46 protein-coding genes, 4 pseudogenes and 1 other annotated feature (2 of these 51 only partly in view) are annotated in these 57039 nt (G+C 66.2%); of the genes and pseudogenes, 10 read left to right on the plus strand and 40 right to left on the minus strand.

Annotation, left to right across the window (positions count from 1 at the left end; all coding sequences use genetic code 11):
- The 5 genes from PKB_RS12865 to PKB_RS12885 form a co-directional block, all read right to left on the minus strand.
- On the minus strand, positions 1 to 309 hold the 5' portion of the coding sequence (locus tag PKB_RS12865; RefSeq protein ID WP_043252254.1) for a PGDYG domain-containing protein. It extends 126 nt beyond the left edge of the window; 309 of the gene's 435 nt are visible here — the first part of the coding sequence; it begins with the start codon at positions 307 to 309; the stop codon falls past the left edge of the window.
- A 63-nt stretch (positions 310 to 372) separates the two neighbouring features.
- Positions 373 to 939 (minus strand): flavin reductase family protein, encoded by a 567-nt coding sequence (locus PKB_RS12870; protein ID WP_043252255.1) that lies wholly within the window; start codon positions 937 to 939, stop codon positions 373 to 375.
- 18 nt (positions 940 to 957) lie between these two features.
- On the minus strand, positions 958 to 1875 hold the full coding sequence (locus PKB_RS12875; RefSeq protein WP_043252257.1) for a bestrophin family protein: 918 nt from the start codon (positions 1873 to 1875) through the stop codon (positions 958 to 960).
- 116 nt (positions 1876 to 1991) lie between these two features.
- On the minus strand, positions 1992 to 2867 hold the full coding sequence (gene mmsB, locus PKB_RS12880; protein WP_043252259.1) for a 3-hydroxyisobutyrate dehydrogenase: 876 nt from the start codon (positions 2865 to 2867) through the stop codon (positions 1992 to 1994).
- Positions 2868 to 2979: 112 nt separating this feature from the next.
- Positions 2980 to 4494, minus strand: a complete 1515-nt coding sequence (locus tag PKB_RS12885) for a CoA-acylating methylmalonate-semialdehyde dehydrogenase (RefSeq protein ID WP_043252261.1) — start codon at positions 4492 to 4494, stop codon at positions 2980 to 2982.
- A 148-nt stretch (positions 4495 to 4642) separates the two neighbouring features.
- On the opposite strand from PKB_RS12885, the gene PKB_RS12890 reads away from it, so the two are divergent.
- On the plus strand, positions 4643 to 5539 hold the full coding sequence (locus tag PKB_RS12890; RefSeq protein ID WP_043252263.1) for a LysR family transcriptional regulator: 897 nt from the start codon (positions 4643 to 4645) through the stop codon (positions 5537 to 5539).
- Positions 5540 to 5674: 135 nt separating this feature from the next.
- Here PKB_RS12890 and PKB_RS12895 read toward each other — a convergent pair whose 3' ends face one another.
- The 3 genes from PKB_RS12895 to PKB_RS12905 all read right to left on the minus strand — a co-directional run bounded on the left by PKB_RS12895 (position 5675) and on the right by PKB_RS12905 (position 7264).
- Positions 5675 to 6376, minus strand: coding sequence for a YebC/PmpR family DNA-binding transcriptional regulator (locus PKB_RS12895; RefSeq protein ID WP_043252265.1), 702 nt, complete (start codon positions 6374 to 6376; stop codon positions 5675 to 5677).
- A 76-nt stretch (positions 6377 to 6452) separates the two neighbouring features.
- Positions 6453 to 6905, minus strand: coding sequence for a hypothetical protein (locus tag PKB_RS12900; protein WP_043252268.1), 453 nt, complete (start codon positions 6903 to 6905; stop codon positions 6453 to 6455).
- Positions 6906 to 6922: 17 nt separating this feature from the next.
- Complete coding sequence (locus PKB_RS12905) at positions 6923 to 7264, minus strand: FKBP-type peptidyl-prolyl cis-trans isomerase (protein ID WP_043252271.1); 342 nt, start codon at positions 7262 to 7264, stop codon at positions 6923 to 6925.
- A 213-nt stretch (positions 7265 to 7477) separates the two neighbouring features.
- On the opposite strand from PKB_RS12905, the gene PKB_RS12910 reads away from it, so the two are divergent.
- On the plus strand, positions 7478 to 8476 hold the full coding sequence (locus PKB_RS12910) for an LLM class flavin-dependent oxidoreductase (protein WP_043252273.1): 999 nt from the start codon (positions 7478 to 7480) through the stop codon (positions 8474 to 8476).
- Between the two features lie 112 nt (positions 8477 to 8588).
- Here the strand turns inward: PKB_RS12910 and PKB_RS29585 are convergent.
- From PKB_RS29585 to PKB_RS12990, 16 genes and pseudogenes are all read right to left on the minus strand, one after another.
- A pseudogene (locus PKB_RS29585) lies at positions 8589 to 8783 on the minus strand (IS3 family transposase); the annotation flags it as partial.
- A 162-nt stretch (positions 8784 to 8945) separates the two neighbouring features.
- The gene (locus tag PKB_RS12920) at positions 8946 to 10298 is read right to left on the minus strand and encodes an ATP-binding protein (RefSeq protein WP_043252278.1); all 1353 of its coding nucleotides are present in this window, start codon (positions 10296 to 10298) and stop codon (positions 8946 to 8948) included.
- Positions 10299 to 13159: 2861 nt separating this feature from the next.
- On the minus strand, positions 13160 to 15751 hold the full coding sequence (locus PKB_RS29110) for an eCIS core domain-containing protein (protein WP_084166630.1): 2592 nt from the start codon (positions 15749 to 15751) through the stop codon (positions 13160 to 13162).
- Between the two features lie 2 nt (positions 15752 to 15753).
- Complete coding sequence (locus PKB_RS12930) at positions 15754 to 17064, minus strand: contractile injection system tape measure protein (RefSeq protein ID WP_043252282.1); 1311 nt, start codon at positions 17062 to 17064, stop codon at positions 15754 to 15756.
- A gap of 4 nt (positions 17065 to 17068) precedes the next feature.
- Entirely contained in the window at positions 17069 to 20245 is a 3177-nt protein-coding gene (locus PKB_RS29990; RefSeq protein ID WP_043252284.1) for a hypothetical protein, read from the minus strand.
- A 12-nt stretch (positions 20246 to 20257) separates the two neighbouring features.
- A complete protein-coding gene (locus PKB_RS12940; protein WP_043252286.1) occupies positions 20258 to 23341 on the minus strand; it encodes a hypothetical protein in 3084 nt (1027 codons plus the stop codon).
- The gene (locus PKB_RS12945) at positions 23334 to 27131 is read right to left on the minus strand and encodes a baseplate J/gp47 family protein (RefSeq protein WP_043252288.1); all 3798 of its coding nucleotides are present in this window, start codon (positions 27129 to 27131) and stop codon (positions 23334 to 23336) included. The genes PKB_RS12940 and PKB_RS12945 overlap by 8 nt, the downstream gene beginning before the upstream one ends.
- Positions 27128 to 27457, minus strand: a complete 330-nt coding sequence (locus PKB_RS12950; RefSeq protein WP_242411244.1) for a GPW/gp25 family protein — start codon at positions 27455 to 27457, stop codon at positions 27128 to 27130. The genes PKB_RS12945 and PKB_RS12950 overlap by 4 nt, the downstream gene beginning before the upstream one ends.
- 89 nt (positions 27458 to 27546) lie before the next feature.
- Positions 27547 to 27834 (minus strand): PAAR domain-containing protein, encoded by a 288-nt coding sequence (locus PKB_RS12955; RefSeq protein ID WP_043252290.1) that lies wholly within the window; start codon positions 27832 to 27834, stop codon positions 27547 to 27549.
- Positions 27835 to 27847: 13 nt separating this feature from the next.
- On the minus strand, positions 27848 to 29593 hold the full coding sequence (gene vgrG / locus PKB_RS12960) for a type VI secretion system tip protein VgrG (RefSeq protein ID WP_043252293.1): 1746 nt from the start codon (positions 29591 to 29593) through the stop codon (positions 27848 to 27850).
- Between the two features lie 4 nt (positions 29594 to 29597).
- Positions 29598 to 30305 carry a CIS tube protein gene (locus PKB_RS12965; protein ID WP_043252297.1) on the minus strand — a complete coding sequence of 236 codons (708 nt, stop codon included), beginning with the start codon at positions 30303 to 30305 and terminating at the stop codon, positions 29598 to 29600.
- Positions 30306 to 30308: 3 nt separating this feature from the next.
- Positions 30309 to 30491 (minus strand): DUF5908 family protein, encoded by a 183-nt coding sequence (locus tag PKB_RS12970; RefSeq protein WP_043252298.1) that lies wholly within the window; start codon positions 30489 to 30491, stop codon positions 30309 to 30311.
- Between the two features lie 10 nt (positions 30492 to 30501).
- Positions 30502 to 30942 carry a phage tail protein gene (locus tag PKB_RS12975; RefSeq protein ID WP_043252300.1) on the minus strand — a complete coding sequence of 147 codons (441 nt, stop codon included), beginning with the start codon at positions 30940 to 30942 and terminating at the stop codon, positions 30502 to 30504.
- Between the two features lie 7 nt (positions 30943 to 30949).
- Positions 30950 to 31381, minus strand: a complete 432-nt coding sequence (locus tag PKB_RS12980) for a phage tail protein (RefSeq protein ID WP_043252302.1) — start codon at positions 31379 to 31381, stop codon at positions 30950 to 30952.
- An 18-nt stretch (positions 31382 to 31399) separates the two neighbouring features.
- Positions 31400 to 32866 carry a phage tail sheath family protein gene (locus PKB_RS12985; RefSeq protein WP_043252305.1) on the minus strand — a complete coding sequence of 489 codons (1467 nt, stop codon included), beginning with the start codon at positions 32864 to 32866 and terminating at the stop codon, positions 31400 to 31402.
- 132 nt (positions 32867 to 32998) lie between these two features.
- Positions 32999 to 33559: a Pvc16 family protein gene (locus PKB_RS12990; RefSeq protein WP_052355271.1), complete on the minus strand. Its 561-nt coding sequence runs from the start codon at positions 33557 to 33559 to the stop codon at positions 32999 to 33001.
- A gap of 386 nt (positions 33560 to 33945) precedes the next feature.
- Between PKB_RS12990 and PKB_RS12995 the strand changes: the two are divergent.
- A pseudogene (locus PKB_RS12995) lies at positions 33946 to 34325 on the plus strand (transposase); the annotation flags it as partial.
- Positions 34224 to 34342: a sequence feature (AL1L pseudoknot), on the plus strand. It overlaps the preceding pseudogene by 102 nt.
- Before the next feature lie 18 nt (positions 34343 to 34360).
- Positions 34361 to 34492: pseudogene (locus PKB_RS30565) on the plus strand (IS3 family transposase); the annotation flags it as partial.
- 506 nt (positions 34493 to 34998) lie between these two features.
- On the opposite strand, the pseudogene PKB_RS30140 reads toward PKB_RS30565, so the two are convergent.
- Both PKB_RS30140 and PKB_RS13005 read right to left on the minus strand, forming a co-directional pair.
- A pseudogene (locus PKB_RS30140) lies at positions 34999 to 35754 on the minus strand (IS3 family transposase); the annotation flags it as partial.
- Positions 35755 to 35797: 43 nt separating this feature from the next.
- Positions 35798 to 36400, minus strand: coding sequence for a helix-turn-helix domain-containing protein (locus PKB_RS13005; RefSeq protein ID WP_052355272.1), 603 nt, complete (start codon positions 36398 to 36400; stop codon positions 35798 to 35800).
- Between the two features lie 50 nt (positions 36401 to 36450).
- Between PKB_RS13005 and rhtA the strand changes: the two genes are divergently transcribed.
- Entirely contained in the window at positions 36451 to 37338 is an 888-nt protein-coding gene (gene rhtA, locus PKB_RS13010; protein WP_043252306.1) for a threonine/homoserine exporter RhtA, read from the plus strand.
- Position 37339: 1 nt separating this feature from the next.
- Here the strand turns inward: rhtA and PKB_RS13015 are convergent, their stop codons facing one another.
- The 5 genes from PKB_RS13015 to PKB_RS13035 all read right to left on the minus strand — a co-directional run bounded on the left by PKB_RS13015 (position 37340) and on the right by PKB_RS13035 (position 43450).
- On the minus strand, positions 37340 to 38239 hold the full coding sequence (locus tag PKB_RS13015; protein WP_043252308.1) for a LysR family transcriptional regulator: 900 nt from the start codon (positions 38237 to 38239) through the stop codon (positions 37340 to 37342).
- A gap of 450 nt (positions 38240 to 38689) precedes the next feature.
- Complete coding sequence (locus tag PKB_RS13020) at positions 38690 to 39454, minus strand: SDR family oxidoreductase (protein WP_043252311.1); 765 nt, start codon at positions 39452 to 39454, stop codon at positions 38690 to 38692.
- 89 nt (positions 39455 to 39543) lie between these two features.
- A complete protein-coding gene (gene dkgB, locus PKB_RS13025; protein WP_043252313.1) occupies positions 39544 to 40347 on the minus strand; it encodes a 2,5-didehydrogluconate reductase DkgB in 804 nt (267 codons plus the stop codon).
- A gap of 22 nt (positions 40348 to 40369) precedes the next feature.
- The gene (locus PKB_RS13030; RefSeq protein ID WP_043252314.1) at positions 40370 to 41560 is read right to left on the minus strand and encodes an MFS transporter; all 1191 of its coding nucleotides are present in this window, start codon (positions 41558 to 41560) and stop codon (positions 40370 to 40372) included.
- 423 nt (positions 41561 to 41983) lie between these two features.
- Complete coding sequence (locus tag PKB_RS13035; protein ID WP_043252315.1) at positions 41984 to 43450, minus strand: high affinity choline transporter 1; 1467 nt, start codon at positions 43448 to 43450, stop codon at positions 41984 to 41986.
- Between the two features lie 417 nt (positions 43451 to 43867).
- On the opposite strand from PKB_RS13035, the gene PKB_RS13040 reads away from it, so the two are divergent.
- On the plus strand, positions 43868 to 44755 hold the full coding sequence (locus PKB_RS13040; protein WP_043252316.1) for a Dyp-type peroxidase: 888 nt from the start codon (positions 43868 to 43870) through the stop codon (positions 44753 to 44755).
- Positions 44756 to 44789: 34 nt separating this feature from the next.
- Here PKB_RS13040 and PKB_RS29600 read toward each other — a convergent pair whose 3' ends face one another.
- A complete protein-coding gene (locus tag PKB_RS29600) occupies positions 44790 to 44954 on the minus strand; it encodes a hypothetical protein (RefSeq protein WP_156958030.1) in 165 nt (54 codons plus the stop codon).
- Positions 44955 to 45380: 426 nt separating this feature from the next.
- On the opposite strand from PKB_RS29600, the gene PKB_RS13045 reads away from it, so the two are divergent.
- Both PKB_RS13045 and ilvA read left to right on the plus strand, forming a co-directional pair.
- A complete protein-coding gene (locus PKB_RS13045; protein WP_052355273.1) occupies positions 45381 to 45809 on the plus strand; it encodes a YybH family protein in 429 nt (142 codons plus the stop codon).
- A gap of 11 nt (positions 45810 to 45820) precedes the next feature.
- A complete protein-coding gene (ilvA, locus tag PKB_RS13050) occupies positions 45821 to 47335 on the plus strand; it encodes a threonine ammonia-lyase, biosynthetic (protein WP_043257281.1) in 1515 nt (504 codons plus the stop codon).
- Here ilvA and pdxR read toward each other — a convergent pair.
- Entirely contained in the window at positions 47332 to 48774 is a 1443-nt protein-coding gene (pdxR, locus tag PKB_RS13055; protein ID WP_043252317.1) for a MocR-like pyridoxine biosynthesis transcription factor PdxR, read from the minus strand. The genes ilvA and pdxR overlap by 4 nt on opposite strands.
- A gap of 177 nt (positions 48775 to 48951) precedes the next feature.
- On the opposite strand from pdxR, the gene PKB_RS13060 reads away from it, so the two are divergent.
- On the plus strand, positions 48952 to 49371 hold the full coding sequence (locus PKB_RS13060) for a cupin domain-containing protein (protein ID WP_043252318.1): 420 nt from the start codon (positions 48952 to 48954) through the stop codon (positions 49369 to 49371).
- 328 nt (positions 49372 to 49699) lie between these two features.
- Here the strand turns inward: PKB_RS13060 and PKB_RS13065 are convergent, their stop codons facing one another.
- From PKB_RS13065 to PKB_RS13095, 7 genes are all read right to left on the minus strand, one after another.
- A complete protein-coding gene (locus PKB_RS13065) occupies positions 49700 to 50647 on the minus strand; it encodes a phospholipase D family protein (protein WP_043252319.1) in 948 nt (315 codons plus the stop codon).
- A gap of 179 nt (positions 50648 to 50826) precedes the next feature.
- A complete protein-coding gene (locus PKB_RS13070) occupies positions 50827 to 51351 on the minus strand; it encodes a cytochrome c family protein (RefSeq protein WP_043252320.1) in 525 nt (174 codons plus the stop codon).
- Positions 51352 to 51358: 7 nt separating this feature from the next.
- Entirely contained in the window at positions 51359 to 51880 is a 522-nt protein-coding gene (locus PKB_RS13075) for a methylamine dehydrogenase light chain (protein ID WP_043252323.1), read from the minus strand.
- Between the two features lie 18 nt (positions 51881 to 51898).
- Positions 51899 to 52516 carry a methylamine dehydrogenase accessory protein MauD gene (mauD, locus tag PKB_RS13080; protein WP_043252325.1) on the minus strand — a complete coding sequence of 206 codons (618 nt, stop codon included), beginning with the start codon at positions 52514 to 52516 and terminating at the stop codon, positions 51899 to 51901.
- 3 nt (positions 52517 to 52519) lie between these two features.
- Positions 52520 to 53059 carry a MauE/DoxX family redox-associated membrane protein gene (locus tag PKB_RS13085; protein WP_043257282.1) on the minus strand — a complete coding sequence of 180 codons (540 nt, stop codon included), beginning with the start codon at positions 53057 to 53059 and terminating at the stop codon, positions 52520 to 52522.
- A 12-nt stretch (positions 53060 to 53071) separates the two neighbouring features.
- Entirely contained in the window at positions 53072 to 54220 is a 1149-nt protein-coding gene (locus tag PKB_RS13090; protein ID WP_043252328.1) for an amine dehydrogenase large subunit, read from the minus strand.
- A gap of 188 nt (positions 54221 to 54408) precedes the next feature.
- Positions 54409 to 55899 (minus strand): PAS domain-containing sensor histidine kinase, encoded by a 1491-nt coding sequence (locus PKB_RS13095; RefSeq protein ID WP_043252330.1) that lies wholly within the window; start codon positions 55897 to 55899, stop codon positions 54409 to 54411.
- A 235-nt stretch (positions 55900 to 56134) separates the two neighbouring features.
- Between PKB_RS13095 and PKB_RS13100 the strand changes: the two genes are divergently transcribed.
- Positions 56135 to 57039, plus strand: the 5' portion of a protein-coding gene (locus tag PKB_RS13100) for an acyl-CoA dehydrogenase family protein (RefSeq protein ID WP_043252333.1). It continues 250 nt past the right edge of the window; the window shows 905 of its 1155 coding nt (coding positions 1–905); the start codon lies at positions 56135 to 56137; the stop codon falls past the right edge of the window.

Raw genomic sequence — 57039 nt, forward strand, 5'->3', positions numbered from 1 at the left:
GATGCGGAAGGCTTCGTCCATGCGCCGCGCCAGCACCACGCTCGGGCGGTTGCGGTAGGCGCCGTCGACGCCATGGGCCAGCCCGGCCTCGGCCGGCAGGTACTTGGCGTCGAATCGCTCGCGCGATACCACCCAGCGCTCGCCGGTGGCGCTGCTGATCAGCGCGTCGCCGCGCTCGTAGCGGTTGGCGCCTTCCAGGCTCATCAGCGCGCCGCTTTCGGCGGCGAAGGCCACCTGCACGGTTTCGTCCTTCACGTAGCGCCCGGCCTGGGCGTCTTCGCGCAGGTCCAGGTCCTTGAGTTCGAGCATGTCTATCACCCTGAGGAAAACAGCTGGCTAGCCTAGCGGCGCAGGTGTTGCGATTTCGTCGTTTCAGCCGCGGCTCACCTGGAACGCTTCGCCCGTCGCGAAGAAAGCCCCGCCGGCCTGGTAGTGGATGGTCCGCAGCTCATCATCCGGGAAATGCCAGCGGCCATTGGAGAACGCCCGCTCATCGGCATAGGCGGCGACCACCTCGGCGATGAACAGGTCGTATTTGTCCTGGTTGTGCGGCTCGGCGATCACCTTGCATTCCAGGTAGGCCAGGCAGCCCTCGACGATGGGCGCCGCGATCTTGCGTGCGCGGCCCTGGGCGATGTCGAAACGGGCGAACTTGTCCATCTCGCCGCCGTTGTTCGAGCCGACCGTCAGGGTCAGTTCGGCCTGGCGGCGCGAGGGCAGCTGGATGACGAAAGCGCCGGAGCCCTCCACCAGGTGGCGCGACCAGGTGTTGCGGTCGAGCACCAGCATCAGCTTCGGCGGGTCGAAGTCCAGCGGCATCACCCAGGCCGCCGCCATCACGTTGGCCACGCCGTCGTGCTCGCTGGTGACGAGGGTCGATGGGCCGTGGTTGAGCAACAGGTAGGCCTTGGCCAGGGGTACGTCTTGCAGGTGGTTCATGGAGTGTCCTCAAAGGGTTCAGAGCAGCAGGCCGTCGACCGGCTCCAGCGGCGCCGGCAGCTCGCGCTCGCCGAGGATCTCCAGCACGGCGATCTCCAGGTTGCGGCTCATGGCGTCCAGCGGCAGGTCGTTGGGCTGGGTGTCGAACGGGTCGGCAATCTGGTCGCCGAGGGCGTCCAGGCCGAAGAAGGTGTAGGCCAGCACGCAGACCGCGAACGGGGTGAACCAGCCGATGCTGTCGACCAGGCAGAACGGCAGCAGGAAGCAGTACACGTGGACGATGCGGTGCAGCATGAGGATGTACGGATAGGGGATGGGCGTGCCTTTGATCCGTTCGCAGCCGCCGAGCACGTAGGACAGGCGGCTCACCTGCTGGTCGAGGTTGGCCAGCAGCATGTCGCTCGCGTTGGTCCGGCGACCGGCCTCGGCGAAGTCGCGGCCGAGGCGGGCGAGCAGGGCGCTGGAGGGATTGGGCGTTTGCGCCAGGGCTTGGGCATCGGCACCGAGCAGGCGGCGGGCATCGTCGCTTTGCGCCTGGCCGCGCAACTGGTCGCGCAGTACGTAGGCGAAGGCGGCCAGGCGGTTGCCGAGCACCCGGCGCCCGGTATCGTCGAGTCCGGGCAGCAGCGACAGGCTCTGCCGCGCCAGGTTGCGCGACACGATCAGCAGTTCGCCCCAGAGCGTGCGTGCCTCCCAGAAGCGCTGGTAGGCGACGTTGTTGCGAAAGCCCAGGAAGATCGCCAGGGTCAGGCCCCAGAGCGTGAAGGGCGTAGCGGTGAGCACCACCTTGTAGTGGTAGAAGGTGCCGTGGGTGGCCACCACCGCCGAACTGAGCAGCACCGTGTAGAGAACCTTGCGCCAGATAGCCGGAACGATCGAACCCTTGAGGGAAAACAGCAGCACCCAGAGCGTCGGGGTTTGCGGGCGGAGGATCATGCGGAGGGCTTCCAGGCGGGGCACACGGGTGTCGCGCATGATAGCCGAGATGAGGGCGGGAATTCGCGAGCAAGCGCGCTCCTACGCAGGAGCGGGCTTGCTCGTGAACCTGATGGTCAGCCTTCCTGGTACAGCTTCACGATCGCCGAGAAGTCCAGCTGGCCGTTGCCCTGGTTACTGAAGGTCTGGAACAGCTGCTGGGCCAGTGCGCCGAGCAGCACCGGCTGGCGTGCCTGGCGCGCGGCTTCGCTGGCCAGGCCGAGGTCCTTGAGCATCAGGTCGGTGCCGAAGCCGCCGCTGTAGCCGCGCGCAGCAGGTGCGCCGGTCAGCGGGTTGTTCACCTCCGAGCTCCAGCAGCGGCCGCTGGAGGTATTGATGATGCCGGCCAGTACTTCCGCATCCATGCCCAGCTTCACGCCTAGCGACATGGCTTCGGCCACGCCGATCATGCTGATGCCCAGCAGCAAGTTGTTGGCCACCTTGGCGACCTGGCCGTTGCCGGCACCGCCGCAGTGCACGATGTTCTTGCCCATGGCTGCCAGCACCGGGCGGGCACGCTCGAAGTCGGCCGCCTCGCCGCCGACCATGAAGGTCAGGGTGCCGGCCGCCGCGCCGCCGGTGCCGCCGGAAACCGGTGCGTCGAGCATCGGGTTGCCGTGGGCCTTGGCTGCTGCCGAGACGTCGCGCGCGCTGTGCGGGTCGATGGTGGAGGAGTCGATCAGCAGCACTCCCGGCTGGACGTTGGCGAGCAGGCCGTCGTCGCCGAGGAACACCTGCTTCACGTGGGCCGCCGCCGGCAGCATGGTGATGATGACTTCTACATCCGCGCGGGCCAGTTCCGCCGGCGAGCTCACCGCCTTGGCGCCCTGGGCCACGGCCGCCTGAACGGCTGTATGGGAGAGGTCGAAGACGCTCAGGTCGAAGCCGGCCTTGAGCAGGTTGGCGGCCATGGGGCCGCCCATGTTGCCGAGTCCGATGAAACCGATACGCATGGGATATCCCCTTGTTCTGCTTGTCGTTGGAGGGTCGCTGCGAATAGGGCCCGCATGGCCGGAGACCGCGGAACATCCTGTTTCCGTGGCCCGGCCCGCGGGTTGGCGGGGATTACTTGAGGTGGATGGTGGTATTCACCGCGCCGCCGACTTCGTTCTCGTCGAACCAGCGTTCGGTGACCGTCTTGGTCTGGGTGTAGAACTGAACCACCTGCTTGCCGTACGGGCCGAGGTCGCCGAGCTTGGAGCCGCGCGAGCCGGTGAAGGAGAACATCGGCACCGGCACCGGGATCGGCACGTTGATGCCGACCTGGCCGACGTCGATCTCTTCCTTGAAGTGGCGGGCGGCGGCGCCGGAGCGGGTGAACAGGGCGGTGCCGTTGCCGTTGGGGTTGGCGTTGATGATCTCGATGGCCTCGTCCATGGTCTTGGCGTGCATCACGCAGAGCACCGGGCCGAAGATTTCCTCGCGGTAGATGGTCATCTGCGCGGTGACGCCAGCGAAGATGGTCGGCGCGACGAAGTTGCCCTTGGCGTAGCCGGCGATCTGCGGGTTGCGGCCGTCCAGGGCCAGGCTGGCGCCTTCCTGGATGCCGCGCTCGATCAGGCCGCTGACACGGTCCAGCGCGGCGCAGGAAACCAGCGGGCCGACATCGGTGCCCGGCTCGCTGCCGCCGCTGACCTTGAGGGTCTTGGCCTTCTCAACCAGTTCCGGCAGCCAGTCGTTGGCCTCGCCGACCAGGATCACCACCGACAGCGCCATGCAGCGTTGCCCGGCGGCGCCGAAGGCCGCCCCTGCGATGGCGTTGAGGCTCTGCTCCTTGTTCGCGTCGGGCAGGACGATGGCGTGGTTCTTCGCGCCCATCATGCACTGCACGCGCTTGCCGGCCTGGGAGGCGCGGTTGTAGACGTGGGTGCCGACGCGGGTCGAGCCGACGAAGGAGACGGCCTTGATGTCCGGGTGGTCGCAGATCGCGTTCACCACGTCCGGGCCGCCGTGGACCACGTTCAGCACGCCCGGCGGGATGCCGGCTTCATGGGCCAGCTCGACCAGGCGCATGGTCACCATCGGGTCCTGCTCGGACGGCTTGAGGACGAAGGTGTTGCCGGTGGCGATGGCCATCGGGAACATCCACAGCGGGATCATCGCCGGGAAGTTGAAGGGGGTGATGCCGGCGCAGACGCCCAGCGGCTGCAGCAGGGTGAAGGTATCGACGCCGCTGGCGACGTTGTTGGCCAGCTCGCCCAACTGCAGGTTGCCGATGCCGGCGGCGTGTTCGACCACTTCCAGGCCGCGGAATACGTCGCCCTCGGCGTCGGGCAGGGTCTTGCCCTGTTCGGCGGTGAGGATGGCCGCCAGCTCCTTCATGTTCTCGCGGATCAGTTGCTGGTACTTGAGGAAGATGCGCGCGCGGGTGCCGATCGGGGTTTTCTTCCAGGTCTTGAACGCGGCCTTGGCGCTGGCCACGGCGCGATCGACTTCGGCGGCGGTGGCGAAGGGCACGCGGGCCAGGACTTCCTGGGTGGCCGGGTTGATCACCTCGCGCCATTCGCTGCTGGTGGACTCGACGGGCTTGCCGTCGATGAAGAGTTTGACCGTGGGGACGGCAGCGGTAGTAGTGCTCATCGGAACTCCCAGCCTGTGGCGGTTTGTTGTTATGGGCCTCGGGGCGTACCTCAAGGACTGTGGAATGATCCTAGCAGTGCATTTTTGATGAATTCAATGCGGTGATGTGCAAGCATGCTCTGCGTTTTTGCACATTGAAGGCCGCGCTATGGACTGGGACAACCTGCGTTTCTTCCTCGAACTCTCGCGTGCCGGCAAGCTCACCGTGGCCGCGCGGCGCCTGGGCGTGGACCACACCACCGTGGCCCGGCGCCTGCAGGCGCTGGAGAAGAGCATCGGCGCGCAGCTGCTGGTGCGCGAGCCGTCGGGCTACCGGCTGACCGAGGCGGGGCATGGCCTGCTGCCCCAGGCCGAGGCGATGGAAAGTGCCTGCAAGGTGATCGAGAAGCGCCTGGCGGGCGCCGAGGACAACCTGTCCGGCAAGGTGCGCATCGGCGCCACCGAGGGCTACGGCTCGACGCTGCTGACCTCGCAGCTGGTGGAGCTGAACAGCCGCCACCCGCACCTGGGCGTGGACTTGCTGGCGGTGCCGCGCGCGCTGCAGCTGTCACGCCACGAGGCGGACATCGTCATCACCCTGGAGCGCCCGGACCGCGGGCCCTACCTGGTCACCCGGCTGACCGACTATGTGCTGCGGCTTTATGCGTCGAAGGATTACCTGGCCGAGCACGAGCCGATCCGCACTCGCGACGACCTGCGCCAGCACGCGCTGGTCGGCTACGTCGACGACCTGCTCTACAGCAAGGAGTTGCAGTACCTCGACGAGATCGGCCGGCCGCTGCACATGGCCCTGCGCTGCACCAGCATCCTGGCCCAGCAACGCGCGGTGGCGGAGGGCGCGGGGCTTGCGATCCTGCCGGCGTTCGCCGCGAGCGAAGACCCGTCGCTGCAGCCGGTGCTGGCGGGTGAGATCGAATTCGTGCGGACGTTCTGGATGCTGATGCCCACGGAGCTCAAGGACATCGCGAGGATGCGCACCACCTGGGATTTCCTGCGGGAGAAGGCGGATGCGAGTCAGGCGGTGTTGATGGGGCGGGTGGGGTAAGGCGGGGGTATTTGGGCGCGCTTTGCGCGCGGATCGCGGACAAGGTCCGCTCCTACAGGGTTGTGCCCAAGCCCGATCACGGGTGTAGGAGCGGAGCTTCTCCGCGAAGGACGGACAAGGTCCGCCCGTATTGCGTTACGCCAGGCCGACGTAGAGGTTCTGCACGTCGTCGTTGCCGTCCAGGGCATCGAGGAAGGCTTCGACTTCTTCCAGTTCGGCGCCGGACAGGCTGACCGGGTTCTTCGCCTTGTAGCCCAGCTTGGCCGAGGCGACGGTGAAGCCGTGCTCGGGCAGGGCGCGGCAGACGGCGTCCAGGTCGGTGGAGTCGGTGAGGAACAGGGTGTCGCCGTCTTCCGAGCCCGGCTCGAAGTCCTGGGCGCCGGCTTCGATGGCGGCCAGTTCAGGATCGGCGTCGGCGCTGGCCGGAGTAGCCTCGACCATGCCCAGGTAATCGAAGTCCCAGGCTACCGAGCCCGAGGCGCCGAGCTGGCCCTTGCGGAACAGCACGCGGATTTCCGCCACGGTACGGTTCACGTTGTCGGTCAGGCATTCGACGATCACCGGTACGCGGTGCGGGGCGAAGCCTTCGTAGACCACGCGCTCGAAGCTGGCGCCGCCGTCGAGCAGGCCTGCGCCTTTCTTGATCGCGCGCTCCAGGGTGTCGCGCGGCATCGAGGCCTTTTTAGCCTGCTCGACCACCAGGCGCAGTTTCGGGTTCATGTCCGGGTCGGCGCCGTTGCGCGCGGCGATCATGATTTCCTTCGACAGCTTGCCGAACACGCGGCCCTTGGCGTTGGCTGCGGCTTCTTTATGTTTGGCTTTCCACTGGGCGCCCATGGTGACTCTCTTGGCAGGGGTTGTTCGAGGTCGGCAAGTCTAAGGCCTTGCGCGGCCGCTGGCGATCTCTTGCGGATCAGCGTGCGCGACTGTCGTGCCGGTACAGCCAGAACAGCGGCGGCAGCAGGACCAGCAGGGCGATGCTGTCGACCCACAGGTGCGAAACGATGCCGCGCTGCAGCGACACCCACATGTCCTGCGGGGCCCACAGCACGATGCTGGCGATCAGCCCGCCCCAGGCCGCCGGGCGGGCGCTGGTGTGACCGAGGTAGACCAGGGCGATGAAGCTGACCGCGTAGCTCTGCAGGGTGGCGCCGAACAGCGCGATCCACCAGATCTGCTCGGCGCGCGCCGGCTCGGGCACTGCGGCACCCCAGAAGGCCGCCTCGATGCTGCGGTGATAGGGCTCGAACAGAGCGGCGTCGCCAAGCCAGGTCAGCACCAGGCCGACCAGCAGGTGCGCGCCGGCAGCGGCGTACAGCCAGCGCACCAGCCAGCGGCGGGTGGCGGAAGCGGGACGGGTGGACATCCTTTTCCTCCTCGGACTCAGTCGTCGCGGGTGAGCACTTCCAGCAGCTCGATCTCGAACACCAGATTCGAGTTGGGCTTGATGTGCGCGCCGATCTGCCGCTCGCCGTAGGCCAGGTGCGCCGGTACGAACAGCTTGCGCTTGCCGCCAACCTGCATGCCCATCAGGCCGATATCCCAGCCCTTGATGACGCGGCCGGTGCCGATCACGCACTGGAAGGGCCGGCCCTTGTCGTAGGAGGAGTCAAAGACGGTGCCGTCCTCCAGGGTGCCCTTGTACTGGGTGGTGATCAGCGCGCCCTTGACCACGGCCTTGCCGTCGCCCAGCTGGATGTCCTCGATGCGCAGTTCGTCGCTCATGTTCGTCTCTCGTAATGCACGCGGCCCGAGCGGCCGCTACTGGGCCGGCGTTTTCGCAGGAATCGCCGGCGAAGGCAACTGCCGGGCTTCCATCACTGGCCTTCATGAGCACTATCGATCCCGGCGCGTGGCCAGTGCCGGGGCATCCGGCTAGAGTCGCCGTCAAAGCCACGTCCGCCCGCCCACCGCGCGCGGACCCCGACCGGAGTACCCATGAAGTCCCTGTCCGAAACCGCTTTCTCCATGCTCGACCTGGTGCCCATCCGCGACCAGGGCACCGTCAGTGAAGCGCTGAACAATGCCGTGGATGTCGCTCGCCATGTCGAGCGCCTCGGCTTCACCCGCTACTGGCTGGCCGAACACCACAACATGGACGGCATCGCCAGCTCGGCAACCTCCGTGCTGATCGGCCACATCGCCGGCAAGACCGCGCACATCCGCGTCGGCTCCGGTGGGGTGATGCTGCCCAACCATCCGCCGCTGGTGATCGCCGAGCAGTTCGGTACCCTCGCCAGCCTCTATCCGGGGCGCATCGACCTGGGCCTCGGCCGCGCGCCGGGCGCCGACCATGCGACCATGCGCGCCCTGCGTCGCGACCGCCTGATGGGCGATGGCGAGGACTTCCCCGAGCAGGTCGCCGAACTGGAAATGCTGCTTGGCCCGCGTCGTCCGCAGCAGACCCTGCTGGCCGTGCCGGGCGAGGGCACGCGGGTGCCGATCTGGCTGCTCGGCTCCAGCCTGTTCAGCGCGCGCCTGGCTGCGGAGAAGGGCCTGCCCTATGCCTTCGCCTCGCATTTCGCGCCACGCTACCTGCACGACGCGCTGCGCATCTACCGGCAGAATTTCCGCCCCTCGGCGATCCTCGATGAACCCTACGCAATGATCGGCGTGCCGCTGATCGCCGCGCCCACCGACGAGGAAGCCGACTACCTGGCGACCACCGCCTTCCAGCGCGTGCTGGCGCTGATCCGTGGCGAAAGCCTGAAGCAGAAGCCGCCGGTGGAGCGCATGACCGGCCTGTGGCTGCCGCACGAGCAGGAAGCGGTGGGCAACTTCTTCGGCCTGGCGGTGATCGGCGGACCGGAGAAGGTGCGCAGCCGCCTGGAAATCCTGGTCGAGCAGACCGGCGCCAACGAGATCATGTTCACCAGCGACATCTACGATCACGCGCTGCGCCTGCGCTCGCTGGAGATAGTCGCCGGGCTGCGTTGAGCCCATCGGCAAAAAGCCCGCTCTGTGAGCGGGCTTTTATGCTCTTTATCGCGGGTGGTATCTGGGTTTTTAGTTGTGAAAGATTCTTGACCCATATTTTGACCCATGGGTTCTACCCCATTTCCACGGACGGTTTGAAAAGGGCTGAGAACTTCATATCTTGCAGGGCGACTCTACGACGCATTCGTGGGTTATGAAGTCGCTCGATGTAGTCGAATAGATCCGCTCGTGCTTCGTCGCGAGTCCGATACGATTGATGGAAAATACGCTTCCGCTTGAGCAGACCGAAGAAGCCTTCACCGGTGGCGAGCATCGGGCTAGCCCCTACCTTCCGGTCCATTGCTTCGACGAGGAATGACAAATCTTCCTTGGTAAATGAAGTGCTTATGTGATGCTCCTGTGGCCCCGGATCATGGCGGGTCAAGCACTGCATGGGGCCGGGTGCAATGCTCGAGACTCTTGCGTCCGTTCAAGCCCCCGGCTCTTCCAGCAGATTCCTGAACACCTTCCCTTCCTTCTCAAGCTCCCGCTGTATCCCCAACAATGCCTCGTCTAGATGAATCGCATTGCGCCCTTTGGCGATAGTCGCTAGGGCCGCGAACTGCACCACGTTGACGATGTTCCCCCCGGACAATTCGAACCGCGCCAACTGCCCGGCCAGGCATTCACGATCTGTCTGGGCGGGGAGGGTGCGGTTCCAGATCGCGAGTCGTTCGTCCACGGCTGGGAAGGGGAAGCGGATGATCGCGTTGAAGCGGCGGAGGAAGGCTTCGTCGATGTTGGCGCGGAAGTTGGATGCGAGGATCACCAGGCCGTCGAATTCTTCCACCCGTTGCAGCAGGTAGCTGATTTCCTGGTTGGCGTAGCGGTCGTGGGCGTCCTTGACGCTGGTGCGCTTGCCGAACAGGGCGTCGGCCTCGTCGAAGAACAGGATCCATTCGCGGTTGCGCGCCTGGTCGAAGAGGGCGGCGAGGTTCTTTTCGGTTTCGCCAATGTACTTTGACACCACGCTGGACAGGTCAACACGGTACACCTCGCGGCCGGTGGCCTTGCCGAGCAGGGTCGCGGTAAGGGTCTTGCCGGTACCGGGCGGCCCGTGGAACAGCACGCGGTAGCCGGGGCGCAGGCGGCCGGCCATGCCCCAGTCGTGCATCAGGGTGCGGTGGTGGCGCACCCACTGCTCCAGTTCGGCGATGCGCTGCTGGACTTCCGTCTCGAGAATCAGGTCGTCCCAGTCGAGCGCGGTGCCGATGCGTCGAGCCGGGAAGCCGGCGCCGAAGGCGGGGGCCTGGGCTGTGCCGAGGGTGAGGCGTTCCACCCAGTCGCGGGCCATGACGATGCGGCCGGAAAGGATCGGCGCGCCGTCTCGGGCTTCCTCAAGGAGCAGCACGCCTTCGCGGGCGAACCAGTGCTCAGGGGAGAACAGCTGCTGCACCTCGAAGCGCCCGTCGAGGTTGTCGCCGGCGAGGAGGAAGGCGGCGGTCTCTCCGGTGGGAAGAAAGGTGCGACTGGCCTCGTCGCGCACGCCGCCGATCTCCGGGAAGTCGCCCTCGCGGGCCAGGGCGGTGCGGATTTCGTTGTCCAGTAGAGTGGGGCGTACGTGGGGGGCGAGGGCCAGCAGGAGCAGCACATATTCATCGAATGGTGGCTGCCGGTCGCGGATGAAAGTGCCTAGTGGCGAGCCGTCGTCGAAGAAGGTCAGGCGAAGTTCGCCGTCCGGAGCCAGTTCCTCGCCTTTGATGCGGGCACGGATCAGGCGTACCAGCACGTCGAATGCCGCGTCCAGGTTGGCGGCGTTTGAGCAGGGAGCGGGTTGGTTCATCTCTGGTTTCTCCAGCGGTCTGCACCTGTTGCTTCGCTCATACCCGAACGTCTCCGGCAGTGATCGCGTTGTAGGTCGAATTCACATGCCGTCGGCGTTTGCTGGCCTGGTCGGCCGGGCCTTTCTCCCATAGGCGCTCCTTCATGTTGGACTTGGAGGTGTAATTGCCGTGGTCATGGGACTCCGCCAGCAGCAGTTCACTGACGAAATAGGCGGTCACCTCGCCATGCTTCTCGATTGCCTTCAGCAGCAAACCGGGGCTGCCGCCATTGATGCTCGGCACGAAGGAGCTGGCTGTGGCCGGGGGCGGAGTGGCCATCTCGATCGTGACAGGTGGGTGAGCGGTCTTCTCGCGGAACCTGGTCCTGTCGGCAGGGTCTCGCTCGGCGTCGCCCCAGGTCACGACAATCCGTTGTGGGAAGACGTCCAGCGGCGCCGGCATTTTCCAGAAAGTGGTGACCGCTCGGTAGAAGAAAAGCTTGCCTTTGGTCTTGATGGCGGCCTTGGCCGGGCTCTCCACTTCGGCTTCCATCTTGCGGTTCATGCCTTGGGTGATCGGCACCAGGTTGTCGGCAGTACCTGGACCGTGGAGGTTGTCATTGAGCAGATGGCCGCGCACCCACTGGTGATTGGAGGAACCATCGGGTTTGGTATCCAGGGCCACGGCGTGTGACCAGCCGGGCGGGTTCTGATACGGGCTGGAGCCTTTGGTATTGCCGGACAGGTATGTCAGCGGCAGGGCATTGGTGGACTTGTCTCCGCCGGCATTGTGGGCGACCACCGTGCGCACCAGGGAGTCGTCCTCATTTTCGAAGCTGGCTTTTTCGAGGATGCGCTTGAGTGCATCGAGCTGGTTGCGGAAGTTTCGGATCTCCGAATTTACCGCGTTAGTGGCGGCTCGGTAGCCGGCCTTGTCCGCGGTGGACACCTTCTCACGAGCGGCGCGCAGTCGCTCCAGATCGTCTTCGCTTTTCACTACGAGCTTGTATTGGGCCAACGCTTCATTGGCGATGTTCTTCTGGTCGGCAGTGGCATTCGTGTCCTTCAGCTTGGTGTTGAGGAAATTTTCGATGGTGTCCGGCGTGGAGGCGATCATCAGGTCGGCTCGTTTGCCTTCGCCCCGGTAGTAAATCGAGTGATTTCCGCCATCCTTCGAGCGGAACTTGCGGCGTTCTTTCCACCACGAGACCAGTTCCTCGATTTTCTCCTTCGCCTTTTCCTTGACCTTCTTCGCCCCGCTCTTGACCTTCGCCACCACCTTCTTCGCGAAAGCGACCACCTTGTCCACCACCCAGTCGATGGCCTTGTTGATCGGCTTGGTGATGGTGGTAATGACGCCCTTGACCTGCTTGGCGATGTTGCCCAGGCCGAGCACCGAGGCGAACAGCGAGATTAGTACCGGCACCGAACGGGCCAGAGCGTTCTCCACGGCCAGGGTGACCTTGGCGAAGTTGCCAGCCGCGACCTCGGCGACAGCCTCGTAGACCGAGAGGATGAAGTCCTTGATCTGCTGGTAGCGCTCGACCAGGAACATCACCAGGTCGAACACCAGCTTGATCGCCTTGACGATGGCCGATGCCGGGTTGGTCAGCGACAGCAGCCAGACCACGCCCTCCTTGATCGCGGTGACGATCAGCCAGTTGCGGATTGCCGCCATCACCGTTTCCTTGAGGTTGGACAGCTGCGTCTTGATCTCTTCCCAGAGCACGCCGGGGCCTTCGGCGATCACCTTCTGCAGCAGCTCATAGCCCTTTTCCACCAGCTCGAACACCGGCGCGACGGCGGGCACCTTCTTGATCACACGCGCCTTGATGTTGGCGTAGGTCAGTCCCAGTACCTGCAGGACGATGCTGAGGATGCCGCGCGGGCTGAATTCGAACGGGCCGGTCAGGTTGACCTCGGACAGGGCGCCGGTCAGCCAGCCGATTACCCCGTCGATGAGGTGCTTCTTGATGTGCTTGAAGAAGTTGCCGAGGCCGTCGCCGACCGCGCCGAACAGTTTCTTGATGAAGCCCACCGGGTCCTTGAGGATCGACGTGATCGCCTTGCCGGCGCGGTCGAAGAAGTCGAACACCGGCTTGGAATCGACCCCGGCGATCTCGCAGGCCCCCTCGATGGCCGCCCGCAGCGCCTCGGCGAAATCGCCCTGGAGCACCGCGCCGGCCACCCGCACGGCGGTTTTCAGCGCGGTCTGGAAGGTCGAGAGGATCTTGTCGAGGGCGGCCGCGAGGGCATCGGCGAGCTTGGTGATGCCCTCGATGGCCGCGTCGGCGACGGTGTTCACGCCGTCGATGGCGGCATCGGTGACCGAGTCGATGCCGTCGTTGATGCGCTTGGCGAGGCCCGGGAAGGTGTCCTTCAGGTAGGTGTTGACCTTGTCCTTGGCCCAGTCGCGGAACTTGTCGAGCTTGTCCACCACCCAGTTGCGGGCATCGTTGATCAGCTTGATCGCGGCGTTCTTCACCTTTTCGATGATCTTCTTCACCGCGTTGCGCACGGCGGTGAAGACCTTGTCGATGGCGTCGGTGATGACCTTTACCGCTTTCTTGATCGCGCTCTTGACCCGGTCCCACCAGCTGTCGTTTTCCTGCGCCTTTTCCAGCTCCTTCTTCTTCTCGGCGGCCTGGCGTTCGCCCTCGACCTTCTCCTTCTCGGCGTCCTTCTCGCCCTGTTCCAGTTCGGACTTGGCCTTGCCTTCCTCGCTCTTGACGTGCTCGCCGATCTCCTTGCGCGCCTTGCCCTGTTCGCCGGCGGCGTCCTTGTTGAAGGCGTTGACGTGCTCGTAGGCCTCGCCGATGCCGTCGCCCTGCAGCTTGGCGACCTTGCCGCGATTGTCGATCACCAGCTTGCGCTGGGCGGCGTCAGTATCGGCATTGAGCTGGGCGGCGGCCTCCTGCGCGGTGTCTATCTCGCGATCCTTGTCGGTGTCGCGGGTGGTGGCGGCGTCCACCGTCTGGCCGCGTGCCTCGGCGAGGTTCGGCGTGAGGGTCTTGGCAATCCGCGCGTCGGCGTTGTCGCGCACGTCCTGCGGCAGCGGCGCGGCGGCGTAAGCGGCGACATTGTCGTCGGCCTGCGGGTCGATTGGTCGCCGCCGCTTCCGGGGAGACGGCGACCGGGCGCTGCTCGTCGAGCATCCGCGGCTGGATGTTGGCCTGTCCGGGATTATTGCGGAACGCCGTGACCTGGGCGTCGCGCTGGCCCTTCATTGCCGTGGTCGCTTCCTCGCGTGGGGTGTCCATGCGCCCGGGGTCGGCCTCGCCGGCGAGCGACACGGAGGGCCGCTCGCCGGCCGAGGTGTCGATGTTGTCGTCGGTGGTGCGGATGCCTTTGACGAACTTCCTGAGGAAGTTCATGAAGCGATCCCAGAACGAGCCGGAATCCTCTTCCTCCAGTTCCTTCTCGCGCTCGGCGTTGCCCCGGAACGGCTGCGGCGAGCCTTCGGACACCGTCTGCAGGCCGCCCGGGTCCGGCCCGCTGACGCCATCGCCGAGCTCGGTATCGCCGGGGATCGGGATCTCTTCCGCGCTTGCCAGCGGTACATCGACGCTGCCGGCGGTCTTCGCCTCCAGCACCGGCGGGTTATCCACGATTTCCTGTTGCTCGGACTTCATCTTGCCGTCGATGGTCGGGCCGAGCTCGGGTTGGGTGACGGCCATGGCCGACGGGCTGGCGTCGATGAATTTCGTCGTTGCCTCGTCGGAGCTGCCCGATAGCTCGGCCTTTTCCACCACCGCCACCTGCTCGGCCGGACCTGCATCGGCGGGCGGCGGCAGGCTCAGGTCGGGTTCGGGCAGCGCTTCGCCCAGCAGATCGCCGGGCGGGGGCGGCACTTCGCTTTCGAGATCGACGCTGTCCACGGTCGGGCCACGGTCTTCTGCCGGCGGCGCCTCCTTCTTCGCTTCGGCGGACGGTGCTGCTTCCGCGCCTGCCTCGGCGATTTCCGTCGGCTCGCGGCCCACCGTAACCATTGGCGCCGGTGGCAGGTTGAGCTTGCCCACCGGGTCGAGGAAGTGGTTCCAGTGCTCCAGTTCGTGCCAGCGTTCCTGCACCTGGCCGCCGAGGTTGTCCTCGCCGGCGGTGTTGCCGTTGATGGTGGCGACGCGGGTCAGTTTCTGCGGCTTGCCTTCGGCGTCCTTGCGGCTCTCCAGGCCGGTGACCATGGCGAAGTGGTTGTTCGGTAGCACGTCGATGGCGATGTCGCCCTTGCGCGGCAGCTCGCCGGCCGGGCGCAGCTTGAGAGCGTCGAGAGCCGGCGCGCCGAGCTTCCAGTCGGGGATCGGCAGGCCGGCCTTTTTCATCGCCCACCAGGTGAAGATGCCGCACCAGCTGGGCAGCGCGTCCATGCGGGTTTTATTACCGTCCTTGTCGGTCTTCTCGATGGTGGTGATCTTATCGATCACCTGCTCGCTGACGACCGGGCCGCCGAACGCCGTGGAGAAGTATTCGCGCAGGCGTTCCCAGCCGACGCGCTTGCCATCGGCGCCGGATTTTTTCGCATTGACCTTGCCGATCTCGCCACGCGCCAGGCGGATCGCCTCGATGATCTCCGGTCGCACCTGGTAGCTGTCGGCGTTCTCAGTGGGGGAGAGGCTGACCACGTCCTTGTCGCCGCCTTCAGCTTCGGGCTGCACCGCACCCTGCTGGATGGTGTGGGTCAGTTCGTGGGCGAGCAGGTGCTGGCCGGAGCGGGAGTCCGGGGCGAACTTGCCCTCGTTGAAGAAGATGTCGTTGCCACGGGTGAAGGCCTGCGCCTTGAGCGACTGGGCCAGCAGCACGGCGGGGGCGTCGGTATGGATGCGTACGCCGTCCAGTTTGGCGCCAAACTGCGCTTCCATCTTCTCGCGCACCGGGCCGGGCAGGGGATTGCCGCCGCCGCGGGAGGCGCGAATCTGACGCGCCACTTCGGCCGAAGGCGACGTGCCGCCGCCGTTGGAGCGGGCCTGTAGTTCCTCGTCTTCTTCCTTGGCCTGGGCCAGTTCTTCATCGGGCTGCTCACCCTTGGCTTGCAGTTCTTCTTCCTTGCCATCGGCCTTGGCTTGTACTGCTTCGTCCTTTTCTTCCCTGGCCTGGACTTCCTCTTTTTCCTCGGTCTTGGCCTGGACCTTCTCCGGTTCCTCCTCGGCTTTCGTCTGGATTTCCTTCTCTTCCGGCGCCTGCTCTTCCTCGCCAGCCTTGGCCTGCAGCTCCTCATTTTCCTCGGCGACGCGCTGGGCCAGCGGGGTGACGCCTGCCGCCAGACCGACGCCGGCGCGCTTGCCGTCGACCACCTGGTCGGCGACGCGGTCGGCCTCCAGCTCGTAGCGGTCGCCGGGTCGACCGACTTTCATGCGCGCCTGCAGCTCGTCCTCCTTGGCTTGCGTTGCGACGTTGCTGAAGAACGGCTTGCGCGCACCGCCGCCGCCCTTGGCCTCGCTGGTGGAGGCCTTGTGTTGCGGCGACACGGCGGTCTTCATGGCTAGCGCCAGTCCACGCTGAGGATCGACTGCATGAACGGCGTACGTACCCGCGACAGCGTCCAGGGCAGGTCCTGCAGCAGGATGTCGATGCCGCTCGACTCGACGCAGAGCAGCCAGCCATCGCCGCGACGCTCCAGGCGTCCCGGCCGCATGAGGAAGCCTTCGCGCAGGCCGGCGGGGGAGGTATTGCCCAGCCGTTGCCAGTGGCCGATCACGCTGCGCAGCAGGGCGTCGACCTCCTCGCGCTCGTGCTTGCTCAGCTCGATACGGTGCGGCACCGGCTCGCCGAAGGGCAATCCGCAGAGCAGCTTGAACAGCAGGGTTTCCGGCTCCGGCACGTCCTCGGCGCCGCTGGCCAGGTGATGGGCGAGCAGCACCGCGCGGCAGTGCGCGGCGTGATCGCGGAAGCGACCGGGGCCGGCGAGCAGGCCGAGGCGATCGAAGAACATCGAGAGATAGGGATGCAGCAGCACCGCGCCGGCAGCATGTACGGGGCGCGGAGCGGATTGCGCGGTTTCGGCCGGCTCGGCTTCCGTTGCGTCGGGCGCAGTGGGCGCGGGGATGGCGGCGGTCGGCAGCGCGGGCATGGCGATACGGCTGTCCAGCGCCACATACAGGCCGATCACCTCGCCCAGTTCCGGCATTCGCAGTCCGCCGGCGAGCGCGCGGAACAGCTCGCCCAGCGCGGCGACCTGGGCTTCCGGCGGCGGCTTCAGGGAGGCTGCCGGTTCCGCCGCATCCTCGCCGAAGGCCGCCGCCAGCGGCAGCGCCAGTTCCTCCGGCAACAGCGCGCGCAGCAGACGGCGTAGCAGCGCGGCGGGCAGCTGGCGCACCAGCCGTAAGCAGGCAGCCCGGCGGATCAGCAGCGGACGCAGGCGTTCGGCCAGTTGGCGCAGGGCGCGGGTATCCAGGGCCAGCAGATTGGCGGCGAGCAGCGCCAGTGCCTTGCCCGGTTCGACCCAGGGCAGTTCGCCGCTGTGCAGGAAGGCGATCAGCTCGTTCGTATCCGGCGCTTCATCGGCGCCCGGAGGCGGCGGAACCAGCGCGGCGGCCAGTTGCGCAGCCAGCCGCCGCGCCAGCTCGTCGCCATCCAGCTGCGCCGGGTCGAAGGCGCCCAGGTCGATCTCCACGCGGTCGAAGCGGATCAGCTCGCCGGGGCGGTCGATGCGGTCGAGGGCGGCTTGCAGCGCGGGTAGGATCAGCGCGTCGAAGCGGTTGCGCAGCACTGCGCTGAAGCCGCCGTGGGCAGCCTCGTCCGGCGTGGCGAGGTCGAAGACCAGCCGGCCGATGCGATGCTCCGCGCCCGCCATCGCGCTATCCCGCGACCAACTGCAGGCTGACGTTGACGGAGGCGCCCGCCTTCAGCCCGATATCCACCAGCGCCGACTTGGCCGTACCGCTGGTGGCGACGAAGGAGTATTTGCTGGAAGGCAGGTCCAGCGTCAGGGTCGCTTCCGGCATGCGGTGCTCGCTGCTCTTGCCAGTGGCGAGGTCGGTGACCAGCAGGATCGCGCCCCGCACCGGTACGGGACGGCGCAGATCGCCAGAGGTCACGCTGACCACCACCTTGCCGGTGGTCGGCGTAGGCGTGGGAGTCGGCGTCGGCGTCGGTCCGCTGGCCGGTCCGCCCGGTGTCGGAGCCGGTGTCGGTGTCGGAGCCGGCGTCACCACCGCATTGGTCAGCACCGCGCGATTGACCAGATTGGCCTTGAGGGTGCCGACGCCCTGGTTGATCCGCCGGTCCACCACGATATCCGAGCAGTCGTTGTCGCAGCACAAGTAGGGCAGGCAGAAGTCACCGAGCACCACGAAGTCGTCGAGCTGGTCGTCGCTGCGCGGCTTGCTGCTGGCGAACAGTTGCTTGATCGTCTGGTCCGGGGACAGGTCCGGCGCATTGGCCTTGAGCAGCTTGGCGAACAGATCGCCAAGGTCGCCGCGCAGTTTCTCCAGGGCGATGCGCATGCCTGCGTCCAGCTCTTCGCGCCCGGCATACAACAGCACGAAGGTGCCGCCCACCGGCGTACCGCCCTTGTGCTCCAGGCCGGGATGCTTCTGCGCGAAGCCGGGGAAGGTCATCTCCTCGAACATCGACTTCAGGCGCTTGGCCAGCTCCTGGGTGATGGTCGTGCTGGATAACTGTGTCGCTGCCGCGCTGACCATGTCGCGCTTGCCGACGATGGCCAGGTTGGCGTTGGCGATCTCCGCGCCGGCCCTGGCAGAGTCGGTTTCCGCCTGCGTCGCGTAGTTGGCGTAGGCGTCGGTGAAGCCGCGCAGCGCGGTGTCGAAGGCCTCGGCGTCGAAATCGGCCAGGGAGTCGGCGCTGGCTACCTTCATCATGTCCTCGGCGCGCGCCATCAGCGCCACGGACGGGTAGATGGCCTTGCTCAGCTCCTCCTTGTCGCCGGCCACGCCGAGGGTGTCGCTGGCGGCGCGCACGCGCTCGAACAGCTCGCCGCCGATGGCCTTGTCGCGCACCTTGTCGAAGATGCTGGCGACAGCCACGGTCTGCAGCGGCTGCTCGGCGGCGCTCTGGGCGAGGACCTTCACCGTGTCGTTGGCGAAGATCTTCTGATTGCGTGCCGTGCTGAGGAACTGGTCGCTGATCAGACGGACTTTCTGCTGCTCCTGCGGTTCGAGATTGAGCACCGCCAGGTTGGCGTTGAGTACCAGCCCACCAACGGCGCCACCGGCTGGTGGTGCGGTACTGGGAGTGCGCTTGGTCGCCTTGGTGGCGTCGAGACGGCCGAGCACCTGCACCAGCCAGACCATGAAGGCGAAGATCGCCGCCATGATCATCAGGAAGATCACGTCGAGGTCGCGCATCCGGCACATCAGCAGTTGCTGGATGGCGGCCTGCGCACGCTGGCGGGCGGCGTCGTTCTGCCGGGGATCGGCGCTTAACGCGACCCACACCGGCTGGATGGAGAACGACAGGCCGAGCCGACGCTTCTCGCGGATCAGCTCGGCCATGGTCGAGCCGAGCGGCTTACCGAGCACGCCTTCGATACGGATGAAGTCCTGCTCGTCCTGGCGCAGCAGCAACGGATGCGGATTGGCGCTGGCGCTGAACTGCCAGGAGTGGATCGTGCCGAAGCGGTTGGCCCGCGCCTTGCGCCACGACCAGTTGGCGAGCAGGTCGCTGCCGGTATCGAAGCGGTAGTAGAAGGGGATCGCGCGTTCGCCCAGCGGCGCGGCGCCGTCGCGGGACGGGGTCAGCTCGATGTCCGCGCCGAGCAGGCCGCGCGTGGCGTAGGTCTGCGCCAGCAGCACCAGGCGTGAGAACAGTGCGCGCAGCTCCGCGGCCTTGTCGTAGCCGGAGTCCAGCGCCGGGGAGGGTACGAAATGATGGCGGCGGCGTGCCGGCGCGCCTTCCGGAGCGGCCCCGCCCTTGGCGGCCAGGGCGTCGTACTTGGCGTATTCGGCGAGGGTCTTCGGCGCGCCGGCGAAGGCCAGCGCTCGCGGTTCCACATCACCAGCGAGGATATGTCGGGGGAAGCGTTCCGGGTTGGGCGCGCACTCGGCGTCGAACGTTGCCGCGCATTCGACGAACTCGTTGTAGCCGAGCAACATGTCGTGCATGCCGGCGTAGAGGTATTGCAGCAGTACCGGCGTCTCGGCCAGCGCCGCGAACATGTTGAGCAGGTGGTATTTGGGGATCGGCCCGTCGGGGAAGCGGGCGTCCGGATAGATATCCTGCAGCAGCGGCTTGTAGGCGTTCCACGCGGCGTTCATCGCCGGCATTGCCTGGCTGGCGGCCTTGGCGATGCAGGCGAGGTAGCGGCCGTAGAGGTCGGCAAGGGCGACCAGCGCACTGCCGGCCGGATTGACCTTCTCCATCGTCAGGCGCGGCAGGCCGAGGCGCGGGTGGTTGGCGCGGTCCACCGGGCGGCCGGCGATGGCCTGTTCCTGGGTCAGGATGGTGTCGGCAACGCTGCGCGATACCAGCAGGCGGCGCAGGGTCAGGTTCATCTCCGAGCCCTTGTCCGAGCAGTCGTTGACGTCGCAGTTCTTCAGCGATTCGAGGTTGGTTTCGAGGAACAGCAGCACCGTCTTGTCGGCGACGAAGGCGGCCGTCAGCGGCGTCGGCGTGGCCTCGCCGGGCGCCGGCTGGAAATCGGTGGGCAGCAGCTCGAAGGCCTCGCGCTGGGTATTGCCGTCGAACAGGAAGGGATAGCGCGCCTTCGCCTTGTCTTCCGGCGTGGCGTTGGGAGAGGAGGGGATCGGCACCGTGTAGGGGCGCACCCGGTCGAACAGCGTGTGGTCCTCGAGGATCAGGTGCCCCAACGAGGTGACGGCGACGCCGCGCGACAGCGCCAGGGTGCCGGCCGTGGGGCTCCAGTCCGGACGCAGGCCGCAGAGGATGCCGATGCCGGTGAGGTTGGCGCGGGTGGTGCGGTCCTGCGGTTCGAGGTATTCGATGATGTCGTTCAGTTGCTCGGAAGTGAGCACCTGGCCGGTCTCGAACACCGGGTAGAAGGTCTGGATGTCCATCTGCCGCGCTCCCTAGAAGATGCCGAGGGCCGTCGAGCCCAGCCGGACTATGGGTTGTTCTTCACCCGCGTCGCAGTCGTGCAGCGATGCGGCGGGGTAGACGGTGGCGAGCGATTCGAGGATTTCGATCAGCTTTCGCGCCGTGTCGCTGACCTGCGCGTGATCGGGACCCGGCGCGGCCTTGGCGTCGAGCCAGGCGTGGTAGGCGGCGTCGAGTTCGATCATCTGCCGCTGGCCAATCCAGCAGATTTTCACCTGCACGTGGGCCGGCGCTTCCTCGCGCATGGTGCGTTCCAGAAGCGAGCGGAAGTTCAGGTTGCGGAAGCGCTGCGGCCAGTACGGCAGCACCACCGAGACGCGGAACGAGTACGGGTCCTGTTCGCCGCAGAACCGGCAGTTTTCGTCCAGGCACACCTGCAGCAGCTCGTCGCCCTTGGCGAACGGCCGCAGCAGGATGTGCTCGATCAGGTGCATACCTTCCGAGTTGCACAGGTCGGAGGCGAGAATCTCGTCGTAGCGGTCGACGATCGCCCGCGCTGCCTGGTAGGCGTCGGCCTCGGTGTCGAAGGCGGTCCGGTGGGTCAGTGGTGTCGGGCCGGAAACGATGCGCAGGGTGAAGGTGGTGGCGCCCTGGGTTTCGGCGATCTCGAAGGCGGACTCCTCGCGCAGGCCCGGATAGACAGCGGCTGCGGCGGCCAGCGCGGCGTCGGTATCGGCGAAGGTTTCCTCGGAGGCGAACAGCAGCTGGTTGCCGGCGTTGCGGATCACCACCTGGAATGCGTCGCCGACCTTCAGGGTGCGGAAGAGCTTGTCGAAGTGCCCGGCGCAGTGCAGATCGCGCCGGGTCAGGTCGTCGATGCCGAGCAGGCGGCCGGCGCGGCGTTCCAGGCCGGAGATGTTGTCGCTGTCCCACACCCGCGCCGGGTCCTCCGGGCGGATATTGGCAGCCTGTCCGCGCTCGCGGGACAGGCGCGGGTACTCGGCGAGGAAGTCGATCTTGTCCTCGATCAGTTGGTCCGAGGTCTTCAGGCGGTCGCCGGAGAGACGGAACGACAGCAGCGCGTAGTCGGCGAAACGCTCGGCGAAGCGCGCGATCAGGTGGTCGAGCACGCGGTTGCGCCGTTCGAGGAAGCCTTCCTCGGTTTCGTTCAGGCGCACGCGGGCGATGTCGTCGGCCAGCGTGGCGTCGATGTAGAACTCGCTGTCGAATTCGTCCAGCGAGCCGGCGATGCCGCTCAGGGGTGGGCTGAACCAGGTGCGGTCGAGAGTCTTGTCGAGGGAGTAGAGGCGGCGCAGGTTGGCCAGTTGACCGAGGTAGTCGGCCAGAATCTGGTCGAAGAAGGTCAGGTAACCCTTGAGCTGGCGCGCCTTGGCGATGCGTGCGGCGATGAGTTTGGCGGCCTCGGGGCCTTCGACACCCTCGGCACCTTCGGTGGGCGAGATGCGCGCCGTGCCGATCTTGTAGGTGGCCGGGAAGTCATGTTGCACGCTGTAGAAGGCGTCGGTGTTGCGCCAGCGTCCCAGCGGCACCGGCAGCACCTGGTCCGGCGGCACGTACAGCTCGCGGCGGTCGAGACCGCGCAGGTAGTCGAGGGTGCGCTGGAACTCGGTGACCTGCGCACGGTAGGGGATGCCGGCCTTGTGGAAGAGCAGCTTTGAGCCTTCCGTGTAGAACACCGGCTGATGGTCGGCGGGCACCGCCAGCGTCCACTTCACCGCGTTGCCGACGGGCTGGCCATCGCTGCCATAGACGCGCAGCTGCAGATTGCTGATCGCCTCCACGCCGTCGATGTCCACCACCAGGTTAATGATGTCGGAGGCTTGCACCTTGCGCCGTTGCTCGCTGTTGGCAAGGTCCTCGTCGGTGATGAAGCCGGGTTTGGTGAATACCGGCTGGCCGTTGCAGGTGAAGGCGAAATCGACGTAGGGGCCGTTGAATATCTCGTCGGGTTGGCGGCCCTCGCGGAGCATCTCTTCGAGGGTGCGGTAGCGCACCGGTGCCGACAGGTATTTCTCGATGGCGTGGAATACCTGGGCCTGCACCTGCTCCAGATCGGCGTCCGGCGTCACCTCGATATCGGCGCAGATGCCGATGCGGTAGGGGATCACCGTGGCGATGGAGAGGAAGTCCTCGCACAGCCCGCGATTGGCGTGCAGCACGCAGCGCACCGCGTCGAGGGACTGGACGCGGCGCTGCTGCTTGCGCCAGAACAGCGGCAGCAGGTCGTCGTCGGCGCTGGTCGCCAGCAGCACGTCGCGGATCGCCTGGGCGGTGATGTTCAGCGCCGGGCGGTCGGGGCGCGGTCGGTCCTCGATCACGCGGAGGGTGCAGGGCTTCAGGGTGAGCGTCTGGCCGCCGTCGAGGGTCAGGTTGAGGGTGGCGTTGAAGCCGCCCGGGGTCGAGGACACGCTGAGCGAATCGAGGCTGGCGAGGCCAGCGGCGAAGTCGATGCTGCCGGCGAGGAAGGCCGGGTCGGCGCAGTCGAAGGCCAGCACCGCACCCTTCAGCGGCCCACGGCGGACCTGGTAGAGCAGCGCCGACTCGTTCATCGATCCGAGCAGGTCGTCGATCTCCAGTTCCACCCGCACCTTGTACAGGCCGGAAAGTTTCACCGGATGGTTGGCCTGGTTCGCCGCGCTCTTCGCCTCGAAGCTCAGCGCGTCGGCCAGGCAGTCGGCGTACAGCGGCACTTCGGCGAGGCGGTAGTTGGCCGGCTCGGCCGGGTTCTGCATCGGGTCGAGCCAGGCGTTGCGCAGCCCTTCGATGCGCAGCAGCAGGCGGCGGTAGTCGAAGATCGTACGCGGCGCGGTGGTCAGCACCTCATGGGCCGGGGCGAGGCCGGAGAGGCTGGCCGGGTCCATTTTTCCATCCGGTCCGGTCATCAGGTCGACCGTGGCGAAGCGCGTGCGGTAGGTCAGGTCGGTCAGCGCGTAGCAGAGGATTTCCAGCGTGGTGATACCGGGGTCGTGCAGGTTGTGGTCGGTCCACAGCAGGCCGGACAGGCGCTGGAGATGCCCCAGTCCCTCGGCGCGCAGGTGGCTGTAGTCGAACGCGGGGGCCAGTTGCGGCTGGCGCGGGATGGAGGCTTCAGGCATTGCCGGGCACCTCGCTGATGCTGTGGCGGGCGGCGGATACCAGGATCGAGCGCGCCGTGGTGGCCTCGATCAGCTCCACGTCCACCGGCGTCCAGCTGCCGGTGGGGGCGGCGATGTCGACCTTGTGGTAGAGGCGGAACTCGGTGACGTAGTCCACCTGCGGCAGCTCCTCGACGAAGTCGATGATGGTGGATTTCCACAGCCGGCCGCCGAAGGTGATCTCGCCGCCGCCGGGACGCGACCAGGGCGTGAGGAAGCCGATCAGCGCCTTGTTCAGCTCGTTGATGTAGAAGGCGATGTCGCCGATCCCGGGCATGAACTTCACCTTGAAATCCACCTGCACCTCCTCGAATTTCGGGTTCTGCACCTCCAGCCGCACGAACGGCGAGATGCGCCGGCGCAGGAAGGAATCGACCGCCGTCAGGGTTGCCTGGTCGGTGTATGGACGCAGCGGGTCGCGGGCGTTCTGGCCGTGGGTCCAGGGCACGGTGACCACGGTCACGGCGCCGGGCATCAGCTCGTTGTCGGCGACTATCACGTTCTGCGCATTGCGCTCCAGTTCGGTGGTGCTCAGGCACTTCACCCGGTACAGCCGGGGGAAGGCCTCCAGCACCAGCGCCTCGTAATCCCACAGGGTCACCGCGCGGTCCTTGTGCCGCAGCCGCTCGCTGACGCGGGTGGCGAAGGCCCGATTGCCTTCCCGCGGGCGGCCGTCGAAGGAGCTGTAGGGCTGGGTGATCTTCTTGATCGCCAGTTCCGGCGTCGCCAGCTTGGCAATGCTGCCGGCCTGCAACGGGGTGGCGAGGAAGGCCGGGTCGTTGCCGCTGTCGATGAAGCTGGCGCGGGCGGCCTGGGCGTCCACCGAGAGCAGGCGGTTGAGCGCGTCGGCGTCGTGGCTGGCGGCGATGCGAATCCAGTGCAGGCCGGCGGGCAGCACGCGGTGATTCCGGTCCGCCGCTTCCGGCAGGTTCAGCCCGAGCACGCCGGAGCTGCTGAAGTTGTGCGTCTTGTCGTCGATGTCCTGCTCGTCCAGCGCCAGCCAGGCGTCGCCGTCGAGGTAGTGGAACTGTAGTGGCGGCGCCTGCTTCGGCGGATCGCCGGAGCCGTCCGCCACCTGCACCAGCAGGGTCAGGCGGGCGGGGGCGGCGAAGTCCTGCACGCCGATCAGCAGCGCGCCCGCGAACGGCAGGGCGGGGAACAGGCGGCCGTCGGCAGTGCCATCGGAGAAGCCGAATGGGTGCAGCAGGGTGAAGTCCTCCACCGGGTCGCGGGTGGTCGCGTAGGCCGCTTCGAGGCGGGTGATCAGCGGGTTGTAGGGCTCGCGCGGGAGGCTCTGGGTGGTGAGGTTGACCGACGTGCTCGCTACATACGCGGCGCCGCCGGAAAGACCGATCAGCGCACGGGTGTTCTCGCGGACGAAGGCATTGTGGCCGAAGTCCACCGGCAGGCGCAGACGCACGAAGCCGTTCAGCGAGGTGGCGGTCAGCGGCTGGTTCTCCAGCGTCTGTTCGGTGAGGCCGTCGATCAGGTCGGCGCTCTTCATGGCGATTCCCACGCCGGTTTCGCCGAGGCCGATATCGGTGTTGTTGGTCGGCTTTCGTCCCCGGCCGAAACGCCGCGAGGTCTTGCTGACGCTGCCCGGCACGGCGATCCACTTGCCGCCGCTGAGCACCGCCTCGCCGGGGTTGTAGCTGTCGGCCGAGCGGTTCCAGAAGTAGCCGGTGCTGCTGTAGCTGGTCGCCCAGTCGAGGCTCAGCGCCCAGTCGTCGATGGACTTGGAGAAGATTTCCGCCGAACCGACGATCCACTGCGCGCCGGCCAGCGGTTGCGCGCCGAACGGGGCGAACGGCTTGGCCACATCGACCACGCCGCCACCGGCGATCACCATCAGGTTCTTCAGGCCGGAGGCTTCGGTGGCGAGGGTCAGGCGGCTGGCACGGATGTCGCGCAGCACGGCGAAGGCGCGGGCGCTGGAGGATGCGGCGAAGTCGAAGGTGATTTCCGCCACCGGCACGCCCGGTGGGTAGTCGCCGCCGTGCAGCTTGGCGTCGAGCGGGACGATGGGCGGATCGTCGGGATCGAGGTCGAGGGTGATCTCCAGGATATGCAGGTCCTTGCTGCCGGTCTTCCTGTCGGCGAAGGCGTTGGGTTTCTTCTTCCGCGCATTGCTGGCGGCGGCCTTCGACTGGGCCTTGCTCTCAGGTCGGGTCGCAGCCTCTTCCGCCGGCTCGCTGAAGCTGTTGTCCAGCACCGTGCTGATCTGTGCCGTGCCGGTCAGTTCGAACCAGCCCGTTTCCCCGGTCAGCCGCACGACCCAGCGCGGGCTGATGGAGGTGCTCGCCAGCGGGCTCTTCAGTTCTGCACGGATGCTGATGCTGCGGGTGCCTTCGCGCAGGAACAGCTTGCGGTCGGCAACGGCGAAACCGATGCGCGCGGCGGGGCTGACTGATGGGCCGAAGGGCGGCCAGCTCGGCTCGTCCTTCGCCAGTTCCACTTCGCCAAGGCCATCCCGCGAGCGCACCGCCAGCGCGGCCAGCGGTAGGCAGGTCGGCGCCGATGACGTGCCGCCGGCCAGCACCTGCAGGCCGCGCAACTCGGCGACGCTGGCGCGGTTGACGACGATATCGTTGTCCAGCGCGTAGGACACCGGATTGCCCAGTGCGTCCTTGCCGGCGCGCAATAGTGTACCGGCGCGCAGCAGGTGGGCTTCCACGCCTTTCGCCAGTTCGAACAACAGGTGCACGCGGTCCGGCTGCGCGGCGCGGTTGTCCAGGCGCAGCACTTCACGGAAGTAGAAGTCCAGATGGCGTTCGGTGAAGCGGTTCATTTCGCCACGGGCGTGCTGGAACAGCTTGAGGAAGGCCAGCCACAGGCCGTAGTTCGGCGCATGTCCGGCGAAGCTCGCCAGCGATTCCTCAAGGTGGGCCACGGCGTCTCGGCGGATGCGCTCCAGCGCCTGGTAGACGTGCTCCACCGCCGTGCTCAGCAGGTTGTAGCTGAGGGCGTCGTAGATCTGCTCGTACCGTTGGTTCGACTGGCCGATGGCGTCCACATAGGGCGACGGATCGGCGGCGGTGGCGGCGTACAGGGCAGCCCAGCCGGCCGCATCGACCTTGGCGAGAATCGAAACCGGCAGCGGCGCCACGGAAAACTCCGGCTGGCCGGCGATGGCCGCGGCGATGGTGGCGGATAGGCGCAGGCGCTTGTCGCCCGCAGCGCCGTCGATGTTGTAGTCGGCCGGTAACAGCGGGTCGTCGGCGAACACCTCGTTGCCGATACCGAGGCTGGCGTCGAAGCCGCCCTTGTACCAGCCGATCAGCCCGCCCAACGGCTCGGCCAGGTCGCGGGCGGCGAGTTCGATCAGGGTGGCACTGAATGGATGGTCGGCGGGCAGGCGCTCATGGTGGCGGCCGGCGATCTGCAGCAGCACCAGCGGCAGGTGGAAGGCGAGGCGCATGTGCGTGGCGAGTTGCGCCGAGTCGCGGGCGGGGTCGGCCTTCAACCAGTTCTCCAGATCGAGCTGGGTGCCGCGGAAGGCGTCCACCGGCAGTTTGGCCAGTGCGGCGAGGCTGGCGGTGACGTCGCTTTCGAAGAACGCGGTCCAGTCGCCGGCTTTCGCATTGCCGGCGTCGTAGTACTGGATGTGTTTGGCGAAGCGCTGGCCGAACAGGATCAGGTCGGGCAGGTCGCGCTCGTCGGGAAGGAAGTGGTCGGTGGCGAGTTCGGCGCGGATGCGGCCGTCCTGGGTCGTGCCGGAGCGAACCAGCGGATTCCCTTTCGCGCAGGTCACGGTCTCAGCCCTCGTTCAGGTAGTAGGGGTAGACGAAGTTGAAGCGCGAATTGGAGCCGCGCACCCTTGTAGCCGATGGCGATCAGCAGGCGGCCGGCGAGCGGGTCCGGCTCGACGGTGATCTGGTCGGCGTCGATGCGCGCCTCGTGGTAGATGATCGCGGTGCGGATCAGGTTCTCCAGCCAGGCGATGCGCGAGGCGTTCATCACCTCGAACACCGAGCTGTCCAGCGCGCAACCGAACAGCGGGTTCATGATCCGTTCGCCGAGGGCGGTGCTGAAGATGATCCGCAGGCTTTCCTCGATATCGCGGATGCCGCTGCTCATGCTCACGCTGGCGGCCTTCTTGTCGAAAGCCCGGCGGAAAGCTCCAGCCGCTGCCGATGAAGGGATCTTCCAATGCCATAGCGCTGCTCCTAGCCGATCATCACGGTGAAGTCGCCGAGCACGATGCTGCCGCCGTGGGCCGTGCTGTCTCCCATCCGCGCCGCCGGCTTTCCACCGATCATCACCGTGGCGGAGCCGGCGACGATGCTGTCCGGCGGGCCGGAGCAACTGGCGCTGTCGCCGACCACCGCGGCGGGCAGGCCGCCGATCAGCACGGTGGCGACGCCGGGGCCGAGCACCGGGCCGCCGACATGGGGCACGGTGCCGGTGACCATGGGGCAGACGTGCAGGTCGTTGATGCGCGCGGCGGGTGGCATGGCATTTCCCCCTTCAGTTGATCTGCACCAGCGAGCCTTTCACCACGGTGCTGGCGCTGGAGCTGACCTCCGCGCCGCCCGAGCCCTTGGCCTTGAAGCTGGCATTGGCCGACAGCTCGACGTTGGTGCCTTCGATCTTCACGTCGCCGGTGGCCTTGAGCGTGATATCGCCGGGGCTTTCCATGGCGATGCCGTCGGAATTCAGCTCGATCCTGTTGCCGTTCTGGTCCTCGACGAGGATCGACTTGCCGTCCTCGGAGAGCACGATCTTGTTGCCGGCCGGGGTGTCGATGGTGGCGATCACCTTGTCGTCGTCCCAGTGGATGCGCATGCCGGCGCGGGTGACGATGGCCTTCTCGTGGTTGTCGTTGGAACCGCTCAGCGGATTCGGCTTGGCGCTGGAATGCAGCGCGCCGAGGATCACCGGGTGGTGCGGGTCGCCGTCGAGGAAGCCGACCACCACCTCATCGTCCAGCTCCGGGCGGAACGAGGTGCTGCGCTTGTTGCCGGCATCCAGTAGCGCCTGCCGTGCCCAGACCAGCCCGTCGGTTTCGCTGATGGTGGCCAGGCGCACCTGGATGCGGTCCTCGCCGGCCGGGTCGCTTTCCAGCGCGGCCACCACGCCGATCTGCAACCCTGGCACCGGCGGGGCGATGCCGCCGGCAGCGGGGGCGGCCACCGGGTAGCGTTCGGCGTGGGCCTTCGGATCGGAGCCGATCAGCACTTCGCTGACCCAGTCGCCCCGGCCGAGGCGATGACGCACGCCGGAGACGAAGCCCAGCCCGTTGAAGCGGCTGCCGAAGCCGCCGAGGTCTATCAGCACGCCGGGCAGCAGGTCGGCGTTGCCCTGTACGCGCACGCGGCCGCGCACCGCAGCCCGCCGCGCGCGGCCCATGCCGGCGGCGGCCCACTGGTCGAGCATGGCCTGGTCCAGCGCGCCGGGGTGGCGCAGCGCCGAGCCCACGCCGCCGGTATTGGCGAGGTCGCTGCCGGGGATGTCGCCGGGGCCGGGGGTGGCCACGTCGTCGGACTGGCTGGTGACGAGTTCCTGGTTGGCCATGTCCCAGGCGCCGGTCTCGACGGCGCTGAACTGGGTTTCCGCGTCCAGCTCCAGTTCGGCGGAGAACAGCCCCTGGCCGAATACCGCCGAGACAGCCGCCGCACCGGCGACGGCGGGTGGCGCGACGCTGACCTTGCCGTCGACGCAGATCACCGCGAAACCGGCCATTTCCGCGCGCATCACCAGGAAGTCCCAGTCGCTGGCCTGATGCTGCACCACCTGCGGATGCTTGAGGCTGGTCGAGGTGACGTCGGCGGTCAGTCCTGCGTTCAGGCCGATGACCTGCTCCATCACCTCGGAATCGGTGAGGTCGCTGAAGTTCCGCGAGCGTCGGCCGAGGGTCATGCGGAACACCGGGTCGCGCAGTTCCACGGTCAGCCGCGAGCCGCCACGCTGGTCGACCTCGATGCGCTGGCGGACGACGAGCCCCTTGAACAGCGTGCTTTCTTCGGAGGAGTAGCCGCCGAGGATTTCCACCTCGACACCGGGGATCAGCGTGGCTTCCTCGGAGCGGGCGAATGTCTGCTTGGCCGCATCACCGTCGAGCAGCACGACGGTTGCCTTCGGCACGCGATTCGCTTCTCGGCGGATCTCGACCGAGACGATCTCGTACTCTGCGCTCAGCGCGGTACCGTCGGCCTTCACCGTGAAGGTGGTGAGGTTGGTGGCGCGGGTATCGAACTCGGGCAGTCCGGGCATCGCGTCACCTCACCGGTGGCAGGTACAGCGCGCTGCCCGGGGCGAGCCGGCGCACGGTGTCGAGCTGGTTGGCTTCGGCGACACTTAGGTAGTGTGCCGGGTCCTTGTAGACGTCGTAGACCAGCTTGGACAGGTGCTCGCCCTCACGCACTTGATGGGCGTGCTCGATGTCCGGCGAAGCGAGGTTCTTCAGCAATTCGCCGAAGCCCTTCGGCGTGTGCTCGCGGAAGGTAACCGACATGCTCGCGCGCAGCGGCAGGCCGGCGGGGGAGAACAGCTTGTAGGCGACCGAGTAGCTTTCCAGCACCGTGGTCACCAGCAGCCGTCCCCACACCAGCATGAGGAAGCGCGGCCTGTGCACGTTGCCGGCGAAGCCGACGGTGAGCTTGAACAACTCGATCTGCGCGACCACCGAGAGGCCGGTGGAGGGCGCCACCGCATCCAACGCGCCGGCCGGCGGCGGGGCGGGGGAGACGCCGGTGCCGTCGAGCAGCAGCTCGAAGCTGTACTTCTTCGGATTGACCCGCTCGAACTTCGCTTCCGATCCGGCCGAACCCTGTGGCGGCTCGTCGGGGCCGTACTTGAATTCGGTGGTGTCGGTATAGGTTTCCGGGTTGAACTGCACGATGAAGGGCGGCCCGGCCGGTGGGCCCATGGCGCCCTCGGAATCCTCGAAGGGGATGATGGTCAGCTTGAGCAGCGCGCCGTCCATGGGTCAGCGCTCCCCGATCCGGTCGAGTTCGCGTTCCAGGTAGTCGATCACCCGCTGGGTCACTTCGGCCACCAGCGCTTCGCGATCCACCGGCGTGCCGGTCGTCTGCGTCGGCTGTTGCCCGGAAGCCGGCAACGGTTGATCGACGGTGCTGCGGATCACCACCTCATTGATGAAGACTGGCATCGCTCTTTCCTTAGTCGACGCGGAAGTACTGGTAGGCGAGCTCCAGGGTTTCCACGACGATCTCCGAGGACTCGGCGCTGAAGTCCGAGATCACCCACTTCTTCGGCCAGGCGCCGACCACCGTGTAGGTCTGCAGCGGCGCGTGGGTTTCGTCGAGCAGCGTCACCCACACCGTCACCGGCTGCACCACCAGGTTGTGCACGGCGTCCAGCACCCACTTGCGCAGCCCGGAGTCCACCAGCAGGCCGCGCTTGAGGACGAGATCGGGATAGCGTCCGCGCACCGGCAGCTTGTGCGAGAAGCGGTTCTCGCCGCCCTCGTTGTAGGCGAACTCCTCCAGCTCCATGGTCAGCCCGGAAACATCGCGGAAGCGCACATCGCGCTCCGTCGCCCCGGGCACGTCGAAGCGGGCGTTGAAGTGGAAGCCGACCGGTGGCAGGTAGACGCTCATGGCGCCGCTACTCGTTCTGGATGGACAGGCCGTCATGGGCCAGTTCGATGGACTCGATGGCGATCTCGTTGCCGTCGGCCTTGAGGTCGGTGGAACCGATCTTGGTCGGCCAGGCGTTCTTGATCTTCCACACCATCACCGGCTCGTGTGCCTCGTTGAGCAGGCTGACGATCACGTCACGGCGCTCCACGGTGTTCAGCGACACGGTGTTCCACCAGTTGAAGTAGTCGTTGTCCGACTTGAACACGCCGCGCTTCATGGTGACGTTGGGGTACTTCTGCATGCCCGGAATCTTCAGCTTGGAAAACTCGCGCAGCGCGCCGTCGCGGTATTCGATGACCTCGGTCTCCACGTCGAGCCCGGAGATCTCGGTGAAGCCGATGCGCGCGCCACCCCATTGGACCTGGAAGTGGAATTTTGGAAGCGGGTAATCGCTCATTACGTATCCCTCCAGGCGTTAGGCTTCAGGCATCTTCTGCATGAAGCGCAGGACGATGAATTCGGCGGGGCGGACGATGGCCAGGTGCACCTCGACGATCATCAGGCCGTTGAGGATGTCGTCGGCGCTCATGGTCTGGCCGAGCCCGACCACCACGCGGAACGCCTGCTCCGGCTTGGCGCCCATCAGCGCGCCGTCGCGCCACTGGTTGATCAGGAAGTTCTCGATCATGGTCCGCGTCTTGACCCAGGTGTTGGCGTCGTTGGGTTCGAAGACGAACACACCGACCGCCTTGCGCACCGACTCCTCGACGAAGTTGGCGAAGCGCCGCACGTTGATGTAGCGCCACTCGTTGTCGTTGCCCGCCAGCGTGCGGCCACCCCAGACCAGCGTGCCCTTGCCGAAGAAGGCGCGGATGACGTTCACCGACTTGCCGGTGGTGGCATCGATGTTGAGGCCGTCCTGCAGGTCGTTGGTGGCATTCACCGCCGGGCCGAGCACCAGGCTCAAGCCGACGTTGGCCGGCGCCTTCCACACGCCGCGGGTGCGGTCCACCTGGGCATACACGCCGGCGATGGCGCCGGACGGCGGCAGGGTGACGTAGGCTTCCGCGATGAAGGCCTGGATCGCCGAGTAGACGGCGGTTTCCTTGCCCTTGATGTCGAGGGTGCCGTCATTGAGCTTCTTGCCGGCGGCGTTGGTCACCGGCGTCGAGGTCTCGCCGCCATTGTCGGCCACCGTGACCGTGTTGAAGGCGGTGAGGGTGACATTGGCATCGGCGCTGGCGAACGGGATGTTGGTGTTCACGTAGGGGAAGTACGCGGCGCCGTACTTGAGGAACTCCACGGTGTTCTTGGTCACCTTGGCGCGGAAGTTGGTGGTCACCTTGGCATTGTCGTCGGTGCCGGCGACCACTGCGTTGCGCACGTCGGCGATGGTGAAGCGGTCCTGGGTCTTGTTGCAGCTGGTCAGGGCGGCGTCGACTACCGAGCCGTAGTCACCGTCGTTGGCCAGCTTCACCGCGTCGGGGAACACCAGCAGGGTCGGCTCGTCCACCGCTTCCAGCGCGGTGATTGCATCGGTGAAGGCGCTCTTGCTGGCGTTGCCGTAGGCCCCCACCGAGTAGACGTAGCAGGGCCCGCCGCCGTTGGCGAAGTACAGCTGCATGGCGTAATGGAGGAACTGCGCGGGCACTGCCGGCTTGCTGGTCCAGCTCACCGCCACGCCGAGCAGCCGGCCGCCGGCGGTGACGCGCTTGTTCACGCTGATCGCCATGTCCTGCACCGGCGGCTTGCCGAACCAGGCTTCGTATTCCAGCAGGGAGGTTAGGCGGACGGCGGTTTTGGTCAGGTCTTCGCCCTGCTTGCCGACAGCTTTCTCGGTGTAGCCGATGAAGGCGGGAATCGCCGTGGCGACCGGAGCGACCGAGGGCGGAAAGACGGGAATTTCCTCGACGTAGACACCTGGGGTGCTGTAGCTGGGCATGATGTGTCCCTTCGTTGGGGTGGATTGGGACTGCTGTATCCGGGCGGAGCGAAGGATTGCGGGTGTGAGGCTCTCAGGATCGTCGTCGGCCAGGTGCCGTCAGCGATGCGCGGGCGGAGAGGGCGGGGCAGCTCATTCGATCACCTGGTTCAGTACGATGGTGGTGACTTCCGGCGCATCCTCGATCTTGTCGCGCTGCACCCTGAGCATCCGCACCTTGTAGACCACCGAGGGGAAGTAGGCGTCGCCGAGTACGCCCCAGAGGTTGTTGAGCTGTTCGAAGTTCATGTTGACCATCTCGAACACCAGCTTTTCCAGCGACGGCGGAAAGGGCGTAGCGCCCGGCCCGGACTGAGACGCGGCGGAGAACCAGCGTCTGGACTGGAACAGCTCGATGGTCTTCGAGAGGTGGATGAGGCTGGTTTCGTAGGGGTCGAACTTGAAGGCGATCAGCAGGTAGAGATTGAGGAACACTGGTGGCTCGATGTAGCGGGACTTGCCTAGGCGCTTCTCGACATGCGGCGTGTTGCGCAGGACCGGTTCTTCCTCAATGTTGATCATCGAGATGTAGGCGCCGAAGGCGCTGGCTTCCTCCGCCAGCTTGCGCGCCGAGTTGGCGATGACGTCGCCATTGGCCACACCAAGGTGGCGGCGCACTTCCTTGCGGATGAACTCGACTGCGTCAGCGATCATGGGCCAGATCCCTCTGTAGAGTGTCGCGAGCCCGTCCTACAACTTGGGACTTGGTATAGGACCGGGGCCTGGCTCCGTCAATTTCTCGGCGAGACCGGAACCCGCCAGGAACGTGCGTTTGTGGCTTTTTGATATCCCGCGTAAGGGCCGATTCCCGTAGCGTCCTGGTTTGCGCAGGGTGGAAAACGCCGTTTGTCCGGAAGGTGTTTTCGCCTCTTTTCGAGGCATCGTGGAGCAGAGCGGAGAGAGGCATCGCGCAATCGCCTGTTACAGCATTCGGCGATATTTTTTACGCCCGGATTATTGCCGACGACCTGGCCGGGCACTTCGGCATTGTGAGTCGCCCCGGGTTTCGTGGAGGCCTCAACTCTTGAGCAGATGAGGTCATGAGCAAGATCACGACCTATTCCCCCGAAATTCGCGAGCATGCTGTACGCATGATTCTGGAACACCTGAATGAGTCCCCCTCGGAGTGGGCGGCCATCGAGGCCATAGCCCCCAGGATTGACTGCGCTGCGCAAGCCCTGCGTGGCTGGATTCGCCGGCATCAGACCGACGCTGGGCAGCGCCCTGGCGCGACCACCGAAGAGCGTGAATGCATCAAGGTGCTTTAGCGAGAAAATCGCGAGCTGTGCAAAGCGAACGAGACCCTGCGCCTGGCCAGTGCGTATTTTGCCCAGGCGGAGCTCGACCGCCGTATGAAGTCCTGAAGGCGTTTTTCGATCACTATCGTGTCCGTCTCGAGGGCGAGTCGATCTGTCGTGTCCGGCGTGATGAGCTGCTGAGTCTGGAAGTCAAACGTGGAAAAACTGCGAGGCTGTCGAGATGGCGACCTTGAGATGGGGGCGCCGGCACAACCATGAACGTCCGCTGAGCTCGATCGGCTCTATCCCACCTGCGGAGGCTGAGGCAAATCCACCGGCAGCAAAGAAATCAGGCCATGGCGGCCTGGCTTGAACGAAGCGGCCTCCACGAAACCTGGGGCGATTCAGGTAGCGCTCCCACAACACCGGCCGTTGATGTGGAAGGTCGCTTCGCTCCTCTGCACTGAGGGCAGAATTCGCTAATGCATCGACGATTTTGCTGTCGATCCTGTGGAACTCGCGTTCAATCCATCTCAGGACTCCAGATCCCTGGAGCCAGGGCAAAGCGAAGCAAAAGCATCCAAACAAAAAGATCGTCGATATGAACGTGGCTAGATTTAGCAGGCCTTGGCACCACAAATTCAGGAGTACCTGGCACGGAATCCAAGCAATGAGGGCAAGGTAGCCGGACTGCGAGGTCGGGGAGTTCCAGAAGGAGGGGAGGTAGGGTTTTCTTCGCATGGCGGTTCCTTTGGTTGATAGGAACCTCATGCTGGCAAATTCACGAAATGGATGCATCCGAACTGGGGGCACTTGCGTGGACTTGCCCCTATCAAACCGGACACCGTTACCCCGTTAAGTTGATGCCTCAGCCAGGCGCCTGAGCTCGCGAGGTGATCGGTAGTTCAGTGCGCTGTGCGGATGTTCCTCGTTGAAATGCTCGAAGGCGATGGCCAGGTTGCGCAGGGCCGTCACTCGATCGGGCTTGGGCATATGGCGGATGTAATCGCGCTTCATGGTCTTCACGAAGCTCTCCGCCATGGCGTTGCTCTGCGGGCTGCACACCGGTGTTGTCAGGGGCAGCAGGCCGATCTGCCGGGCAAAGGTCCGGGTCTGTTCGGCGGTATAGGCCGAGCCGTTATCGCTCAGCCATTGCACCGGCGACGCCGGCAGTTAGCTGCCGAAGCGTTGCTCGATGGCCTCCAGCATCACGTCGCGGACATCGTCGCCGCTGTAGCCGTTTGGGCTGGCGACCCAACTGATGGCCTCGCGGTCGCAGCAGTCCAGGGCGAAGTTCGCGCGCAGTTTTTCACCGTCCTCGCAGCGGAACTCGAAGCCATCCGAACACCAGCGGGTATTGCTCGTGTCCACGGCGACGCGACCTTTGTGACGCCGCGCCACCTCCGGTTGTTTGCGCCGGCGTTCCAGCAACAGATCGTGGTCTCGCATGACGCGGTACACCCGCTTCACGTTGACCGGTGGCTGGGCCTGCTGCTCATGCTGGCGACGCAGTACCCCCCAGACCCGGCGATAGCCATAGCTGGGCAACGCGCCGACGGCCTGCTTGATCTGCTCGATCAGGGCCGCATCGTTTAGCGTCCTGCGGCGACGCGGCTGCGGCCCCCCCGGAGCGGGCTTTTTTGTCGGCGGTGGATCAGTTCACCACGTTGCGCACGAAACGCAGCAGGCGGTCGCCGAGGTTGTGGTAGGCGAAGGGACGGTTGCTCTTGAACACGTGGAAGCCCCCGGCTTCGACTTGCACGCGCTCGCCGTCGATCTCCAGGGTCAGGCTGCCCTCGATGACGTAGACCATGTCGTGCCAGCCCTCGGCGTCAGGCTCGGAGCGGTAGTGCTCGCCCGGCGCCAGCGACCAGTGCCAGAGCTCGGCCTGGCGGCTGGCCGGGGTGCTGGCCAGCAGGGTGCCGCGGCTTTGCGGTGAGCGGCCGACCCAGGCCACAGCATCGACGCGGGCGAGGTCGACGGTCTGCGGCGGGCGCACCAGGTCGGCGAAGGTGACGTCGAGGGCGGCGGCGATGCGGTCGAGGGTGGCCAGGCTGACATTGGTGTCGCCGGCCTCGATGCCGACCAGCATGCGTCGGCTGACTCCGCTGGCCTTGGCCAGCGCGTCCTGGCTGAGGTCGGCGGCGCGGCGCAGATTCTTCACGTTGTCGGCGACGTGGACCAGCACGCTCGGGCGTTCGGTAGAATTGGGCAATATATTGCTCATTGGTCCGATTTTGCGCATTATGTTGCACATAAGCATACGCCAGGACACTGGCTACGGTTCAACCCTTTTGGTCGCCTTCCATGCCTCGCTCCCGTTTTGCCTCGCTGTTCTACCCCGTCGCCGTGCTGATGGTGTCCATGGCCTCGATCCAGAGCGGCGCGTCCCTGGCCAAGAGCCTGTTCCCGGTGCTCGGTGCCCAGGGCGTGACGGCCATGCGCCTGACCTTCGCCGCGATCATCCTGCTGGTGCTGCTGCGCCCGTGGCGCCAGCCCATCGCGCGCAAGTCCTGGGCTTCGCTGCTGGCCTACGGCATCACCCTCGGGGGCATGAATCTGATGTTCTACATGGCGCTGCGCACGGTGCCGCTGGGCGTTGCAGTAGCCCTGGAATTCACCGGGCCGCTGGCGGTGGCGCTGTATTTCTCTCGCAAGGCGCTCGACTTCCTGTGGATCGCCATCGCCGTGTTCGGCCTCTGGCTGCTGTTGCCCATCGGCAACCTGGGGCAGGGCGTCGACCCCACTGGCGCCGCGCTGGCCTTGGCGGCAGGCGTGTGCTGGGGGCTGTACATCATCTTCGGCCAGCGCGCCGGCTCCGACCACGGCACCCAGGGTGCGGCCCTGGGCGTGACCATCGCTGCGGTGTTCATCGCACCCATCGGCATCGTGCATGCCGGCACCGCGCTGCTCGATCTTCATCTGCTGCCGGCGCTGCTCGGCGTGGCAGTGCTCTCCAGCGCCTTGCCCTACACCCTGGAAATGGTCGCCCTGACTCGTCTGCCGGCGCGCACCTTTGGCACCCTGATGAGCATCGAGCCGGCCTTCGGCGCGCTCTCCGGGTTGATCTTCCTCGGCGAGCAACTGACCTTCCTGCAATGGCTGGCAATCGCCGCGATCATCGTCGCTTCGGTCGGCACCACCCTCAGCAGCCAGCCCGCGCAGCCGGTGCTGAACGCGCCGGCGCCGGACTGAGTCAGGCGTCCAGGGTCGCCGCCAGGCGCTCCTGGATGAAATCGAGGAAACACTGGATGCGCAGGGCCAGCTGCGAGTTGCGGTAGTAGACCGCATGGATGGGCTGGCGCGCCCCGCGCATGGCCTGCGGCAGCACCTTCACCAGACGCCCGGCGGCGACGTCGCGGCAAGTCATGTAGCCGGCCAGGCAGGCGATGCCCTGGTCCGCCAGGGCCAGTTGACGCAGCGTTTCGCCGCTGGAGGCGGAAAGCGTCGGGGTGATTTCCAGGCTCGCACCGCCGGCGTGGCGCAGCGGCCAGGTGTTCAGGCTCTCCGGCTGGGTGAATCCGAGCAGGCTGTGGCCGGCCAGCGCCTCGACGCTCTTGGGCGTGCCATGGCGCTCCAGGTAGGCCGGGCTCGCCAGCAGGTTCAGGCAGCTGCTGCCCAGCGACCGGGCGTGCAGGCTGGAATCGCTCAGCGCGCCGATGCGGATGGCGACGTCGGTGCTCTGCTCCAGCAGGTCGATGTTCAGGTCATTGGTGTTTAGCTGCAGCTCGATCTCCGGATAAAGCTCGCGGAAGGCATCCACGTGCGGCACCACTGCGTGCAGCATGAAGGGCGAGGCGGCATTGATCCGCAGGCGCCCGGACGGCCGTTGTTGGCGCAGGGCCAGGCGCTCTTCCAGGTCCTCCATCTGCGCCAGGATGTGCCGCGCGCTGTCCAGGAAGAACTGCCCCTCTTCGGTGAGCTTCATGCGCCGCGTGGTGCGATTGAGCAGGGTGGTGCCGAGCTTCTCCTCCAGCCTCGCCAGGGTGCGGCTGACCGCCGAAGCGGTGAGGCCGAGTTGGTCGGCGGCAGCGGTGATGGAGCCGCTGTCGATGACGGTGGTGAAGGTGCGGAGTTCGTCGGATTGGACTTTCATCGTGGCCCTTGGGACGGATGCTTTGCGTAGGAGCGAGCTTGCTCGCGAACAGTCCTCTCGCTCCTTTGCTAATTTCGTCATCCCCGCGAACGCGGGGACCCAGAAACGCCTTGTTCGGTGTAGCGCGCCGCTTCTGTGTGCTCTGAGAGTTCTTGTTTCGCCTCTCGGCGAGTCACTTCTTTCAAACGCCAAAGAAGTAACCAAGAACGCTTGCCCCGACATACGGGTCCGGCAAGCCGGACTTCCCTCGCACATTCCCACGCACCCGGAGGCCCGCCCCGAGGGTACGTCCCTGTAGCCCTCGGGGCTCTCGCGACATCCATGTCGCTCAACCTCCTCTGCGTGGGCTTTGCTCGGCCTCCTGTAAGGGGCGTTCCGGAGTGCGTGGACGTTTCTCTGGAAGTCCCAAGAGCGAAGCGCGTATGCGCTTTTCGTAGGAGTGGCGGTTTCTCAGAACGTCCCCGGATAAGCGCCGCCGTCGAGCAGCAGGTTCTGCCCGGTGAGGTAGCCGGCGTGGGCGCTGCAGAGGAAGGCGCAGAAGGCGCCGAACTCGTCCGGGTGGCCGAAGCGTCCGGCGGGGATCGCCTGCAGCCATTCGCCGACCTTGGCGTTGTCGTCGCCCATGCCCTTGCGCAGGCGGTCGGTGTCGAACGAGCCGGGCAGCAGGGCGTTGAGCGTGACGTTGCGCGCGGCCAGGCGCGGCTGCCGGGCGAGGCCGGCGATGAAGCCGGTGAGGCCGCTGCGGGCGCCGTTGGACAGGCCGAGGATGTCGATCGGCGCCTTCACTGCCGAGGAGGTGATGTTCACGATGCGGCCGAAACCGCGCTCGGCCATGCCATCCACCGTGGCCTTGATCAGCTCGATGGGCGTGAGCATGTTCAGCTCCAGGGCGGCCAGCCAGTCTTCGCGGCCCCAGTCGCGGAAATCGCCGGGCGGCGGGCCGCCGGCGTTGTTGACCAGGATGTCGACCTGCGGGCAGGCCGCCAGCAGCGCGGCGCGCACGTCCGCCTGGCCGACATCGCCGGGCACGCAGCGTACTTCGATGTTCGGGTTGTGCTGGCGCAATTCCACGGCGGTGGCTTCCAGCGCCTCGGCGCCACGGGCGTTGATCACCAGGTTCACGCCTTCGCCGGCCAGCGCCTTCGCGCAACCCTTGCCGAGGCCCTTGCTGGCGGCGCAGACCACCGCCCAACGTCCAGCGATACCGAGATCCATGGGACTTCTCCAAATCGGTTGAGAGTGCGGCCACGATGGCCGGGTCTTCCATTTACCCGTGCCGTCGTCGCCGTGCAAGCGGCTTCGCCTCAGTCCCAGGTCGGGGCCAGGCCGGCCGGGCTGGTGATGCGCTCGTTGCGTTCCAGCGCGGCGATGGCGGCCATGTCCGCCTCGCTCAGGCGCAGTTCGCGGGCAGCGAGGTTGCTGGCCAGGTTGGCGCGCTTGGTCGAGGACGGGATCACCGCATAGCCCAGCTGCATCGCCCAGGCGAGCACCACCTGCGCCGGTGTGGCGCCGTGGCGCTGGGCGATCTCGCCGATCACTGCGTCGCCCAGGACCTTGCCGTAGCCAAGGGTCATGTAGGAAGTGATGTGGATGCCGCGGCGCTGGGCGAACTCGACCACCTTGCGGTTCTGCAGGTAGGGGTGCAGTTCCACCTGGTTGGTGGCGATGACGCCACTGCCGACTGCGTCGAGGGCTTCCTGCATCAGGGCGACGGTGAAGTTCGATACGCCGATCTGCCGGGCCAGGCCGCGCTCTTGCGCTTCGGCGAGGGCACTCATGTATTCGCCGACCGGCACCGCGCCATTGGGCGAGGGCCAGTGGATCAGGAGCAGGTCGACGTGGTCGGTGTGCAGCTTGCCCAGGCTGTCTTCCAGGCTGGGGATCAGCTTGTCGCGGGAGAGGTTCTCGGTCCAGATCTTGGTGGTCAGGAACAGCTCGCCGCGGGCCACGCCGCTGGCGCTCAGGGCCTGGCCGACGGCGGCTTCGTTGCCGTAGATCTGCGCGGTGTCGATGGCGCGGTAGCCGAGCTCCAGCGCGGTGCTGACGGAATCGATGACCACCTGGTCCTTGAGGCGGAAGGTGCCGAGGCCGAGGGCGGGAATGCTCATGGGAATCTCCTTGGGTCCTGTTTCAGTTGGCCGCCAGTGCGGCTTCGGTATGTTCACTGCGGCGGTCGAGACGGCCGCTGAGTACGGTCAGGGCGAAGGCACCGAGAGTCACCAGGGCGGCGATCCAGGGCGTGTGGCCCAGGCCCAGGTGGCTCACCACCAGGGCGCCGCCCCAGGAGCCGCCGGCCACGCCGAGGTTGAAGGCGGCGATGTTGAAGCCCGAGGCTACGTCCACTGCGTCCGGCGCCACGCGTTCGGCCTGCTGCACGACATACACCTGCAGGCCGGGCACGTTGCCGAAGGCTACGGCGCCCCAGGCCAGCACGGTCAGCACCACCAGCACCGGGTGCGGCGCGGTGAAGGTCAGCACCAGCAACACGGCGGCGAGCAGCAGGAAGATGGTCTTCAGCGCGCTCACCGGGCCCTTGCTGTCGGCCAGGCGTCCGCCCCAGATATTGCCGACCGCTACCGAGACACCGTAGGCCAGCAGCACCAGGCCGACCATGTTCGGGGCAAATCCGGCGACGTCCTGCAGGATGGGCGCGAGGAAGGTGAAGGCGATCAGCGAGCCGCCGTAGCCCACGGCGGTCATCGCGTAGACCAGCAGCAGACGCGGTTGCAGCAGCACACGGGCCTGGCGCAGCAGCGGCGCCGGCGGGCTGTGCTGGATGTTCTTCGGCACGAACAGCAGTGCGCCAATCAATGCCACCAGGCCGAAGGCGCTGACCACCAGGAAGGTGGTCCGCCAGCCGAAGTGCTGGCCGATGAAGGTGCCCAGCGGGATGCCGGTGACGAAAGCCACGGTCATGCCGCTGAACATGGTGGCGATGGCGCTCGCGGCCTTGTCCTTGCTCACCAGGTTGGTAGCGATGATCGAACCGACCGAGAAGAACACGCCGTGGGCGAGGCCGGTGAGGATGCGCGCGACGATCAGCGACTCGTAGGTCGGCGCCTGCCAGGCAACCAGGTTGCCGGCGGTGAACAGCGCCATCAGGCCGACCAACAACAGCTTGCGAGGCACACGGCCGGTGAGCGCGGTCAGCAGCGGCGCGCCGATGGCGACGCTGAGCGCGTAAAGGCTAACGAGCAGTCCGGCGGAGGGTAGGGTGACGCCGAGGTCCCCGGCGATGGTGGGGATCAGGCCGACGATGACGAATTCCGTCGTGCCGATGGCAAAGGCGCTGAGAGTTAGCGCCAGCAAGGCGAGGGGCATGGTTCGCTCCAGTGGAAGGGGATTCACTGGGGCGCAGTATCCGGATCTCGACTGCTGAGAAAAACGCCGGTAGCGGCAAAGGATATTTGATTTGGAATCAGGAGTAGCGCGTGCCGCAGCAGGCGCGGATCTTATCCGCGAATACTCCGACCCCTCGTACCCACGTTGAACGCCGCTCCCTCTCCTCAGCCCTCTCCCGCAAGCCGGAGAGAGGGAGCCGTACGGCGTTGGTGGTGATACCGGCGTCATCCCGTAGGAGCGGACCTTGTCCGCGAACTTCCCGCGCCAATCTCACCTGTAGGAGCGCGCCATGCGCGCGATTCGCGGCCATGGGCCGCTCCTACAGATTCCGTCCGCGCTTTCTCTGCAGCCATGAAAAAGCCCCGCGCTAGGCGGGGCTTCCTTATATAGCGAACGCTCGACTCAGTTGCCGGCTGCAGCCGCGGCTGCCTGCTCGGTCAGGGTCTCGGTGTGGTCGCCGTGGTTCTTGCTGAACTGCGGGGCCAGGGAGCCGATGACCATGCCGAGTGCGCTGCACAGCAGGCCTACCAGTTGCGGCGGCCAGAAGTCGCCTTCCTGGTAGCCCATCTCCAGCGACACCCAGCCGATCAGGCCGAAGGCGATGGCGGTCAGGGCGCCCTGGGTGGTCGCGCGCTTCCAGAACAGGCCGAAGAACAGCGGCACCACTGCGGCGACCAGGGTCACCTTGTAGGCGTTGCCGACCATCTCGTAGATGCTGGCGTTGGAGTACAGGGCGAACACGCAGGTGGCGACGGTCATGGCCAGTACGCTGATACGCATCAGCTTCAGGGCCTGGTGGTCGTTCAGGTGCGGCAGCATCGGCTTGAGGATGTTCTCGGTCAGGGTCACCGACGGGGCCAGCAGGGCGCCGGAGGCCGAGGACATGATCGCCGAGAGCAGGGCGCCGAAGAACATGATCTGGGCGAACATCGGGGTACGTTCCATGATCAGGTGCGGCAGGATCTGCTGGGCATCTTCGTTCAGCCAATGCTTGACCATCTCCGGGTCGATCATCGACGCGGCGTAGGTCAGGAAGATCGGCAGCATGCAGAAGGCGAGGTAGCAGGTGGCACCGGTCATGGTGGCGCGCGAGGCGATCTTCTCGGTCTTGGCCGACATCACGCGGGCATAAACGTCCTGCTGCGGAATCGAACCGAACATCATGGTCACAGCCGCGCCGATGAACGCCACTATGTCCTTGGCCGAGGTGCCTTGCAGGAAGTGGAACTTGCCTTCGGCCGCCGCATGGCTGATCACCGCTTGCGGGCCGCCGGCCAGGTCGCCGATCAGCCAGACCAGGTAGAACAGGCCGCAGACGATGATGATCATCTGCAGGAAGTCGGTCAGGGCCACGGACCACATACCGCCGAACAGCGTGTGCAGCAACACGATCACGGTGCCGAGCAGCATGCCCTGGGTGGTGGTGATGGCGCCGTCGGAGAGCACGCTGAAGCATACGCCCAGGGCGGTCAGCTGGGCGGCAACCCAACCCATGTAGGAAATGATGATCACCAGGCTGGTGAAGATTTCCACGTGCTGGCCGAAGCGCTTGCGGAAGAAGTCACCGATGGTCATCAGGTTCATGCGGTACAGCGGACGGGCGAACACAAGGCCGACCAGCATCAGGCAACCGAAGGAGCCGAACGGGTCCTCGATGATCCCGGCGAAGCCTTCCTGGAGGAAGGTGGCGGGAATGCCCAGTACCGCTTCGGAGCCGAACCAGGTGGCGAACACCATGGTCACGACCAGCGGGAAGGACATGCTTCGGCCGGCGGAGGCGTAGTCGGCGGCGTTCTTTACACGGGTGGCGGCGTAGATGCCGACGATGACGGTGATCAGCAGGTAGATCGAGACAAACCAGATCAACATGATGGTTTCGTTTCTTCCATTGGCTGGCCAGGCACGCGGGGTAGGGCGACACAGCTGGCAGGTTTTTGTTTTTGGACATGGCGTCCCGGCTCGCACCGGAACCCGGGTGGCAGTGACGTGGCCTGCCCCCGGTTCGCAACGGGCGAGCAGTCTGCCAAAGACGTAAAATATGTCAAACAATTACAAAGGGTCTGAATGAAAAAAATGACAGCTGGACGGGCTTGATTCCGATAAGTGGTTGATTTAGCGCTTTATCGGCAGCTGGGTGGTCGGAAACTTTTTACAGTGGGTGTTCGATAAGAAGAACGATTGTCCGACAGTTTGGACCCGCGGGATGCCGCCGAAAGGATCGTGACTGCTGGTATGGAAAACTGCCTGCAGCCAGTAGAATCGCGGTTTTGCGCACAAGGACGCCCCATGAGCCACTACCAGCCCGGCATTCTCGCCACCCCGGTTCCCAGCCAGGCCCGTCACCTGTTCTTCGACCTGCAGTCTGTCGAGCATTTGCCGGCCGCCCTCGACCGTCTGCAACGCCTGGTCGATGGCATGGGCGCCGTGGTCGGCTTCGGCGAGTCCCTGGTGCGTGCCCTGGGGCAACGAATCGAAGGCCTGCGCGATTTCCCGGCAATCTCCGGAATTGGCGTCGACAACCCCTCCACCCAGCACGCGCTGTGGATCTGGCTGCGCGGCACCGAGCGTGGCGAGTTGCTGCTGCGCACCCACGAGCTGCAGCGTGAACTGTCGCCGGCACTGGAACTGGTGGATGCGACCGAAGGCTTCCGTCACGGAGCCGGCCATGATCTGACCGGCTATGAAGACGGCACCGAGAACCCGCAAGACGAAGATGCGATCGGCGCCGCGATAGTCGCCGGCAGCGGTCGTGGTCTCGACGGCGGCAGCTTCGCCGCGATCCAGAAATGGCGGCATCAGCTGCAGATGTTCGCCGCCCTGCCGCAGGCCGAGCAGGACGACATCATCGGCCGGCGCAAGAGCGACAACGAGGAACTGGAAGAGGCGCCGGAGTCGGCCCACGTCAAGCGCACCGCCCAGGAGAGCTTCGAGCCGGAGGCCTTCGTGGTACGCCGTTCGATGCCTTGGACCGAAGGCAACGACGCCGGACTGATGTTCCTGGCCTTCGGTTGCACCCTGGATGCCTTCGAGGTGCAACTGCGGCGCATGAGCGGCCTGGAAGACGGCATCGTCGACGCCCTCTACCGCTTCAGCCGGCCGCTCACGGGCGGTTACTACTGGTGCCCGCCGTGCAATGCCGGTGTCCTCGACCTGAGCGCGCTGCTGTCGACCTGAAGCAATTCGCCGGGCCCTGGTGCCCGGCATTCTCTCAGCGGCTCAGATGAATGCGCATCTGGGTATAACCGTTGACGAAGCGACCGGTGCTACCGAAGGCGGCGTAGCGGAAGGCGCGGTGGCTCGAGGTCGCCGCGTTGCAATGCAGCCCGCGCAATTTTCGGTAGGCGGTTCGGTAGTGGTGCAGGAAGTTTTGCAAGGCGGCATCTCCATATGCGGGGTCCAGGTATTGCGCCGAAGGGGCGCTGCAAGCCTTTTGGGTTTCGTGAGCCATTAAATTGGCGTCAATGACCTGTTTTATTTGGCTTGCTTAAGAATCGCCGTAATTTTGTCGCCTTGTAATGGCCTTTGGCAATCGTGTGCTGAGCTTATTCGCTCGAACAAGAGCGAATGTTCCGACAAGAAGCAGAGAATGCGCTGGTAGACGCGGAGGCTTGACGGCGCTCCTGCGCTTCGCCTAAGTTGACCGCCATGCATCGCACATCCCTGAACGTCCGCCAGATCATTATTACCGCCATTACGCAATTGGCGGGTTAGCCGACGTCCACCGAACCCGCCCTGGAGGCGGGTTCTTTCTGAGACTGTCTCCCGGGCCCCGAACGAAGCGCCCAGCAGGAGACAGGCAATGAGCCCCCACAGCGTCACCCAGGCCATCGAACAGGCGGATCGACTGATCAACGCCCGGCAGTTCGACCCCCTAATGGATTTCTATACCGACGACGCCACCCTGGTGCTGCGCCCGGGCCTCAGCGTCTGCGGCAAGGCGCAGATCCGCCGTGCCTTCGACGCCATCGACCTGTACTTCCACGGTTGCCTGCAGGTCCGCCAGGCCGCCATGGAAGTGCTGGAGGCGGGCGACACCGCGCTCGTCCTGGCGCGCACCCTGGTGGCTGGCGAAACCGAAGAGGGCCCGCAGGTGCAGGCCCGCAAGGCGACCTACGTGTTCCGTCGCGAAGCCGACGGCCAATGGCGTTGCGCGGTCGACAACTCCTACGGCAGCGACCTTCTCGATGGCGCGCCCACTGGCAGCCGAACCCGGGGGATGACCGCATGAGCCAGGATGCGCTGCTGAAAAGCTACGTACGCAAGATCCTCGCCGCGCCGGTCTATGACGTGGCTATCGAGACTCCATTGCAACCCGCGCTGCAGCTGTCCGAGCGCCTGGGCAACCAGGTGCTGCTCAAGCGCGAGGACCTGCAGCCGGTGTTCTCCTTCAAGATTCGTGGCGCCTACAACAAACTGGCGCAGCTTTCCGCTGCCGAGCGCCAGCGCGGGGTGATTGCCGCGTCCGCCGGCAACCATGCGCAGGGCCTGGCCCTGGCGGCGAAGAAGCTGGGCGTCTCGGCGACCATCGTCATGCCGCGCACCACGCCGGAGCTGAAGGTGCAGGGCGTGCTGTCGCGCGGCGGCAAGGTGGTACTGCATGGCGACGCCTTCCCCGAGGCCCTGGCGCACGCGCTCGCCTTGGTCGAAGAGCACGGCTACACCTTCGTCCCACCTTACGACGATCCGGAAGTGATCGCCGGGCAGGGCACGGTGGCCATGGAAATCCTCCGCCAGCATCCGGGGCGACTGGACGCGATCTTCGTCCCGGTTGGCGGTGGCAGCCTGATCGCCGGCATCGCCGCCTACGTGAAGTACCTGCGCCCGGAAACCAAGGTCATCGGCGTCGAGCCGGACGATTCCAACTGCCTGCAGGCCGCGCTGGCCGCCGGCGAACGCGTGGTGCTGCCGCAGGTGGGGATCTTCGCCGACGGCGTGGCGGTGGCGCAGGTTGGCGCGCACAACTTCGAAGTCTGCCGGCATTACGTGGATGAGGTGATCACCGTCAGCAGCGACGAAATCTGCGCGGCGATCAAGGATATCTACGACGATACTCGCTCGATCACCGAACCTGCCGGCGCACTGGCGGTGGCCGGGATCAAGAAGTACGTCGAGCGCGAAGACGTCGCCGGGCAAACGCTGGTGGCCATCGACTCGGGTGCCAACATCAACTTCGATCGCCTGCGTCATGTCGCCGAGCGCGCCGAGTTGGGCGAAAAACGCGAGGCCATCCTGGCGGTGACCCTCCCCGAGCGGCCGGGCGCTTTCAAGGCGTTCTGCGAGGCGGTGGGCAAGCGGCAGATCACCGAGTTCAACTACCGCTACGACCGTAGCGAGGAAGCGCAGATCTTCGTCGGCATCCAGACCCATCCGCAGAACGACCCGCGCGCGGCGCTGGTGGATCGTTTGCGCGACCAGGGCTTCCCGGTGCTCGACCTGACCGAGAACGAGACTGCCAAGCTGCACATCCGCCACATGGTCGGCGGTCGCGCGCCGCAGGTGGAGCAGGAGCGCCTGTTCCGCTTCGAATTCCCCGAGCGACCGGGCGCGCTGTTCAACTTCCTCAACCAGCTCGGCGGGCGTTGGAACATCAGCCTGTTCCACTACCGGAACCACGGCGCTGCGGACGGTCGCGTGCTGGCCGGCCTGCAGGTGCCCGATCACGAATTGGGTGAGCTGGACGCGGTGCTGGGCGAGATCGGCTACCGCTACTGGAACGAGAGCGACAACCCGGCTTACCGCCTATTCATTGGCTAGGGCAGCGGCGCGAGCGTCTGCAGCAGGTCGCGCAGGCGATCCAGCGCCGGGTCGATGTCCAGCGTCTCGATGGCGCCGTAACCGATCAGCAGGCCGTCGCGCGTCGGCGGCTGCTGGAAGAACGGTGTCAGGCCGAGCAGGTCGAGGTCGACCTTGCGCGCCAGTTCCACCAGCTGCGGGATGTTCAGCGGCCGGCGGGCGAGAACCGCGAGATGGAAGCCGGCCACCGCCGGCACCAGCTCGAACCAGGGTGCCAGGTCGCCGGCGAAACGCTGCAGCAGGCGCTCGCGGCGGCTGGCGTAGATGGTGTGGCAGCGGCGGATGTGCTTGAGCAGGTGACCCTCCTGGAGAAAGCGCGCCAGCGCCCACTGGATCAGGGTCGAGGTGTGCCAGTCGGTCAGCTGCCGGGCAGCCCCAACCGCCTGCAGCAGCGCCGGCGGAAGCACCGCGTAGCCCAGGCGCAACTCCGGCAGCAGGGTCTTGGAGAAAGTGCCGACGTAGGCCACCAGACCGTGGCGGTCCAGGCTGTGCAGGGTGTCGTTGGGTCGCCCTTCATAGCGGAACTCGCAGTCGTAGTCGTCCTCGATGACGATGGCGCCAAGTTCCAAGGCGCGGTCGAGCAGGGCCTGGCGGCGGGCGGCTGACATCGGCATGCCGAGCGGGAACTGGTGCGACGGGGTCACGTAGATCAGCCGGGCATCGTCGGGAATGGCGTCCACGCGCAGTCCCTCGGCATCCACCGGCACGCCGACCACGCGGGCGCCCTGGGAGGCGAACAGCTGATACGCCGGTGGGTAGCCGGGCTCCTCGACGGCCACGCAGCAGCCCGGTTCGAGGAGTACCCGCGAGATGAGATCCAGCGCTTGCTGTGCACCGTTGCAAACCACCACGTCGTCCGCCGAGCAGCGCAGCCCGCGGGAGAAGGTCGCGTGGCGGGCGATGGCCTCGCGCAGCGCCGGCAGCCCTTCGGCCTGGCTGTACAGACCGCGCGCCTGTGCGCTTTGGCGCAGCGCGTACTGCACACAGCGACGCCATTCGTCCTGCGGGAAGTGGCTGGGGGAGGTCGCGCCGCCGATGAAGGAATAGCGCAGGCGAACGCCCAGGGCCGGGTGCTGCAACGCTCTGGAAATGCCGCGCCAATGCTCCAGCACTCTGGCGCTGGCGAGCTCGGTCGGCTGCTGTTTGTGCTGCTGGCGGGCGCTGTGGGCGTTGACGAAGGTGCCGACGCCGACCTTGCCGACCAGCAGGTTGTCGTAGGTCAGCTGGGCGTAGGCCTCGGCTACCGTCTTGCGCGACAGCCCCAGGTGCTCGGCGAGCAGGCGGGTCGGCGGCAGCTGGGTTCCGGCGGCCAGGCGACCGCTTTCGATGGACTCGCGCAGCTGGCGATAGAGCTGGCCGGTCAGGTCCTTGTCGCCCTCGATGACTACGTGAAGTTCCATGCCTGCGCTCCGTTTGCGATCTGCCGGATTATGCCGTTTGGACGGCGGCGCGCCAGTGGCCTCCCGCTTTTGCCGGGGATTGGCTATTGGGGCGTCCGGGGCGCGGGCGTAGCTTGGACCCATCGCGGCGACATGGCCGCCGAACCTGAAGGGGCACAGCGCCCGAGGAGATGCACGATGTCGATCCGTACCCCGCGCCACCTGTTGTTCGCCGGCCTGGCCCTGGCGTTTTCCCTGCCGGCGCTGGCCCATGACGAAAGCGGTGAGCACGAGAAGATCACCCCGCTGCAAGAGCATGCGCTGGCGGATGTCCCGGGCAAGAAGGGCCTGATGGTGGAAGTCAGCTACAAGCCCGGCCAGGTCTCGATTCCGCACCTGCACCAGGGCGCGGTGTTCGCCTACGTGCTGGAAGGTGCGGTGGTCTCGCAATTGCAAGGGCAGCAGCCGGTGACCTACAAGGCCGGCGACTCCTGGTACGAACCGGCCAACACGCCGCACCTGGTCTCGCGCAATGCCAGCGAAAGCAAGCCGGCGAAGTTGCTGGTGTGGCTGCTGCTAGACGAAAAGGCTCCGCCGCTGGTGCCGCTGAAACAGTGACAGCCTGATGCAGTCGTAGGAGCGGATCTTATCCGCGAAATTCTGGCATCCATGATCAGCTCCGCTCCCTCTCCCCAACCCTCTCCGGCAAGCGGGAGAGGGGGCTGTTCGGCGCGGGCGCAATGGTTGGAGTAACTCTGTAGGAGCGGATTCATCCGCGAAAATCCCCGCACCGATGCCATTGTGTAGGAGCGCGCCATGCGCGCGATTCGCGGCCATGGGCCGCTCCTACAGGGGATTCGTGTGTTGCGGCGGGGATACAGCGTGCGGGGCGGTTCGCGGATAAATCCGCTCCTACGGGTTGCAGGAGCGGATCGTCCGGCGGGGATCAGATCATGAAGCGCAGGATGTCCGCGCGGTTCATCTCGGTGCGGCCTTCCTCGTACCAGCGCGGGATCTCGTCGCGCAGGCCTTCCTTGGTGTCGTCCAGGTTGAAGGGCGCGGTGTAGCGCTTCTTGCGGTACGAATAGATGAAGTAGGTGCCGTCTCGGTAGAGGATGCGGTCGAAGGTGAAGAAGGCGATGTGCGAGCCGTTGCAGCGCGCGGTCAGCACCACGTCGCCTTCCTCGTAGGGCAGGGCGCCTTCGGCGCATTCGTAGGTGAAGAACTCCCGTACGTCGTCCCAGTCCACGCCGCTGCTGGCGCGCAGGTGGCTTTCGGCAGCGCTTTCGGAATCCTCGGAGTGGTCGCTGTACCAGATGAACAGCGGAATGCTCTGGTTGGAGTCCTCGCCCAGCCAGCTTTCGCCGTCCAGGTACTGCGCGGTGCGCGCCAGGCCTGCCTGCATGCGGCGGTGGTGGAAGCGGTAGGTTTCCAGTTCCTCGTCGAAGGCCTCGCTGTCGCTGGCCAGCAGAACGCCTTCGGTGGCCTTGAGCTGCGCGACGCGGGCCAGCTGCTCCTGATAGAGCGCGGCGTCCTGGATCACCACGGCATTGTCGCGGGTCAGGCTGACGCCGATCTCGGTGAAGTTGGCGCTGCCGAGGATGACGATGTCCGGTTCGACCAGGTAGAGCTTCCAGTGGATGCTCTTCTGGTAGCGGAAGTCCACGTGCAGGGTGAGGTCCGCGCCGCCTTCGGCGATGCAGAACTCGATGAAGTCCGGCGAGGTGAAGGAGTTGATCGTGCCGACGACGATGTCCAGGCGGTTGCCGTTGTCGCGCAGGCTCTGGACCAGCGCTTCGGTACCGGCGGCGAAGGCGGAGACGACCGTGATTTTCTTGTCGCGCAGCTGGCCGAGGTAGCGGGCGAGGTCGTTTTGATTATCGAGGATCTGCATAGGTGCTCCAGCAGCGTTGATTCTGCAAATGCCGCCATTGTCGCATGCCCGCAAGGGCGGTTCCACGGAGGCCGCGCAAACCCTTGCGGTAGAGCAAGGCGCCGCCACGGGATGGCGAATCGCAGGCAAAAAAAGGCCCGCCAGAGGCGGGCCGAAGCGGAACCAAAGGAGTTGCAGACTCAGTCGCCCATGCCATCGGTGACGGCGATGCCCTGGGCGCGCATGGCGGAGATCAGCTTGGCGCGCGTTCCAGGCAGGTTGAGCAGGGTTTCGTGGCGAATGCTCGCCACTTCCTCGCCGGTATAGGGCGTGTACTGCTCCGGCATGCTGGCGCCGGCCATGCCGTCCTTGCGCAGCAGCCAGTTGAGCATGTCGGCCAGTTGCGCATCGTTGAGCGGGGACATCGACATGCCCGGCACCCGCACGAGGAACTGACGGCCGCCCTCGACCTTGAGGAAGTTGCCGACGAAGCCCTGCATGCGCGGCACGTCGTTGGACTTCGAACCCATGCCGTTGCTCAGGTGGCAGCCGGCGCAGGCCAACTGGTAGTTGGTCGCGTTGCTGTAGCCGGCCTGGGCGATCGGCGTCTGCGGCGCCTCGTTGCCCGGTGCGTGCTTCTGGTGCGGGTCGGGAATGCTGCGCGCCTGGGTCAGCGGGCTGGCCAGCAGGCAGAGCAGGGCGAGGCTCGACAGCGTGCGCTTCATGGCGAACCTACACCGCGACGCCGCGGATCACCGAGACGGTGCAGTTGTAGATGTGCGACTTGGCCGCCAGGCACCAGTTCACGTCGTTGTTGTTGAACGGACGGTAGGCCGGCTCTTCCGAGTCGTTGCGGGTACAGGCGCACTGGACGCAGCTGTGCTTACCGCAGCAGTCGTTATAGGAAATGATGTAGTTCTTGCCGTCGGCCGGGTTGCGGCAGGTGCCGATCCAGCTCACCTGGGAGACTTCGGTGCCCGGCGGGCAACTGGTGGTGGTGCCGCCGCAGCAGGAGCAGAGGAAGCCGTCGATGGAGCAGTAGCGCCAGTAGTCGCAGCTGTTCGGATCGCCCGGGTCGCCGGCCATCGGCTTGTCGGCGGCCAGGGCCTTGCTGGTGCGATCGATCGGCAGCAGCAGGGGCACGGCGGCACCGGCGACCATCAGCGAGCCCATGCGTGCCAGCAGCTTGCGGCGGGAAGTGGTGTCGGCCACGTGGCGGGTGGAGCGCTCGAAGAACTTGTCGAGGAGTTTCATCGGGTATCCCTTTTATTGTCAGTGGCTGTGCGAGTGCGAGTGACCGTGGGCCTGCTGGCCATGCAGGTGTTGCTGCAGGGTGGCGCTGCCCAGGTGCTCGGTCTCGAACAGGCTGTCCAGGTGTTCGCGGGAGTTCACCAGGCCCTTGGCGCGCAGCACGCCGGCCTTGTCGACCAGTGCTGCATAGGGCAGCTTGCCGATCTGGTAGGTCATGCCGACTTCCGGGCCGACCACGTAGGTGGAGTCTTCCAGCTTGTGCTCGGTGATCAGCTTGAGCTGGTCTTCCGGGTCGCCGTCGCTGACGTAGACCACTTCCAGGCGGTCGGCCTGTTCCTTGGCGATGGACTTGATGGCCGGCAGCAGCGACTTGCAGATCGGGCAGGTCGGCGAGAGGAAGAACAGCAGCTGGGCCTTGTCGCCGGCGTAGCCGAAGTTCACCGGGCGACCGTTACGGTCGGCGGCGGTCACTTGCGGAGCGGGCTCGTTGACCGCCACGCCCTTGTCGACCATCAGCGCGCCAGCCGGCGCGATGCGTCCGTGGAGGACACCGATCTGGCGCACCAGACCCATGACCACGAAGGCCAGGGCGAGCAGCAGCAGCCAGAGAAGTACGTTGGAAACGATCATGGCTTCCATGGTTCACCTACCAATGAGTTTGAGCAGACGGGGGCCGTTGGCGAGCAGGCCATCGGCGGCGGCATAGAGGAGCAGGGCGACGGCGCTGGCGGCCAGGGTCACGAAGCCGTCGAACAGGCCCAGTTCGCGAGCCTGCGGATGCACGCTGGCGAGCAGCGCCAGGGCGACCAGCACGGCGTTGCGCGCCAGCAGTACCGGACGCAGCGGCTGGGCCTGGTCGGGCCCGGCGCAACCGCAGTCGATGTCGCGGCGGCCACGCCACAGGTTGATGCCGATGGCGGCGGCGTACAGCGCGATCAGCGCCGCCGCCGCGAGTGCGGCGAGCGAACGGCTGGCCGGCACCAGCAGGGCGAAGGCGACAGCGCCCTCGACCAGCGGCAGCAGCCGGGCGGCGGGCTTCAGCAGTGCCTGCGGCAGCAGCTGATAGTCCTCCAGTTGGCGCACGAAGCGCCCCGGCGCGCGCCACTTGTGGCTGGCGGCGCTGGCCAGGATCACCGCAACCGAGACGGCGGCGGCGATCACGTAGATGGGATCGGGTTGCATGCTCATGCCCCTTTAGTGGGTCAGGACCTGGGTGGGCGTCTTGGCGATCTTCTCCATGGTGCCGGTCAGCTTGCCGGTCTTCAGGTCGAAGACGTTCAGCCCGCCCATGACGTCGGCGCCCAGCAGCAGCGGCGCATCATCGGTGGTGGCGGTCATGCTCCAGATCGGGTTGGGCGAGCTCAGGGTGCCGATCTTCTTGTGCGTCTTCAGATCGTAGACCCAGATGTCGGTGGCCGGATCTTCCCACTTCATCGCTTCGTGCTTGTCATGCATCAGCACGTAGAGGCGGTTCAGTTTCGGCGCCAGGGCGATTTCCTGCCAGCCGCCCGGGGCCCAGCCAGCCTTGCGCTCTTCGTCGGTGGTCAGCGACCAGGTCGGCAGGACCTTGGGCTGCTTGCCGGAGAAGTCGATGGTGTGGATGGTGCCTTCGGTGGTGGTGAAGTAGTAGGTGTCGCCATTGGCGATGCCGCGCTCCACCAGCTTGTCCTTGTTCGGATCGAAGAACGGCGTACGGCTGCGCGCGACTTCCTTGCCGTCTTCACCCAGGGTCACCAGCTGCATGCTGCCGTCGCCGCACATGGAGGCGAAGCCGCGCTTGCCAACCGGGTAGTCGAGTACGCAGCCGGGCAGGGCGATCTCGCTGGTCACGGCCTTGGACTGGGTGTCGACCACGGTCACCGAGGTGGACGGGGTGAAGTTGTAGATGTAGACGAAGCGGTCGTCGCTGCTGGAACCGATGCCGTAGCGCTGGGTGAGCGACTCGGAGCGCTTGCTTGGAATGACCACTTCCCAGGCCGGGGCCAGGGTCGAGGTATCCCAGGCGGTCAGCACGTCGGTGCGGGTGCCACGGGTGCCGCGCGAGTAGTACAGGTCAGCGCTGTACAGGTAGCGCTTGTCGTTGCTCAGGGTCGAGGGGGCGGCGAAGCCGGTGCTGACCATGCCGAGCATCTTCTTCTTCTCGGGGTCGACCACCGTCACGCGACCGATCACGAAACTCTCGAACTCGACGTCGATGATGTAGGCGCGGTGCGGGCTGGGCGGGAACGGCAGGGTTTCCTGGCCGATGGTTTCGGCCGGAAGGTCTGCATAGGCGCCGCCTGCTGCCGCCAGCGAGACGCCGAGTGCGAGCATGGTACGGGCAAGGATCCTGGTTATTCGCATGGGGGGAGGCTCCCTCGATTTTTGTTGGCTGTCGGATCGCGGATCGGTTCTGGGCAAAAGACTGCAGTCCTAGTCTGCCGCGGGTGTTTGTGCGTTGACTTGCTCTGCGTGCCAAGCGCTTGTGTGTCCCTGACAGCGTTTTCGCCAGCGTGCCGGAACAAGCATTGGCGCGCTTTGCGCGGCCTGCCTCACCGCTGGTCGGCGAGGTCTGCGCAGGGCAGCGAGAAGCAGAACATGGCGCCGCCGGAATCGACGTTCTGCGCCCAGATATCGCCGCGGTGGCGCGAGACGATGTTGCGGCACAGGGCAAGGCCAATGCCGTTGCCGCTGACCTTGGAGCTGAAGAAACCGTCGAACAGGCGTTCGCGCGCGCCGGCGTCGATGCCGCGCCCGCTGTCCTCGACGCAGAGCACCGCGTTGTCGCCGTCACGCCAGGTATGGATGCGCAGCCGACGGCGCCCGGCGGGCAGCTCGGCCATCTCCTCGATGGCGTTGAAGGCGAGGTTGAGGATCACCTGGCCGATCAGCACTTTCTCGCAGCTCACCGGCAGCGCCTCGGCGCAGGGCGCCAGCTCCAGGCGGACACCGGCCGGCTGGCCCTTGAGGTCGATGAAGTAGCGTGCGTCGGCGAGCAGTTCGTTGAGGTCGACGCGCTGCTCGGCCTGCTCCAGGCGCACCACGTATTCGCGCACGCTCTTGATGATCAGCGAGGCGTGCTCGATTTGCCGCACCGCGCTATCCAGGCCCCAGGCCAGCGACGGATCGACCTCGCCCTGGCGGCCCAGGCGGATCGCCGTGCCCTCGATGAAATTGCGGGTGGCCGCCAGAGGCTGGCTGAGCTCATGGGCGATCGCCACGGCCATTTCACCCATGGCGTTGTAGCGCGCCAGGTACTCCAGCTTCTGCTCGCTCTGCCGGCGGGCTTCCTCGGCGCGCACCTGTTCGCTGACGTCACGGAACAGCAGCAGGTGGCCGCTCAGGTCGTCCTCCAGCTCGATGTAGCGGCAGGTCGCGTGGTGCCAGCGCCATTCGCCGTCGGCGCGCTGCAGGTGGTAATGCACGCTGTAGGGTTCGCGGCTGGGCGGGGTGCGGCCCAGGTGTTCGAGCAGGCGCTGGCGCGAACGCTCGTCGCAGGCGTCGAGGAAGTTGCGGCCCAGTGCCTTGCGATCGGCGGCGCCGAGCAGGGTGAGGGCGGAATCGCTGATGTAGCGGATCTCGCCGTGCGGGCCGAGCACCGCCACGCCCTCGGCGAGGTCCTGCAGGAAGGTCTTCAGCCGGCTCTCGGTGCGCTTGAGCTCGCGCTTGACCTTGTCCTCTTTCGAGATGTCGCGGAACTGCACCATCAGCACGTCGCGCTCGGCGAGGTGGACGAGGGTGGCCACCGCCTCGGAAAGAATGTCCACGCCCTGCTTGGAGCGGTAGCACCACTCGATGGTGCGCTGCCCGGTGCGAGCCGCGCCCTCCAGCCAGCGCAGGCCGATGGAACGGCGGTACTTGGGCGCCGGGCTGGTCATGTCCGGGGCCTTCAGCGGCACCAGTTCCTCCAGGCTGAAACCCAGCACGCGCAGCGCGGCGCCGTTGGCCCAGAGAATCTCCTTGGTCTGGGCGTCGTGCAGGATGATGCACAGCGGCATGGCTTCGATGAGGGCGTGGAAGTCGGATTCGGCAGGCTGGAACATGGCGGGCAACTCTAATGACGGTGCGCGTTTCCCGCGGTGGCGGGGGTACGGCTTTATAGCGCGCAGCCTAGCTTGTCGGCGCTAGGAAACAACCCGGCGGGGAATAGGGGATTCCTTTAGAACGCGGGCGGCACGCCCCAATAGAGGCACTCTCGGCACGCTCCCTACACTGGGCCCCATCGACGACCGCCGGCTTCCCCGGACGGTCGGCCCACAAGAACACAGGGAGACGCCCATGTCGCGTTCAGTCGCCGCCGAAATTGATTCGACCCTCGCCAGCCGCGCTGCGCTTTTCGAGCAGGTCCTCGAAGAAGTCCGCCAGCGCCGCGACGAGTTCGACGCCCGCTCCCACGTGCCGCGCGACATGATCGAGCGCTTCATCGAAGTCGGCATCTACCGCGCCGCGACCCCGCGCTGCTTCGGTGGTGACGCGCTGCCGCCGGCCGAGTTCCTGCGCCTGATCGAGCGTATCTCCGAAGCCGACGGCTCGGCCGGCTGGGTCGCCAGCTTCGGCAGCGCCAGCACCTACCTCACCGCATTGCCGCGCGAAACCCTCGCCGAGCTGTACAAGGACGGCCCGGACCTGGTGTTCGCCGGCGGCCTGTTCCCGATCCAGCCGGCCGAGCAGGTCGAAGGCGGCTGGAAGGTCAAGGGCACCTGGAAGTTTGCCAGCGGCTGCAAGGGCGCGGACGTGCTCGGCGTCGGCATCGGCATCGGCGGCCCGGGCGGCAAGCCGCGCACCGCGCTGCTGCGTGCCCGTGACGTGGAGATCGTCGAGAACTGGGACGTGGTCGGCCTCAAGGGCACCGGCAGCCACGACCTGCGCCTGAATGACGTCTTCGTGCCGGATGCCTGGACCTTCATCCGCGGCGGCCAGAGCAATATCGACGAGCCGCTGTACCGCTACCCGACCATCGCCTACGCAGCGCAAGTGCTGGCGGTGGTCAACCTGGGCCTGGCCCGCGCCGCCCTCGACGAGATCGCCCGCATGGCCTCCGGCAGCGGCGTGACCGGCGCGCCGAAGCTCTCCGATCGTGCCTATGTACGCATCGAGATGGGCAAGGCCGAAGCTCAGCTGCACGCCGCGCGCGGCTTCTTCTACGACGCCACCGAGCAGGTCTGGGCCTCGATCCTCGCCGG

It is taken from the genome of Pseudomonas knackmussii B13, assembly GCF_000689415.1.
In the GTDB taxonomy this organism is placed as follows: domain Bacteria; phylum Pseudomonadota; class Gammaproteobacteria; order Pseudomonadales; family Pseudomonadaceae; genus Pseudomonas; species Pseudomonas knackmussii.

Bases quoted from the DNA above. Each gene is read 5' to 3' on its own strand.
- PKB_RS13065 (WP_043252319.1), bottom strand. From the start codon at position 50,647: ATGCAGATCCTCGATAATCAAAACGACCTCGCCCGCTACCTCGGCCAG.
- PKB_RS12875 (WP_043252257.1), bottom strand. From the start codon at position 1,875: ATGATCCTCCGCCCGCAAACCCCGACGCTCTGGGTGCTGCTGTTTTCC.
- mauD (WP_043252325.1), bottom strand. From the start codon at position 52,516: ATGGAAGCCATGATCGTTTCCAACGTACTTCTCTGGCTGCTGCTGCTC.
- mmsB (WP_043252259.1), bottom strand. From the start codon at position 2,867: ATGCGTATCGGTTTCATCGGACTCGGCAACATGGGCGGCCCCATGGCC.
- PKB_RS13040 (WP_043252316.1), top strand. From the start codon at position 43,868: ATGAGCCACTACCAGCCCGGCATTCTCGCCACCCCGGTTCCCAGCCAG.
- PKB_RS13020 (WP_043252311.1), bottom strand. From the start codon at position 39,454: ATGGATCTCGGTATCGCTGGACGTTGGGCGGTGGTCTGCGCCGCCAGC.
- PKB_RS29110 (WP_084166630.1), bottom strand. From the start codon at position 15,751: ATGAAGACCGCCGTGTCGCCGCAACACAAGGCCTCCACCAGCGAGGCC.
- PKB_RS12965 (WP_043252297.1), bottom strand. From the start codon at position 30,305: ATGGACGGCGCGCTGCTCAAGCTGACCATCATCCCCTTCGAGGATTCC.
- PKB_RS13015 (WP_043252308.1), bottom strand. From the start codon at position 38,239: ATGAAAGTCCAATCCGACGAACTCCGCACCTTCACCACCGTCATCGAC.
- vgrG (WP_043252293.1), bottom strand. From the start codon at position 29,593: ATGCCCGGACTGCCCGAGTTCGATACCCGCGCCACCAACCTCACCACC.
- PKB_RS13075 (WP_043252323.1), bottom strand. From the start codon at position 51,880: ATGAAACTCCTCGACAAGTTCTTCGAGCGCTCCACCCGCCACGTGGCC.
- PKB_RS13045 (WP_052355273.1), top strand. From the start codon at position 45,381: ATGAGCCCCCACAGCGTCACCCAGGCCATCGAACAGGCGGATCGACTG.
- PKB_RS12980 (WP_043252302.1), bottom strand. From the start codon at position 31,381: ATGAGCGATTACCCGCTTCCAAAATTCCACTTCCAGGTCCAATGGGGT.
- PKB_RS12905 (WP_043252271.1), bottom strand. From the start codon at position 7,264: ATGAGCGACGAACTGCGCATCGAGGACATCCAGCTGGGCGACGGCAAG.
- PKB_RS12990 (WP_052355271.1), bottom strand. From the start codon at position 33,559: ATGATCGCTGACGCAGTCGAGTTCATCCGCAAGGAAGTGCGCCGCCAC.
- PKB_RS12910 (WP_043252273.1), top strand. From the start codon at position 7,478: ATGAAGTCCCTGTCCGAAACCGCTTTCTCCATGCTCGACCTGGTGCCC.
- rhtA (WP_043252306.1), top strand. From the start codon at position 36,451: ATGCCTCGCTCCCGTTTTGCCTCGCTGTTCTACCCCGTCGCCGTGCTG.
- PKB_RS12885 (WP_043252261.1), bottom strand. From the start codon at position 4,494: ATGAGCACTACTACCGCTGCCGTCCCCACGGTCAAACTCTTCATCGAC.
- PKB_RS12955 (WP_043252290.1), bottom strand. From the start codon at position 27,834: ATGCCACCCGCCGCGCGCATCAACGACCTGCACGTCTGCCCCATGGTC.
- PKB_RS12870 (WP_043252255.1), bottom strand. From the start codon at position 939: ATGAACCACCTGCAAGACGTACCCCTGGCCAAGGCCTACCTGTTGCTC.
- PKB_RS12970 (WP_043252298.1), bottom strand. From the start codon at position 30,491: ATGCCAGTCTTCATCAATGAGGTGGTGATCCGCAGCACCGTCGATCAA.
- PKB_RS13030 (WP_043252314.1), bottom strand. From the start codon at position 41,560: ATGCCCCTCGCCTTGCTGGCGCTAACTCTCAGCGCCTTTGCCATCGGC.
- PKB_RS12985 (WP_043252305.1), bottom strand. From the start codon at position 32,866: ATGCCCAGCTACAGCACCCCAGGTGTCTACGTCGAGGAAATTCCCGTC.
- PKB_RS12930 (WP_043252282.1), bottom strand. From the start codon at position 17,064: ATGGCGGGCGCGGAGCATCGCATCGGCCGGCTGGTCTTCGACCTCGCC.
- PKB_RS12975 (WP_043252300.1), bottom strand. From the start codon at position 30,942: ATGAGCGTCTACCTGCCACCGGTCGGCTTCCACTTCAACGCCCGCTTC.
- PKB_RS12890 (WP_043252263.1), top strand. From the start codon at position 4,643: ATGGACTGGGACAACCTGCGTTTCTTCCTCGAACTCTCGCGTGCCGGC.
- PKB_RS12950 (WP_242411244.1), bottom strand. From the start codon at position 27,457: ATGAGCAGCGGCATCCGCGATATCGAGGAAAGCCTGCGGATCATCTTC.
- PKB_RS13060 (WP_043252318.1), top strand. From the start codon at position 48,952: ATGTCGATCCGTACCCCGCGCCACCTGTTGTTCGCCGGCCTGGCCCTG.
- PKB_RS13005 (WP_052355272.1), bottom strand. From the start codon at position 36,400: ATGTGCAACATAATGCGCAAAATCGGACCAATGAGCAATATATTGCCC.
- PKB_RS13085 (WP_043257282.1), bottom strand. From the start codon at position 53,059: ATGCAACCCGATCCCATCTACGTGATCGCCGCCGCCGTCTCGGTTGCG.
- PKB_RS29990 (WP_043252284.1), bottom strand. From the start codon at position 20,245: ATGGACATCCAGACCTTCTACCCGGTGTTCGAGACCGGCCAGGTGCTC.
- PKB_RS13070 (WP_043252320.1), bottom strand. From the start codon at position 51,351: ATGAAGCGCACGCTGTCGAGCCTCGCCCTGCTCTGCCTGCTGGCCAGC.
- PKB_RS13095 (WP_043252330.1), bottom strand. From the start codon at position 55,899: ATGTTCCAGCCTGCCGAATCCGACTTCCACGCCCTCATCGAAGCCATG.
- PKB_RS12895 (WP_043252265.1), bottom strand. From the start codon at position 6,376: ATGGGCGCCCAGTGGAAAGCCAAACATAAAGAAGCCGCAGCCAACGCC.
- PKB_RS12920 (WP_043252278.1), bottom strand. From the start codon at position 10,298: ATGAACCAACCCGCTCCCTGCTCAAACGCCGCCAACCTGGACGCGGCA.
- PKB_RS12940 (WP_043252286.1), bottom strand. From the start codon at position 23,341: ATGCCTGAAGCCTCCATCCCGCGCCAGCCGCAACTGGCCCCCGCGTTC.
- PKB_RS13090 (WP_043252328.1), bottom strand. From the start codon at position 54,220: ATGCGAATAACCAGGATCCTTGCCCGTACCATGCTCGCACTCGGCGTC.
- PKB_RS13035 (WP_043252315.1), bottom strand. From the start codon at position 43,450: ATGTTGATCTGGTTTGTCTCGATCTACCTGCTGATCACCGTCATCGTC.
- dkgB (WP_043252313.1), bottom strand. From the start codon at position 40,347: ATGAGCATTCCCGCCCTCGGCCTCGGCACCTTCCGCCTCAAGGACCAG.
- pdxR (WP_043252317.1), bottom strand. From the start codon at position 48,774: ATGGAACTTCACGTAGTCATCGAGGGCGACAAGGACCTGACCGGCCAG.
- PKB_RS12900 (WP_043252268.1), bottom strand. From the start codon at position 6,905: ATGTCCACCCGTCCCGCTTCCGCCACCCGCCGCTGGCTGGTGCGCTGG.